Below are 56,569 nucleotides of genomic sequence, written 5' to 3' on the forward strand. Positions count from 1 at the left end.
GTGGGGTCTACAACCAGGTTGACTACACAGATGCAACACCTGCCGATGATGGCTCGATCTGCATCATCAGCGAGCTCTCGTTGCTACATGACTGAGTGACAGGGCCAGGCTCCTGCAGGGCAGCGCATACCCCTCGCGCGGCCGCTGCGGGAGCCCCAAACAAAAGGATCAGGAGTTTTCCTTTACCTGGCACACACCATTGGCTCTGTTCTTGCCGGTGTACGAAACATCAGGCGAACCATCCGGGTTGATCGTCAGCGAGAGGGTGACACCGCTGCCCTTGGCTTCAAAGTAGTTATCGTTGAATTTCTTCAACTTGCCTTCCTTGCCATTGATGTAAATCGGGCCGCCCTTGTCGGCGTGGACCTCAATGTTGCCTGGACAGGTTGCATTCAGCATCGGTATCCCGGCCTGGGCCGCGCCAGATGCAACCAGACAAGCCCCGAGCAGCAAACGCTTCATTTTCAGCTCCTTCAACGTATACATAGACGAGCAAGCAAAGCCCATTTACCCGCTGCACGCCAGCGCATTCACCTTGCTGCCTCGGCCCGAAGGCGAAGGGCATAAGGGGTACAGGATTAAATTTCGTTCACCTTGCGCCCTTTAGTCATAAGGCATTCGACAGCAATTCAGCCATACTCCAGAATGCAGCGGTTTTAGGGGGAAAACCCTTGCACAGCCAACGACATACCAACTTTTAGTGAGCCTCAACGTGAAAACATCCCTGTCCATCCTCAGCCTGCTGCTGTTGCTCACAGGAACTGCGACCCTTCCGTCGACTGCTGCTGCACAACCCCCGGCCCAAGTCCAACGTGACCCGTCCAAGCTGCACCTGGCTTCAGGCAGCGCCCTGCTGATCGACCTGAACAGCAATCAGGAACTGTATTCGAGCCACGCCGACCGCGTGGTCCCTATCGCATCGGTCACCAAGCTGATGACGGCGATGGTGGTGCTGGATGCCAAGCTGCCCATGGATGAGATGCTCACCATGACCATTGCCAACAACCCTGAAATGAAAGGCGTGTATTCACGCGTGCGCCTGGGCAGCCAGCTCGACCGCCGCGAAACCCTGCTGATTACCCTGATGTCGTCGGAAAACCGCGCTGCCAACAGCCTGGCCAACGCTTACCCTGGCGGCTACCCGGCCTTCATCAAAGCCATGAACGCCAAGGCCCGCAGCCTGGGCATGGCGCATACCCGCTACGTCGAGCCGACCGGCCTGTCGACGCAGAACGTGTCGACCGCACGCGACTTGGCCAAACTGTTGATGGCCTCACGCAAGTACCCGATGCTGAGCGAGCTGTCGACCACCCGCGAAAAAACCGTAGCCTTCCGCAAGCCCAACTACACCCTGGGCTTCCGTAACACCGATCACCTGGTGAACAAGAGCAACTGGGACATCAAGCTGACCAAGACCGGCTTCACCAACGAAGCCGGGCACTGCCTGGTGCTGCTGACGCGCATGGATAATCGCCCGGTGGCGATGGTCATCCTCGATGCCTTCGGCAAGTACACCCACTTCGCCGATGCCAGCCGCATGCGCCAGTGGCTGGAAACCGGCGCAGCCAAGCCCGCACCGGCCGTGGCCATGCAGTACAAGGCTGACCGGCAGAGCAAAGGGCGGGTGGCGGCCGAGTAACTGCCGTCACCTGCTGCTTTCAGTCATGCTGGCGGCAGGCCTTGAGGACGAGGCCGCTGCCAGTGCCGGCCGGGTAACGCTTGGCGTTTGGGCAACGTTATCAGGCCGTGGTGCTGACCACACCGCCAGCACTGCTCCCGCCCTCTTGCTGCAGCAACGTCAGCAGTTGCGCCGTCGCCGCCAGGAGCTGCCCGTTGATCGTGGCAACGCTGGCCTGCTTGGCACTTACGGCAGTGGCTTTGGCCGTCTCTTCCATCTTGCTTGCCATCAATTGCGCCAGCCGTTGCTGTTCCTCAGCCAACTGCTTCTGCAGCTCTTTGATCAACTCTCGCAATGTTTTTACAGCTGTCGATTCGCTGCTGTCACTGGCTTGCGCAGCCTGCCCCTGGCCGGCACCGCCGACTTTCGAGGTGTCACCGCTGGTATTCAGTGCCCCGCCCTGCTCCGCTTGTTCAACCTGGCTCGCCTGCTCAGGCTCCGTAGCAGCAGTCGCACTCGGCGTCTGCGCCGAAACGACGTTGATGTTCAGATTTGCGGATATGGATGTCATGCCGACTCCCTGGTTCATAGTTGGGTCCTTGCCTTAACCCCCTTATCGGCAGCGTCACCCCGTTCTTTAGCCGCTTAAATTCCCTTCTGGCTGGCTCGTTCCAACACATGTACTTGCGCAGGAGCCAGCGCCTCGGCGGGCGTCCATATTCGATCATTCAGGGAATCGCAGCCATGAGCCAGCAATCACAGCAGGAAACCATAAAAGATCTGATCGGCGTGGGCTTCGGCCCTTCCAACCTGGCCTTGGCCATTGCCCTGGAAGAACTCGCCGAGTCCCAGGGGCATGCCCTGGACGCGCTGTTCATCGACAAGCAAGAAGATTACCGCTGGCACGGCGAGACCCTGGCCACCCAGAGCGAGCTGCAGATCTCGTTCCTCAAGGACCTGGTGTCGCTGCGCAACCCCACCAGCCCCTACAGCTTTGTCAATTATCTGCACCAGAAGCAGCGCTTGGCCGACTTCATCAACCTCGGCACGTTCTACCCTTGCCGCCTGGAGTACAACGACTACCTGCGCTGGGCCGCCGAACACTTCGCGACCCAGGCGGTGTATGGCCAGGAAGTGCTGCGTATCGAGCCAGAAGTACAGGCCGGCCGGGTCGAACACCTGCGCTTGGTCTCGCGTGACGCACAAGGCCGCGAATATAGCCGCCGCACCCGTTCGGTGGTGGTCGCCAGCGGCGGTACGCCGAAAATTCCGGAAAAATTCAGCGCGTTCAAGGACGACCCACGGGTATTTCACCACTCACAATACCTGAGCAGCCTGAACAAGCTGCCCTGTGCGGCCGGCAAGCCAATGCGCATTGCCGTGATCGGGTCGGGCCAGAGCGCCGCCGAGGCGTTCATCGACCTCAACGACAGCTACCCGTCGGTCAAGGTCGACATGGTCCTGCGTGGCTCGGCGCTCAAACCCGCGGATGACAGCCCGTTCGTCAACGAGATTTTCTCGCCCGACTACACCGAACTGGTCTACAACGAGCCGGCCGACCAGCGCAGCAAGCTGCTGGGCGAATACCACAATACCAATTACTCGGTGGTAGACCTCAACCTGATCGAACGTATCTACGGCATCCTTTACCGGCAGAAAGTGGCCCATCAGCACCGCCACAACGTGCTGTGCCGCCGCCAGGTGGAAGCGGTGGTGGCCACCCGCGAGGGCCTGGAACTGACCCTGCGCGACCTCGCCACCGGCCAGCAGCAAACGCACCGCTACGATGCCGTGATTCTCGCCACGGGCTACGAGCGCCGCTCGCACCGTGACCTGCTGGCACCCCTGGCCGGCTACCTGGATGACTTCAACGTCGACCGCAACTACCGCATGCTGGCCAGCCCCGACCTGCAGGCCTCGGTGTACCTGCAAGGGTTCTGTGAAAGCAGCCACGGCCTGAGCGACACCCTGCTCTCGGTGCTGCCGGCGCGTGCCGCAGAAATTGGCCTGGCCCTCTATCAGGACTTGGGGCAGCTGCATGGCAGGGCGCAAGCAGCGGTGGCCCTGACCAGCGCCTGACCCCGCTTTTACCTCTCGCGCAAGGCCGGCCTGATCCCTCGTGCACAGGCCGGCTTTTGTCGTCTGAAACATTTGCTTTCATTTTAAACGGCAGGTTTTCGATTCTCATTCGTCCTTATCAGTACAGCCCTCTTTGGTTGGGCACATGCTCGACCACTTATTGCAGAAGACCGTCTGATGGCCAAATCACCGAAAAAATCGAAATCCCGGGTGTGGTTCCTGGTTCACAGTTGGCTAGCGCTACCGATCTGGTTCTTTGTCCTGATCGTCTGCTTCACCGGCATGCTCGCCGTGGTCAGCCAGGAAATCGTCTGGCTGGCCGACCCGGCGGTGCGCGCCAACAAGCCAGACGCCGACGTCGAGCGCATGAGCTTTCAGCAGGTACTGGAGGCCTTGAACGAAGCCGAGCCTGACATGGTGGTGGAGCGCCTGAGCCAGCCGGACGGTTCGCACTTCGCGGTTAAGGCGAATGTCACGCTGCCAGACGGCACCAGCCCAACCTTGTATGTAAACCCTTACACCGGCGCCATCCAGGGCAAGACCCCGGACTTCAATTTTGAAGGCTTCACCCGTGCGTTGCACGGTTGGTGGCTGGTGCCGTTCACCAACGGCTTCAGCTGGGGCTGGTACCTGGTGTCGCTGCTGGGCCTGCCGATGCTGGCGTCGCTGGTCACCGGGCTGGTGGTGTACAAGAAGTTCTGGAAGGGCTTTTTCAAACCCGTGCGCACCGGCCAAGGTCCGCGGATTTTCTGGGGCGACCTGCACCGCCTGGCCGGGGTATGGTCGATCTGGTTCATCGCAGTCATTTCCATCACCGGCATCTGGTTCCTGATCCAGGCGATCCTGTTCGATAATCACATCACCATTTCCAGCCGGCCCATCGTGCCGGTAATCGCCCGTGAAGAAGTACCACAAACGCCAGACGGCAGCCCGGCCCAGCGCATCGACCTGGATGAAGCGGCGCGCCTTGCCGGCCTGGCGATCCCGGGCCTTGCGATCAACTCCGTCTCGTTGCCGGCTACCGCCTACAGCCATGTTTCCCTGTCCGGGCCGGGCTGGTACCCGCTGATGTTGCAGAGCGCTTCGGTCAACCCGTACACGCGCAATGTCGACAGCCAGTTCCTGATCAGCGACCGCTCGGCACTGGAATTCGTGACCGAATCCATGCGCCCGCTGCACACCGGCGATTTCGGCGGTTTGCCGATCAAGCTCATCTGGTTCTTCTTCGGCCTCATCCTGACCCTGATGGTCTTCAGTGGCTTGCTGATCTGGACCAAACGCACCGCCCAGGCCTCTGTTGCCGCCCTCAAGCGTAGCGCGCGCACACCGCGTGGGGCACGTAATGAAACCACCGTGGAGGTGCGCCCATGAGCCAGGCCCAGGCCCTGCCCACCAGCCCGTTGAAGCAACTGTGGCTGAAATGGCGCTTTCACCTGAACATCCTGCTGATCCTGATCCCGCTGGGGTTCATGCCCAAGTATTTCGCCGACGCCAAGCTGTTCCGCGGCGAAGCCGGCCTGGGCGCCACTATCATCAGCGATATCCAGGTCGGCCCCTACCGCCTGAACCTGGCCGAACTGCGTGACGAAGCGCCACGCGCCGACGGCCCGGCCGGTTACTTCAAGCCGTTCAACGCAGCGCTGTGCAAGGCCTGCATCAAGGACGTCAAGGCCGTTTACCTGCGCATCGGCAAGCCACGCAGCCTGCGCGCCGCCGGCACCATCTTCTTCGGCGCGCCGTACCACATGGGCACTTCGCTGCCGATCCCGCCACGCACCAAACCTGACGCCCGAATCTGGATCACCCTGGAAGGCTGGGACGGCAGCATGCACCAGGCATCCGTCCCCCTGGCCAAGGCATCGCCAGCCACTGTGGCCTGGCTCGAGAAACAAGGAGGCAAGAAATGAACTACCTGCTGCGAACCCTCACCCTGCCCCTGCTGGCGCTGGCCGCCGGCCCCGCCCTGGCTCACAACCCGATGTGTGAATGCGAAGAACTGGCCGGCGGCCAGGTCAAGTGCACCGGTGGCTTCTCGGATGGCAGCGGTGCCGCCGGGGTAACCCTGGACGTGATCGGCTATGACGAGCAGGTGCTGGTCGGTGGCAAGCTCGGTGATGATTCGACCTTGACCTTCAAGCGCCCTGACGGCGAATTCTACGTGCTGTTCGATGCCGGCCCCGGGCACGTGGTGGAAGTCGACTACGCCGATATTGCCCAGCCATGAGCCGCGCCCAAGTGATTCGCCCGGCCGGTGCCGGGCACGAAACCCTGTACGTGTTGCTGACCAGCCTGCTGATCGTGGCGCTGGCAGCCGGCGTGGTGCTGTTGCGTGGTGAGCGCGAGGACGAACAGGCCATTGCCAGCCACCAGATCGACGCCCGCCGCAACCTCACCGCCGCCGAACAAGGCCTGTACACCGACCTGCGGGTGGCCTTCGACGAGATCCAGCTGCTGCGCGAAGAAAACGCCGTTGCCCCCAGCGTTAAAGCCTTGGCCGAAGAAGGCCTGCCGCCGTTCGTGGTGGATGCCGGCAGCCAGAGCCGCGGTGATCACCAATGGTCATGGCTGGAAACCGGCGCCTACCTGGGCCGCAGCCACGCACCCGAGGTTGCCGGCAGCCTGCTGCTGATTCTGCCGGCCGACAGCACTGGCGAGGCCGATATCTGGCTGCGTCGCGACAGCGCCGCCGTCATGCCGGACGATCTTGGCCAGGCCGCTCTGATCGCTGCCGGCTGGCAGCAGGTGGTCAGCCACTATGACGCCGGGGTTACCCGCGAACACCGTCACTGAACCCAAGGACTCTCCCATGTTCCGCTCCGCCCTCGCCCTGCTCCTGGCCCTTGCCCTGCCGACACTGGCCCTGGCCGATAATGGCAAGCCGCTGCGTATCGGCATCACCCTGCACCCTTACTACAGTTACGTGAGCAACATCGTCGGCGACAAAGCCGAAGTGGTACCGCTGATACCGGCGGGCTTCAACCCGCATGCCTATGAGCCACGGGCGGAGGACATCAAACGCATCGGCTCGCTGGACGTAGTGGTACTCAACGGCGTCGGCCATGACGACTTCGCCGACCGCATGATCGCGGCCAGCGAAAAGCCCGACATCGCCACCATCGAGGCCAACCAGAACGTACCGTTGTTGGCGGCCACCGGCATTGCTGCGCGCGGCGCCGGCAAGGTCGTCAACCCGCACACGTTCCTGTCCATCAGCACCACCATCGCCCAGGTCAACAACATCGCCCGCGAGCTGGGCAAGCTCGACCCGGACAATGCCAAGCTGTACACGCAAAATGCCCGTGCCTACGCCAAGCGCCTGCGCGCCCTGCGTGCCGACGCACTGGCCAAGGTCACCGAGGCCCCCAGCGCCACCTTCCGCGTTGCCACCATCCATGCCGCCTACGACTATCTGGTACGCGACTTCGGCCTGGAGGTGACCGCCGTGGTCGAACCGGCGCATGGCATCGAACCAAGCCCGGCGCAGCTGAAGAAAACCATCGATCAGCTCAAGGCGCTGGATGTACGGGTTATTTTCTCGGAAATGGATTTCCCCTCAGCCTATGTCGAGACCATCCAGCGCGAATCCGGCGTGCGTCTGTACCCGCTGACGCATATTTCCTACGGTGAATACACCAAGGAAAAGTACGAAGTGGAGATGAAGCGCAACCTCGACACGGTGGTCCGCGCCATCCAGGAGAACCGCGCATGACCGCCGCCGCCAACCTGGCTGCCGCCTGTGGGCCGCGCATCGAGTTTACCGGCATCGACCTGACCTTGGGCCGCACCCGCATCCTCGAACAGGTCAGCTTCAGCGTGGCCGCTGGCAGCGTGCATGCCATCGTCGGCCCGAACGGCGGCGGCAAGAGCTCGCTGATCAAGACCCTGCTCGGGCAGATGCCGCACCAGGGCCAACTGACCCTGCACTGGCCAACGGAGCGCGAAGTGATTGGCTACGTGCCCCAGGCGCTGGAGTTCGACCGCGGCCTGCCGATGACCGTCGACGACTTCATGGCCGCCATGTGCCAGCGCCGGCCGGCCTTTCTCGGCCTGTCACGGCGTGTACAGCCGGCCATCGATGCCGCGCTGGCGCGGGTCGGCATGCTCGACAAGCGCAAGCGGCGCATGGGCGCGTTGTCTGGCGGTGAACGCCAGCGCGTGCTGTTGGCCCAGGGTCTGATCCCCGAGCCGCAGCTGCTGGTGCTGGACGAGCCGATGTCGGCGCTCGACGAAGCGGGTATCCAGGTGTTCGAACAGCTGCTGCTGGGCTGGCGGCAGGCGGGTACCACCGTGCTGTGGATCGAGCATGATCTGGCAGCTGTGCTGCGCCTGGCCGACCGTGTGACTGGCCTGAGCCGCCAGGTGCTGTTCGACGCCCCGCCCGCCCAGGCCCTGACCCCCGAGCGCCTGCTCGGCCTGTTCTCCGTTCACCCGCGTAGCGAGAGCCTTGCCTGATGAGTTTCGAAACCTTTCGCCAAACGGTCCAGGACTGGGCCACTGTCGGCTACCTGCCCGAGGCGCTGGCCTACGGCTTCGTGGTCAACGCGCTGCTGGCCGGCCTGATGATCGGCCCGGTACTGGGGGGCCTGGGCACCCTCGTGGTGGTCAAGCGCTTTGCCTTTTTCTCCGAAGCCGTTGGCCATGCAGCGCTGACCGGGGTCGCAATCGGCATCCTGCTGGGTGAGCCCTACACCGGCCCTTACGGCAGCCTGTTCGGTTACTGCCTGCTGTTCGGCATCCTGCTCAACTTCCTGCGCAACCGCACCGGGCTATCGCCGGACACACTGATCGGCGTGTTCCTGTCGGTGTCGCTGGCGCTGGGCGCGAGCCTGCTGTTGATGCTGGCAGGCAAGATCAATGTGCATATCCTCGAAAACGTATTGTTCGGCTCGGTGCTGACCGTCAGTGGCCAGGACCTGGTGGTGCTGGGCATCGTCGCGGTGTTGGTGCTGGCGCTGGCCCTACCGCTGTACAACCGCATCATGCTGGCCAGTTTCAACCCGCAACTGGCCGCCGTGCGCGGGGTAGCCGTGAAAACCCTGGACTATCTGTTCGTGGTGCTGGTGACCTTGGTGACCGTAGCGGCAGTGAAGGTGATCGGGGCGATCCTGGTCGGTGCGCTGCTGGTGATCCCTGCCGCCGCGGCACGCCTGGTCAGCCAGTCGCTGAAAGGCTTTTTCTTCCTGTCGGTGCTGATCGCGACCATCAGCACCCTGTTCGGCATCCTGCTGCCGATCATTTTCGATCTGCCGGTGCCATCGGGCGCCGCGATCATCCTGGTCGCCGGCATTTGCTTCGCCCTGGCCGCCCTGGCCCGCGCCCTCGTTCCCCGCCTGCAAGGAAACCCGGCATGAACCTCAAACACCTGACCCTGGCACTAGCCCTGGCCGGCCTGCCGTCGCTGTCTTTCGCCACGCAGGTGCTGACCACCCTGCCCGTCACCCACAGCCTGGCCAGCGTCCTGCTCGACGGCACAACGGTGCAGCTCAAGCGGGCGGCACCGGCCAACCTCCCAGCCAGCCGCCAGCCGTCGTATTTCAGCGGGCGTGGCGGCGCCAGCCTGGACAAGGCGGCGCAACAGGCCGACGCGGTGATCGGGGTGCGTTCGATCTGGCGTGACGACCCGCTGTACCCCATGGCCAGGCGCAGCAATATCCGCATTGTCGAGATCGATGCCGCCCGGCCGGTGGATGGCGCCCTGCCCGGTATCGCGGTGAGTGGTGACGATGCCTATGGCGCCTACCCCTGGCTCAACCCGACCAACCTTGGGCGCATGGCCGACGTGGTGGCCAATGATCTGGAGCGCCTGGCGCCTGGCGACAAAGCGAAGATCCAGGACAACCTGGCCGGGCTCAAGCGCCAGCTGCTGGCGCTTGCGGCCAACAGCCAGACACGCCTGGCCAAGGTCGACAACCTGACCGTGGTGAGCCTGTCGGAGCGGCTGGGTTATCTGGCCAGCGGGTTGAACCTGGACGTGGTCGAACAGCCGCTGCCGGCCGAATGGGATGCGGCCGCGCTGAAGGCCTTGGAGGAAAACCTGAAGGCACAGGATGTGGCGCTGGTGCTGCACCACCGGCAGCCGGAGGCTGGGGTGGCCGAAGTGATCAAGGCGGCCGGGGCGAAGCTGGTGGTGGTGGACAGCGACCCTGAGGATGCGTTTGCCGGCTTGAAGGCCAGCGTCGATCAGGTAGTGGAGGCATTGGGCGAAAGCTGAAAGCGGCGGTGCCGGCCTTCTCGCGGGCAAGCCCGCGAAACGGCCGGCACCGGTAACCGCTGCTAGCGCTTCATGCATCGCCGATAACGCTCATCAACCCGCCCCGCAAACCACGCTGTGGTCAGCTTGCGGGTGATCTTCGGGCTCTTCAGCTGGATCCCCGGCAGCACCGCCCGCGGTACCGGCTTGGCGGCAGCAGCATCGGCCAGGCTAAACACCCCCCTGTACAGCTTGCTGTCCTCGAATGCCAGGCTGTCACCGTCTTCCAGCTGGCTACGGATTTGCGGGTTGCGCAGGCCCAGCTTCACGCCCACTTTGCGCGCCGCCATTTCGGTCGTGCCCGGCATGATCGAACCCGGTGCAATCAGGTCGCCGTCCAGCGCCAGCTGCACGCCAGCCACCTTGCTCAGGGCCGCCTGAAACGCCGCATTACGGCTGGCGTACCAGCCCGCGTTGAAATCGGCGAAGCGATACAGCTGGCGCTCGTAGCTGGCCGGGTACCCCAACAAGTGGGCGATACCGAAGTACATACCGCCACGCCGGCTGAACACCTCCTGGCGGATGCTACCATCGTGGCTGTACGGGTAATCCTGTGCATGCTTTTCGGCAAAATCGATACTCACCTGCATCGGCCCGCCGGTATGCACCGGGTTGAGCCCGCCAAGCAAGGTCTTGCCCAGTGGGACGCGAGCGATGACTTCATCGTACAACTCGCTCAGCTGCCTTTCGCTACGCACCGCCTGTAACCGCTGCTGGTAGCTCTGACCGTTGCCTGACGGCGTCTTCAGCGCACCCTCGACCAGCAGCTTGGGGATATGCAAACGCGCGGCGCGGCGGTCGATTTCATCGCGGGCAATACGCCCCAGGTTGGGCACCTGGGGGTCGGCAGTGAAGGTTGATTCCTGTTCGGTCACCGCCAGCACGGCGCACAGGTTGCTCTTGCTCGGGGCAATGCGCTGGGCTTCGAAGGCTACCTGGATATCCCTGGCCCAACCCTCGCGATCCTTGGCCTGGGCAGGTAGCAGCCGCAGCAGCTGGGCGCGAACCTTGACGGGGTCCGCTTCGGGGGCCTCCTCGCGGCGCCCGGCACAGCCTTGCAGCAGCGCCAGGGCCATCAAGCCACTGGCCAGTAACCGGCCGTTCAGGGCTGTTCACCGACCAGGTAGGTCTTGCTGATGTGGCGGAACAAGGGGTGGCTGGCACTGCCCATTAGCTCGAACAGCACCATTTCCCGGGTCACCACCTGCGCCCCGGCGGCTCGCATGCGTGCCAGGCCCGCAGCCTTGCTGGCCGCAGTGCGGCTGTCACAGGCATCCTCGACCACGAACACCTGTTTGCCCAGCGCCAGCAGGCCGAGCACGGTCTGCAGCACGCAGACATGGGTTTCCATACCACACACGATCACCTGCCCACGCGCCATCAGGCTGGCCGGCAGGCACTCGGCGGCCACACAGGAAAAATGGCTTTTCTCCACCACGTCGGCAGCCGGTGCAGCGGCCAGCAGCTCCGCCAAGGTATGACCCAAGCCCTTGGGGTACTGCTCGGAGATCACCGTCGGCAGCTCCAGCTCGGCGGTCGCAGCCAGCAACCAGCGCGCCCGCGCTCGAGTGCCTTCGGGGTCGCTCATGGCGCCGATGAGTTTTTCCTGGATGTCGACGACCAGCAGTGTGGCCTTGTGTGGATCGATCAGCATTGCATGCCCCTTGCCTGGGAAAAGGCCTAGCCTCCCCCAGGCAAGCGGTAACGTCAATCAGGCTGTCAGCCGCAGCGGTTGCAGCGCGGCGGTAAGTGCGTCCAGCACAGGGTCTTCATGTTCATGGATGAAGAAGTGGCCACCCGGGAACATCTGCAGGGTGAATTCACCGTGGGTTTCACTGCCCCAGGCCTGCAGCTGCTCATCGTTGGCCCGGTCATCGGTGCCACCCAGTACATGTAGCGGGCACTGCAATGCCGGGCGCTGACGGTAGGCGTAGGTCCCGCACAACAGGAAATCGGCGCGCAGGGTGGGCAAGGTCAGGCTCATCAGTTCGGCATTGGCCAACACTTCTTCAGGCGTGCCCTGCAGCTCACGCAACTCGCTGATCAGCTCGGCGTCGCTCTTGGGCTGGCCCCAATTCTTGCCGTCGTAGTCCTCGCGCCGGGTCGGTGCCGCCGTCCCGCAGGCGAATAACGCCACGGGCGCCGGGCAGCCCAGCGCTTGCAGCTCGTGGGCCAGCTCGAAGGCCAGCAACGCACCGAGACTGTGGCCAAGCAACGCGTAAGGCGCACTGGCCGTCAGGCGCTGCTCGCTGGCCAGTAGCCGGGCCAGCGCCTGCATGTCGGTGTACAGCGGTTCGGCCATGCGCGCACCGCGCCCGGGCAATTCCACCGGGCGTACCTGCAACCAGGCAGGCAGCTTGCGCCGCCAGCGGCTGTAGACCATCGCGCTGGCGCCGGAGTACGGCAGGCACAGCAGGTTCAATGGGGTCACTGGGCGGCAGCTTCGGCCATTTTCTGGCGCAGGCTCAGCGGGCGCATGTCGGTCCAGACTTCGTCGATGTAGGCCAGACAGTCCTTCTTCAGGCCGCTCTTGCCCACGGCACGCCAGCCGTTGGGGATGGCTTTGTAGTCGGGCCAGATCGAATACTGCTCTTCGTGGTTGACCACTACCTGGAACTGGATATCGTCGCGGTCGAAAACGGAAGTCATTGCCTGTCTCCTTGAATGATGAATGCCGCTGCGGGCTTCGCGCAGGGGGGCTTTCAAGTAGACGTAGCAAACGGTGGGAAAATTAGTGGGCCTCACGCACTTCCTTGTGGCCGCGGCCCGCGTAACTACAGAAGACCGTATTTCACATCAAGCATCCCGCAACAAGTCGTGGTTATCGAGCAGGCGGAAGGCCACCTGCGGGTTGCGCTCCAGCCCCCGGCGGATCGCTGCCGGGATCGATTGCCGGGTCTTGCGGCACAGCCCCGGCTGGTCGTCCAGTTCGATGACGATACCGCGCATGGTCCGCACTTCGTTGAAGCCTGGGGCAATGTGCACGCGGATGCCGAGGTTTTCGTACAAGCGTTGCTGCAGGCGTTGCAGGTCTTCGAGGTCCTTGAGGTTTTCCAGGCGTTCGAGCAGGCGTTTTTCTTCCTGGCGGGTCAGCAGGAGGATGCGCTGGGCGGTCTGCGGGTGCTCGGCCAAGTGTTCACGCCCGCAGATACAGGCGCCAGGGGGGCACGGTTGGCGTAAAGGGGCTGGTGTACTCATAGGGCAAGCATAGCGTGTACTCCGGCTGCGCGGGTATGTCGGCTCAGGGTATGAAAACTTTCCTGTCAGGATAAAAAATTTCACAAACCTCTAGACCGCCTACCCCCTCTTGGCCTATAAATCGCCTAAAGGAAATTTATATTCCCACCAAGAAACATCACTTCGCCGCTCGCGAAGCCTCTTTTGCCCTTGTGCCCGACCTGCCCCACTCCATCACGAGGCCTATTCCACATGCACCCCGCTCCCGATCATTTCATCCTGCGTGTCAGTTGCCCGGCGGTGTCCGGCATCGTCGCGGCGGTGACCACCTACCTGGCCGAGCACGGTTGCTATATCAGCGAGATGGCGCAGTTCGACGACGAGGATAAAGGGCGCTTCTTCATGCGCGCAGTGTTCCGCTACAACACCGGTACCCCAGGCGACACGCCGCAGCTGGAAAGCGGCTTCAGCGATGTCGCCCAGCGTTTCGACATGCAGTGGAGCCTGCACAGCAGCGCCCGGCCCATGCGCGTGCTGCTGATGGTGAGCAAGTTCGACCACTGCCTGTCCGACCTGCTGTACCGGCACGCCAAGGGCGAGCTGGACATGCAGATCACTGCCGTGGTTTCCAACCACCTGGACCTGCGCCCGATGGCCGAGCGCCAGGGCATTCGCTTCGTCTACCTGCCGGTGACCAAGGACACCAAGGCAGAGCAGGAAGCAGCGCTGCTGCGCATCGTCGAGGACACCGGTACCGAACTGGTGGTGCTGGCGCGCTACATGCAGATCCTCTCCGACGACCTGTGCCGCCAGCTGTCGGGCCGGGCGATCAACATTCACCACTCGTTCCTGCCTGGTTTCAAGGGTGCCAAGCCCTATCACCAGGCCTACCAGCGCGGGGTCAAGCTGATCGGCGCCACCGCCCACTACGTTACCAGCGACCTCGACGAAGGGCCGATCATCGAACAGGAAGTGCAGCGCGTCGACCACGCCTACGCCCCGGATGACCTCGTAGCCATCGGCCGCGACACCGAGACCATCGCCCTGTCCCGCGCGGTGAAATACCACCTTGAGCACCGTGTGTTTCTCAACCACGACCGCACGGTGATTTTCAAATGAACGCCATTCCCAGCATCAAGCTGATCGACGGCAAAGCCACGGCTGCGCGCGTGCTGGCCGAGGTGCGCGAGCAGGTGCAGCAGCTGCGCGACGGCGGCGTGCAACCGGGCCTTGCCGTGGTGCTGGTTGGCGCCGATGCCGCCAGCCAGGTGTACGTGCGCAACAAAGTGCTGCGCGCCGAGGAAGTGGGTATTCGCTCACTGGAGCATCGCCTGCCCACCGACACTACCCAGGCCGAACTGCTGACCCTGATCGAGCGCCTGAACCGCGACACCGAGGTCAACGGCATTCTGGTGCAGCTGCCCTTGCCCGGGCATATCGACGAACACCGCATACTGCAAGCCATCAACCCGCTCAAGGACGTGGATGGCTTCCACAGCGAGAACGTCGGCGGCCTGGCCCAAGGGCGTGACGTGCTCACCCCCTGCACGCCCAGCGGCTGCATGCGCTTGCTGCGCGATACCTGCGGCGAGCTGCGTGGCAAGCACGCTGTGGTGGTTGGCCGCTCCAACATCGTCGGCAAGCCCATGGCGGCCCTGCTCCTGCAAGCCGACTGCACGGTGACCGTGGTGCACTCGCGCAGCCAGGACTTACCAGCGCTGTGCCGCCAGGCCGATATCCTGGTGGCCGCTGTAGGCAAGCCCCTGCTGATCGGCGCTGACTGGCTCAAGCCCGGCGCAGTGGTGATCGATGTGGGCATCAACCGCATTGATGTGGGTGGCCACAGCCGCCTCGTCGGCGATGTCGATTTTGCTGCTGCCCTGCCCCAGGTTGCCGGTATCACCCCGGTGCCCGGCGGTGTCGGCCCCATGACCATTGCCTACCTGATGAAAAACACCCTGCTCGCCCTCGACCTGCAACAGCAGGCCGCCCACCAGGAGCGCACCGCATGCCTTTCGCCCTGCTGAAATACGGCCTGAGCGCCGACTATCCGGTGGAGGTCGACCTGCCGCCACCGTGCGAACTCAAGCCGCGCTATGACGTGGTGATCATCGGCGGTGGCGGCCACGGGCTGGCCATTGCTTACTACCTGGCAAAGTACCACGGCGTGACCAATGTCGCCGTGCTGGAGAAGGCCTACCTGGGTGGCGGCAATACCGCGCGCAACACGGCGGTGATCCGCTCCAACTACCTCACCAGCGAAGGTGTGCGCTTTTACGCCGAATCCGTGCGCATGTTCCAGAACCTGTCGAACGAGTTCGATTTCAACATCATGTATTCCGAGCGTGGCCAGCTGACCCTGGCGCACACCGACGCCACCGTGCGCGCCTTCCGCCAACGCGCCGAGGTCAACAAACACTTCGGCGGGCGCACCGAGATGATCGACCGTCAACAGATTCGTGAGCTGGTCCCCAGCCTGAACCTGGACCCCGGCCACCTGCCGGTGCTCGCCGGCCTCTGGCACATCGACGGCGCCACGGCTCGACACGACGCCGTGGCTTGGGGCTACGCCAAGCAGGCGGCCAAGCGCGGCGTGGAAATCCACCCGCTGACCGAAGTGCAGGACCTGCTGATTCGCAACGGCCGCATCGAAGCAGTGAAGACCAACCGTGGCACCGTGCAGTGCGGCTGCGTGGTGCAGGCGGTGGCCGGCGCCAGCTCGCTGCTGATGGCCAAGGCCGGCATCCGCGCGCCGATCCACACCTACCCGCTGCAGGCCATGGTCACCCAACCGTTCAAGCCGTTCCTCGACCCGCTGGTGAGCTCGTCGGCGCTGCACTGCTACGTGCAGCAGACCAGTCGAGGCGAAATCGTCTTCGGCGGCGGTTCCGACCCTTACCCGCTGTACAACACCCGCTCCACGCTCGATCTCAAGGAAAGCCTGTTGGCCCATGCCATCGAGATGTTCCCGTTCATGGCCAACGCCAAGCTGATGCGCCAGTGGGCCGGGATGACCGACATGACCCCGGACTACAGCCCGATCATGGGGCTGTCACCCGTCGAAAACTACTACCTCGACGCGGGCTGGGGCACCTGGGGCTTCAAGGCTACCCCGATCTGCGGCAAGACCATGGCCGAGCTGGTCGCCAGCGGCGGCAAGGTGCCCGAGCTGATCGCCCCGTTCGCCCTGGAGCGCTTCAGCCGCTTCCAGCAAGTCAACGAAATGGGCGCCACCGCGGCCAGCCACTAAGGAGCGACGCCGATGAAGATCCTGACCTGCCCCCTCAATGGCCCACGCAATATCAGCGAGTTCACCTACGGCGGCGAGCTCAAGCACATGCCCGACCCGGCCAGCTGCAGCGACGCCGAGTGGGCCGACCATGTGTTCAACAGCGACAACCTGGCCGGGGTGGTGCTGGAGTGGTGGCTGCACAACGCCTCCAGCTATTGGTTCCTGGCCGAACGCCACACGGTAAGTGACCAGGTACTGCGCACCTTCGACCCCAGGGCACTGTTCGACCGCCGCGTCGACTTTGCCCCAACCGCAACAGCGGAGATTGCCGGATGACCAGCCACACTCGCCTCCCCGCGCCCATGGGCCTGCTGATCGACCGCGAGCGGCCCCTGCGTTTCCAGTTCGACGGCCAGGCTTGCGCAGGCTTTGCCGGTGACACCATCGCCAGTGCCCTGCTCGGCAACGGCCGCTGGCTGCTGTCGCGCTCGTTCAAATACCACCGCCCACGCGGCCCGCTGAGCATGGCCGGGCAGGACGCCAACACCCTGGTCCAACTGCCGGAAGAACCCAACGTGCTGGCCGACATGGAACCCGCCCGGGACGGCCAGGTGGTCGACGGCCAGAACTTCAACGGCAGCCTGGAGCACGACCGCGACGCCTACCTGGGCAAGTTCTCGCGTTTCATGCCTGTGGGCTTCTACTACCGCTCGTTCTACAAGCCCAAGGGCATGTGGAAGGTCTGGGAGCCACTGATCCGCAAAAAGGCCGGCCTGGGCGTGCTCGACCTTGGTTTCAAGCCGCAGTACTACGATAAGGCCTACCTGTTTGTCGAGGTGGCGGTGATCGGCGCCGGCCCGGCCGGCCTGCGCGCGGCGCTGGACGCGGCCAACGCCGGGGCCCAGGTGCTACTGATCGAACAGCAGCCAGTGCTCGGCGGCTCGCTCACCTATGCCCGCTTCGATATCGCCGGCACCCGTGCCGCCGCCCTGCGCCAAGAGCTGCTGGCAGCCGTGGAAAGCCACCCGAACATCCAGGTATTGCTGGAAGCCACCTGCAACGGCTGGTTCACCGACAACTACCTGCCGGTGATCCAGCACAAACGCCTGTACAAGGTCCGCGCCAACCGCTGCCTGGTAACGGCCGGCTCGTTCGACCAGCCGGTGGTGTTCCGCAACAACGACCTGCCCGGCGTGATGCTGACCAGCGCTGCACAGCGGTTGATGAAACTGTATGCGGTCAAGCCGGGCGAGCGTGCGGTCGTCCTGACTGGCCACGATGACGGCTACCTCGCCGCACTTGACTTGCAGGAGCAAGGCGTAGCCATAGCAGCGGTGGTCGACATGCGCGCGGCGCCGGCCGATGCCACACTGGCCGCCGAGCTGAAGCGCCGCGATATCCCCGTGCACCTGGGCAGCACCGTGTACGAAGCGCTGCATGACGCAGGCATGCGCCATGTCAGTGGCGTCGACATTCGCCCGATCACCGGCCAGGGCAAGGTGGGCCCGCATGGCCTGCGCCTGGCCTGTGACCTGCTGTGCATGTCGGCAGGCTACATGCCGGTGTACCAGTTGTTGTGCCAGGCCGGTGGCAAGCTGGCCTATGACGTCAACCGCGACGAATTCGCCATCAGCAACCTGCCGGCAGGGCTGGATATCGCCGGTTCCGTGAATGGCCGCCACGCGCTGGCCAATGTGCTGGCCGACGCCACTCGCGGGGCTGCCGAAGCGGTGGCTGCGCTGGGGCTTGAAGCGCCGGCGCAGCCGGTGTTCGGTGCCGAACCCAGGGTCAATTTCCCCTGGCCGATCTTCCCGCACCCCAAGGGCAAGGATTTCGTCGATTTCGACGAAGACCTGCAAGTCCGCGACATCGTCAATGCCACCCGTAGCGGCTACCGCGATGTGCAACTGGTCAAGCGCTTTTCCACGGTCGGCATGGGCCCGTCCCAAGGTCGCCACTCGGCATTGCCCACTGCGCGGCTGGTGGCCCATGCCACCGGCCGCAGCATCAGCGAAACCGGGGTCACCACCGCCCGCCCACCGTTCCAGGCGGAAAAACTTGCGCATGTCGCCGGCCGCGCGTTCGACCCGTACCGGCAAACGCCGATGCACCACCGCCATCTGCAAGCCGGGGCGAAGATGATGCCGGCCGGCATCTGGCAGCGCCCGGCCTACTACGGCAAGCCCGAGGACCGTGAACGCTGCATGCAGGAGGAGGCCCGCCACGTGCGCGAGAAAGTCGGGTTGATCGACGTTTCCACCCTCGGCGGCCTGGACGTACGCGGGCCGGACGCCGCCGAACTGCTGGAGCGCCTGTACACCTTCGGCTTCGCCAGGCTGGCCATTGGCCGTACCCGCTACGCGCTGATGACCAACGAGCACGGCGTGGTGATCGACGATGGCGTCTGCGCCCGCCTGGGCGAGCAGCACTTCTATGTGAGCGCGACCACCAGCGGTGTCGACCGTATCTACCAGCAGATGCTGAAGTGGAACGCACAATGGCGCCTGGACGTGGACATCACCAACGTCACCGCCGCACTGGCTGCGGTAAACCTGGCCGGGCCGCTGTCACGCCAGGTGCTGGCCAAGTTGTGTGATGACGTGGACCTGTCGGCCGAGGCCTTCCCTTACCTGGGCGTGCGCCAGGGCAAGGTGGCTGGCATCACGGCGCGCATTCTGCGGGTGGGTTTTGTCGGTGAGCTGGGCTATGAAATACACGTCCCAGCGCGCCACGCCGAACGCCTGTGGGACACCTTGATGCAGGCCGGCGCCGGGTTGGGCATCCGCCCGTTTGGCGTCGAGACCCAGCGCCTGCTGCGCCTGGAAAAAGGCCATGTGATCATCAGCCAGGACACCGATGGCATGACCCACCCGGCAGAGATAGACATGCAGTGGGCCATCGCCCGCAAGAAGCCATTCTTCGTCGGCAAGCGCTCGATCGAAATCCTCGAGGCGCAGCCGCTCAAGCGCAAGCTGGTCGGCTTCACCCTGCCCAAGGGTAGCCCGCAGCCGCTGGAGGGGCACCTGGTGCTCGATGGGCCAGACATCAGCGGCAACGTCACCTCGTGCGAGTACTCGCAGACCCTGGGGCAGATCATTGGTCTGGCTTATGCCGGCGCCCACCAGGCAACCCCGGGCATGCACATCCCAATCCGCGTGGCAGGCGGCGTGATGGTCAATGCCAAGGTGGTGCAACTGCCGTTCCACGACCCCGACAACCTGCGCCAGGAGCTCTGAGCCATGAACAGTTTGCCAGCCGAAGCGTTTGTTTCTCGCAGCCCTCGGGCTGATGTGTTGCACACCTGTGCGTTGACTGACCTTACCGAATTGGCGCGGGTCGGGTTCCGTGGCGCTGACAGCGCGGCGTATTTGCAAAACCGAGGCTACCGTTTGCCGCCGCTCCCCAACAATGCCGTGCGCCAGGAAGACGGTGGCTGGGTAGCGCGGTTGTCGCAGACTGAGTACCTGCTGCTGGGCAGCCTGGCCGATGAGGGTGCACGGGTGGCTGGCGCTGAGGCCGAATGGGCACAGGATGCCCAGCGCAACTACCTGCTGCCGCGCCAGGACAGCCATGCCTGGCTGCAGCTGTCGGGTGAATTTGCCAGTGCGGTGATGGCCAAGTTGTGCGGGGTGGATTTGCGTGCCGAGGCGTTTGGGCCTGGCGCGGTGGCGCAAACCTCGGCGGCGCGGATCAATGTGATCGTGCTCAATGTGGGCAGCGATCAGCGACCGGCGTTGCAGTTGCTGTTTGATCGGGCATCGCTGGCGTACTTCCGTGATGCGCTACTCGATGCCATGGCGGAATTCGATGGCGGGTGGGTCGGGGTGGATGAGCTGATGTAGCGCCCTGTACCCGCCTCTTCGCGGGCGCGCCCGCGAAGCAGCCAACTCGGTATCGAAGATCAGAGCTGCACCAGCCGCTCCCGCAGGAAGGCCACGAACCCCTGCACCGGCCGCGCCACCTGCCGGTGCTGTGGGTACACCGCTGACAGCTGCAACGCCGGTGTTACCCACTCATCCAGCACCGTCACCAGGCGCCCATCCGCCAGCGCCTGCCCAACGATGAACGTCGGCAGGTAGGTCACCCCCATCCCGGCAATCGCCGCATCCCTCAGCATCTCGCCGTTATTCGCGCGCATCCGCCCGGCCACCTGGATCGACTGGGCTTTGCCAGCCTGCCTGAACTGCCACTGCACCTGCCGCGAGTGCCCATAAGGCAGGCAGTCATGCGCGGCCAGATCTTCCGGCCTGGCCGGCACGCCCCGCGCCACCAGATACGCCGGGCTCGCGCAATACACCCGCTCCACATCGGCAATTCGCCGGGCAATCAGGCTGGAGTCCTCCAGCGCACCAATCCGCAGCGCCAGGTCATAGCCCTCACCAATCAGGTCTACCGCACGATCACTCAGGTCCACCTCCACATCCACCTGCGGGTGCAACTGCAGGAACTCGGTCAGCAAACAGCCGAGGTGCGCCATGGCAAAAGACAACGGCGCGCTCAGCCGCAAGGTACCGCGCAAGGCCTGGGCCTGGCCGCTGATGTCGTGCTCCACCTGCTGCACCTCGCCCAGCAGGCGCAGCGCTGACTGGTAGTAATGCTGGCCCAGGGGCGTGGCGTCCAGGCGCCGGGTGGAGCGGTTGAGCAGACGCACGCCCAGGCGTTCTTCGAGCTGCATCAGGCGCCGGCTGACCGATTGCTTGGACATGCCCAAGCGATCGGCGGCGGCAGTGAAACTGCCAGCCTCCATGACCTGGGCAAAGATCCGCATGTCTTCGTAAGGGTTCATTGTCTCGCTCTTGGTGACAGTAAAACGCTTTATAGCGGCTTTTTCCCATCGCTGCACCTGCCTAATCTACGCACAAGTCGCAGCGATGGCCCAGCAGGCCAGGCAAGACGCCCATTACCCACACTTGCACAGAAAAGGATTCGCTCATGAACATTGTCCACAAAACCCTTACCGCTTCCCTTCTGGCCCTGTCCGTTTCCAGCGCTTTCGCCGCTGGCAGCCCAGGCGTCGAACAACACACCCAGGCCTTCCTCGAAGCCTTGGAACAAGGCGGCGGCCAGCCACTGGAGCAGCTCAGCCCGAAAGACGCCCGGGCGGTGCTGACCGGCGCCCAGGCCTCGGTCAAGGTGGACCTCTCCGGCATCGAGGTGAAGGCACGCACCATCCAGGCCAACGGCCAGTCGATCAAGCTGCAAGTGGTGCGCCCGGCCAATGTCAAAGGTGAATTGCCGGTATTCATGTTCTTCCACGGCGGCGGCTGGGTGCTGGGTGATTTCCCTACCCACCAGCGGCTGATCCGCGACCTGGTGGTTGGCTCTGGTGCAGTCGCGGTCTATGTCGACTACACCCCCTCACCTGAGGCGCACTACCCGACAGCGATCAACCAGGCCTACGCCGCGACCCAGTGGGTGGCCGAGCATGGCAAGGAAATCGGTGTGGACGGCAAGCGCCTGGCCGTGGCCGGCAACAGCGTCGGCGGCAACATGGCGGCGGTGGTAGCGCTGAAGGCCAAAGAGGCTGGCACCCCTGCCTTGCGCTTCCAGCTGCTGCTGTGGCCGGTGACCGACGCCAGTTTCGAGACTGCGTCGTACAAACAGTTTGCCGAAGGGCACTTCCTGACCACCGGGATGATGAAGTGGTTCTGGGACAACTACACCACGGATGCCAAAGCGCGGGAACAGATCTACGCCTCGCCACTGCGGGCCAGCAGTGAACAGTTGAAAGGCTTGCCACCGGCGCTGGTGCAGACGGCTGAGTTCGATGTGCTGCGGGATGAAGGCGAGGCCTATGCCCGCAAGTTGAATGCGGCCGGTGTGACGGTGACCTCGGTGCGCTACAACGGGATGATTCATGACTACGGCCTGCTCAACCCGCTGAGCCAGGTGCCGGCGGTCAAAGCCGCCTTGCGCCAGGCAGCGGGGGAGCTGAAAACACATCTGCATTGAGTCAGTAAGGACAAGACCCGCATAAGCGGGTCTTGTCCTTTTGACATTTCGCCGCCGCGAACCGGCCGGCGAGCCAGACTCAGGCCTCAAACCCTTCGACGATGATCACCTCAGCCTTTGCCACACCGTGGCGATGGCTGCACGCCTCCTGGTACAGCTCGGACCGATAGCACGCTACCGCCTGTTCGTACGAGTCGAATTCGATCACCACGCTACGCTGAGGGGTAGGCCGCCCTTCCATCGCCTCGCTGCGCCCGCCACGGGCCAGGAAGCGGCCGCCGAACGCCTTGAAGGCCGCCGGCGCTCGCTGGGTGTATTGCTGATACTGCTCGGGGTCTGTCACGTCCACATGGGCGATCCAATAAGCCTTCATGCGTTGCTCTCCTGCTACGGCGATATTTGTGTATGATGGTATACCATAAAAACCACCCCACCACAGTGAGCGTGCAACATGGCTTTCAACACCATCGAGGAACTTCTCGAGGACTACCGGCAAGGCAAGATGGTCCTGCTGGTGGATGACGAGGACCGCGAAAACGAAGGCGACCTGCTGATCGCCGCCGAGCGTTGCGACGCCCAGGCCATCAACTTCATGGCCCGCGAAGCGCGTGGGCTGATCTGCCTGACCCTGACCGACGATCACTGCCAGCGCCTGGGCCTGGAGCAGATGGTGCCGGCCAACGGCAGCGTATTCAGCACTGCGTTTACCGTGTCGATCGAAGCGGCCACCGGCGTCACCACCGGCATTTCCGCCGCCGACCGTGCGCGTACCGTGGCGGCAGCCATGGCGCCCAACGCCCGCCCCGAAGACCTGGTCCAACCCGGCCACATCTTCCCCCTGCGTGCCCGCGAAGGCGGCGTGCTGACCCGCGCCGGCCACACCGAAGCTGGCTGCGACCTGGCGCGCCTGGCGGGCTTCAGCCCAGCCTCGGTGATCGTCGAAGTGCTCAACGACGATGGCACCATGGCCCGCCGCCCGGACCTGGAAATATTCGCCGCGCAGCATGGCATCAAGATCGGCACCATCGCCGACCTCATCCACTACCGCCTGAGCACCGAGCAGACCATCAAGCGCATCGGCGAGCGTGAACTGCCGACCGTGCATGGCACCTTCCGCCTGGTCACCTATGAAGACCGCATCGAAGGGGGCGTGCACATGGCCATGGTCATGGGCGAGATCCGCCGGGCGCAGCCGACCCTGGTGCGGGTGCATGTGATCGACCCGCTGCGCGACCTGGTCGGTGCCGAGTACGCCGGGCCGGCCAACTGGACGCTGTGGGCGGCGCTGCAGAGGGTGGCTGAGGAAGGCGCGGGCGTGGTGGTGATCCTGGCCAATCATGAATCCTCGCAGGCCTTGCTCGAGCGGGTGCCCCAGCTGACCCAGCCGGTACGGCCATACCAGCGTGGCCAGTCGAAGGTGTACTCCGAGGTGGGTACTGGGGCGCAGATTCTGCAGGACCTGGGCGTGGGCAAGCTGCGCCATCTGGGGCCCCCGCTGAAATATGCGGGGCTGGCGGGCTATGAGCTGGAGGTGGTGCAGAGCATCCCATTCGAGCCCGGGATTATCGGTTGATCCACGGCCCCTGCGGGAGCGGGCAAGCCCGCGACGCAAACACCGCGGTGCATGGCACGGGCTTCGCCCGTGTTCGCTCGGGTGCCCGCTCCCACAGGGATCGCGCAAGCTTTTAGACACTGTTCAAGTCAGTTACCCCGACCAGCAACACCCCCGGGCTGAAGGCGGAGTGATGGCCGGTCGCCTCATACCTCTTGCCAAAAGTTTGGAATACCATAATATGATATCCCGTAGACCTTGAATCTGCAGGCCGGCACCTACAATCACAAACGGCCACCTGACACTTTGTTTTAGCTGCTCCCCGAACACTGTTGGCGGGCGCACCACAAGCCCCGCCTCGAATAACAAAAGCAACGAGGGCGTAACCATGCTGTTGAGCAAACGTGTAACCGCAGTGCTGTCCGCCAGCCTGCTGACCCTGGCTTGTCAGGCCGCCCAGGCCGCCGAGAGCCTGAACTTTGTCAGCTGGGGCGGTACCACCCAGGACGCCCAGAAAGAAGCATGGGCCGTACCTTTCACCAAGGCCACGGACATCAAGGTTGTCCAGGACGGCCCTACCGACTACGGCAAGCTCAAGGCCATGGTCGAGAGTGGCAACGTGCAATGGGACGTGGTCGACGTGGAAGCCGACTTTGCCCTGCGCGCCGCCAGCGAAGGCCTGCTGGAGCCCCTCGATTTCAACCAGATCAAACGTGACAAGATCGACCCGCGCTTCGTTTCCGACCACGGCGTCGGCTCGTTCTTCTTCTCCTTCGTACTGGGCTACAACGAAGGCAAGCTCGGTGCCAACAAACCGGTCGACTGGACCGCCCTGTTCGACACCAAGACCTACCCGGGCAAACGCGCCCTGTACAAATGGCCAAGCCCCGGTGTGTTGGAACTGGCCCTGCTGGCCGACGGCGTAGCGCCGGACAAGCTCTACCCACTGGACCTTGACCGCGCCTTCAAGAAGCTCGACACCATCAAGAAAGACATCGTCTGGTGGGGCGGTGGCGCCCAGTCGCAGCAGTTGCTGGCATCTGGTGAAGCCTCGCTTGGCCAGTTCTGGAACGGTCGTGTCTACGCCCTGCAGCAAGACGGTGCTCCGGTGGGCGTGAGCTGGAAACAGAACCTGGTCATGGCCGACTTCCTGGTCATCCCCAAAGGCGCCAAGAACAAGGACGCGGCCATGAAGTTCCTGGCCAACGCCAGCAGCGCCGAAGGCCAGGCCGAGTTCGCCAACAAGACGGCCTACGCTCCGGTGAACGTCGACAGCGTGGCCAAACTGAACAAGGACCTCGCGCCAAACCTGCCGACTGCTTACGCCCAGGACCAGGTCACCCTCGACTTCGCCTACTGGGCCAAGAACGGTCAAGCCATCGCCGCGCGCTGGAATGAGTGGTTGGTCAAATGAAAGTCGCCATCAACGCCCTGCAAAACGCGCAAGGTGCCCCTACGGGCGCCGGCGCCCCGGGCACAGCACCGCGCCGTGCCAGCCTGAGCCAGCGCTGGAAAGGCAGCCGCAACCTACTGCCAGCCCTGCTGTTCCTTGGCCTGTTCTTCTTCGCCCCGCTGGTCGGCCTGTTGCTGCGCGGGGTGCTGGAGCCAACACCAGGGCTGGGTAACTACGAGCAGCTGTTCGCCAACTCGGCCTATGCACGGGTGCTGTTCAACACCTTCTCGGTGGCCGGTGTGGTCACCCTGATCAGCGTGCTGCTGGGCTTCCCGCTGGCCTGGGCAATCACCCTGGTGCCCAAGGGCTGGGGTCGTTGGCTGCTGAACATCGTGCTGTTGTCGATGTGGACCAGCCTGCTGGCACGTACCTATTCGTGGCTGGTGCTGCTGCAGAGCTCGGGGGTGATCAACAAGGCGTTGATGGCCATGGGCATCATCGATGCCCCGCTGGAAATGGTGCACAACCTCACCGGCGTGGTAATTGGCATGAGCTACATCATGATCCCGTTCATCGTGCTGCCGCTGCAGGCGACCATGCACGCCATCGACCCGATGGTGCTGCAGGCCGGCTCGATCTGTGGCGCCAGTCCGTGGACCAACTTCTGGAAGGTGTTCCTGCCGCTGTGCCGCTCGGGGCTGTTCTCCGGGGCGCTGATGGTGTTCGTGATGTCGCTGGGTTACTACGTCACCCCGGCTCTGCTGGGCGGGGCGCAGAACATGATGCTGCCCGAATTCATCATCCAGCAGGTGCAATCGTTCCTCAATTGGGGCCTGGCCAGCGCCGCCGCCGCACTGCTGGTGGTGATCACCCTGGTGCTCTTCTACCTGTACCTGAAGCTGCAGCCGGAATCCCCGGTTGGCAACGCGAGGTAAACCGCCATGCTCCTGTCTCCCAATGCCATGGGCCGCCCGCTGCGCACCGGCCTGTACCTGACCACCGGAGTGATTGCGGCATTCCTGCTGCTGCCCGTCGTGTTCATCGTGTTGCTGTCGTTCGGCTCGTCACAGTGGCTGGTGTTCCCCCCGCCGGGCTGGACGTTCAAGTGGTACGGCCAGTTCTTCTCCAACCCGGAGTGGATGGACGCCGCCCTGGCCAGCCTGAAAGTGGCCGTGCTGACCACCATCGCCGCCGTGTTGCTCGGTTTGCCCAGCGCGTTCGCCTTGGTGCGTGGCCGCTTCCCGGGCCGCGAGCTGCTGTACGGGCTGTTCACCATGCCGATGATCGTGCCGCTGGTGATCATTGCCGTAGCGGTGTACGCGCTGTTCCTCAAGCTGGGCTACACCGGCACGCTGTTCGCCTTTGTGGTCAGCCACGTGATCGTCGCCCTGCCCTTCACCATCATTTCGATCATCAACTCGCTGAAGCTGTTCGACCAGTCGATCGAGGATGCCGCGGTGATCTGTGGCGCCTCGCGCCTGCAGGCGATCTTCAAGGTGACCTTCCCGGCGATTCGCCCGGGCATGATCGCGGGTGGCCTGTTCGCCTTTCTGGTGTCGTGGGACGAGGTGGTGTTGAGCGTGATGATGGCCAGCCCCGACCTGCAAACCCTGCCGGTGAAGATGTGGACCACCCTGCGCCAGGACCTTAGCCCGGTCATCGCCGTGGCTTCGACCTTGCTGATCGGCCTGTCGTTGCTGGTCATGTTCATTGCCGCCGCCTTGCGCCGGCGCACCGAAAACGCCTGAGCGCGGAGAAAACAACAATGAGTGCAGTGATCAAAGACAACGCGCACGGCAAGACCCTGGTCAGCCTGCGCGGCCTGAACAAGCACTACGGCGACTTTACCGCCGTGGACAACCTCGACCTGGAAATCCAGGATGGCGAGTTCCTGACCTTCCTCGGCTCCAGCGGCTCGGGCAAGTCCACCACGTTGTCGATGCTGGCCGGCTTCGAAACACCCAGCAGCGGCGAGATCCTGGTCGACGGCCAGTCGTTGGTCAATGTGCCGCCGCACAAGCGCGATATCGGCATGGTGTTCCAGCGCTATTCGCTGTTCCCGCACCTGAACGTGCGCGACAACATCGCCTTCCCGCTGGCCATCCGCAAGCTCAATGCTGCCGAAACCAGCAAGCGCGTCGAGGCCATGCTCAAGCTGGTGCAACTGGAGAAGTTCGCCCACCGCAAGCCGTCACAGATGTCTGGCGGCCAACAGCAGCGCGTGGCGATTGCCCGGGCGCTGGTGTACGAGCCACGCATCCTACTGATGGACGAGCCGCTTGGCGCGCTGGACAAGAAGCTGCGTGAAGACCTGCAGGACGAACTGCGCCAGCTGCACCGCCGCCTGGGCATTACCATTGTCTACGTGACCCACGACCAGGAAGAGGCCATGCGCCTGTCGCAGCGCATCGCCATCTTCAGCCACGGCAAGATCGTCGGCCTGGGCACCGGGTACGACCTGTACCAGAATCCGCCGAATGCCTTTGTTGCGTCGTTCCTCGGCAACTCCAACTTCCTGCGGATCAAGGCCAGCAGCAATGGCGCAGGCAGCTTCGAGGGCCAGCCAGTGGCCATCCGCCTCACCCCGGGCCTGGCCGCCGAGCAGGATGCACTGATCATGGTGCGCCCGGAAAAAGCCCTGGCCCTGACCGCCGAACAAGCGGCGCGCGAGCCACTGCCGGCGGGCTGGAACGAGGTCAGCGCCAAGGTTGGCGAAGTGCTGTTCCTGGGTGAAAGCCAGACCTGTCATGTGGTGACTGCAGGGGGTACCGAGCTGACGGTGAAGGCCCTGTCGGCCGCGGGCATGCCCATGCAGCCGGGCGACAGCGTGAAGGTGCGCTGGGCGGTGGCGGATGCGTGCATCTACACCGAATGGGCCGAAAGTGACCTGAGCAAATCGGCCGGGGCGCATTGAGATCGCCGGGGCCGCTTTGCGGCCCCACGGCCTGTCACATTTTCATCACGCCTTTGTCGTAATCTGCCGGCCAACTCTATGCCACAGGGCCACCCGGCATGCCCCGTCTGCTTGTCCTGCTGCTCACGTTGCTACCCCTGGCCACCCTGGCCGAACCCGTGCATTTACGTGCGCAAGGCTCCAACACCATCGGGGCAGCGTTGCTGCCGGCGCTGGTGCAGGGGCAATTGCGTGCACAGCAGGCCAGCGCCATCGAACAGCAGCCGGGCCAACGGCCCAACGAAACCGTGATCAGCGCGCGCGACGTGCATGGCCAGCCGTTGCGCATCGACATTGCTGCCCACGGTTCCAGCACCGGTTTCATTGCCCTGGGCCGTGGCGAAGCCGACCTGGCCGCTGCCTCTCGGCCGATAAACGACAGCGAACTGCAGCAGTTGCGTGCCCTGGGCGACCTGCGCGCAGCCAGCGCCGAGCAGGTCATCGGCCTGGATGGTGTCGCGGTTATCGTGCACCCCGACAACCCGTTGCCACAACTGACCACCGGGCAACTGGCGCAGATTTTCTCCGGGGAGGTCCAGCGCTGGGAGCAACTGGGGGTCAGCGGTGGCGCCATTCACCTGTACGCCCGGGATGACCGCTCCGGTACCTTCGAGACTTTCAAGGCTCTGGTGCTGGAGCCGCAGCATGCTGAACTGTCCGCCAAGGCCCGCCGGTTCGAATCCAGTGAAGAACTGGCCGCGCGGGTGGGCGGCGACCGCCAGGCCATCGGTTTCAGCAGCCTGGCTGCTGTCCACGGGGCCAAGGTACTTGCCGTGGCCGAAGGCGACGCACCGGCCATGCTGCCCGAGCGTGCGCTGGTGGCCAGCGAGGACTACCCGCTGTCGCGACGCCTTTACTTCTATCTGCCGGCCAACGCCAAGCCTGAAGCAAAGGCCTTGGCCGATTTTGCCCAGAGCCCGGCCGGCCAGGCGATCGTCGCCCAACAGGGCTTTGTTTCGCAGCAGATCAAGGCCCAGCCAGTAACGCCCCAGGCGGACATGCCACCACGCTACCGCAGCCTGGCCCAGCAGGCGCAGCGCCTAAGCGTGAACTTCCGCTTTCAGGAAGGCAGCGCCAGCCTCGACACCAAGGCCCTGCGCGATGTGCAGCGGGTGGCCGAGTACCTGCGCCAGGCTGGCAAACTGCAGGGCAAGGCGGTGCTGGTGGGCTTTGGCGACCCTAAGGAAACGCCCGGCCGCGCCGCCTTGCTCTCGCGCTTGCGCGCGCAGGCGGTACGCCGCGAACTGGCACGCGATGGGGTGGAGGTGCTAGAGGTCACCGGCATGGGCGATGAACTGCCGGTGGCCGGGAACGAACTGGAACAAGGGCGGCTGCGCAATCGACGGGTCGAGGTGTGGGTTTACTGAATTGTGGGCGCGGGCTTGATCATGGTTTGTCTCCGCGGCCCGCCTTGTGCTGCTACAGAAGCCCTCGCAAAGAAATGTAACAGCTCCCCATTCGGTATCTCCCGCAATCGCGTCTAGGCTCAAAGTCATGTGATACCGGGCCCCTCTGACGGCTTCCATGCCGTGATGTCGGATCACTGTTGCCATGCAACGTCGACATTCAAGGAGGGGCTCATGACAGCTCTGCAAGCATTCCTCACCACTCCGTTTCTCGGTACCAGCGCCTGGCTGTGGCTGGTATTCCTGGCCATCGTCATCGGTTTGCTGGTGCTCGACCTCGGCGTGCTGCACCGCCACGACCGCGAGATAGAAATGCGCGAGAGCCTGCTGCTGTATTCAGGCTACTTCAGCGTCGGTGTGCTGTTCGGCGTGTGGGTCTGGTACCAGCTGGGCGCGCAGTCGGCCCTGGAGTTCTACACCGGTTTCCTCGTCGAGCAGTCGCTGTCGATGGACAACGTGTTCGTCATGGCGATGATCTTCAGCTACTTCGCCATCCCCCGCCGCTACCAGCATCGCGTCTTGTTCTGGGGCATCCTCGGGGTGGTATTCCTGCGGGCGATCATGATCGGCGTCGGCGCCGCGCTGGTGCAGAACTTTGCCTGGGTGCTCTACATCTTCGGTGCATTCCTGCTGTTCACGGGGGTAAAAATGGCGCTGTCGAAGGACGACGGCCACCCGGACCTGGCCAATAACCCGGTCATCAAGTTCGTACGTCGGCACATGCGGGTTACCGACCAGATCCACGGCTCGCACTTCTTCATCCGCCAGACCCCGCCCGGGCACAGCAAGGCCCTGCGCTACGCGACCCCGTTGTTCCTGGCACTGGTGCTGATCGAACTGGCCGACCTGGTGTTTGCGGTCGACAGCGTGCCCGCCATCTTCGCCATTACCCAGGACCCGTTCATTGTCTACACCTCGAACATCTTCGCCATTCTTGGGCTGCGCTCGCTGTACTTCGCGCTGTCGGCGTTGATGCACCGGTTCGTGTACCTCAAGTATGCGTTGGCGCTGGTACTTATCTTTATTGGGTGCAAGATTTTCTATCACGGCATGGTGGGCAAGGTGCCGGCGCTGGTGTCGTTGGGGGTGACGTTCGGGTTGTTGCTGGGTGGGGTGGTGGTTTCGTTGGTCAAGACGCGGGGGGGAAAATCGGTCGTTGAGCGCAGCCAACCCCTACAAGTCCCGGATGAGAAAGACAACGCTGGAAAAAAAGAACAAGATCCGCAAATGCGGGTGTGAGCGAGCTCAGTGCTTAATGTTAAAGGAAACCATCAAGGACCAACGCAATAATATCACGCGCAGTGCTGTGAAGTTAGCCGTACATCGCAGGCCTGAAACCTCTTGAGAACAGTCTTTTCAGGCCTGGGAATTTCCGCCACAGTCGGCCAGTTTTCAACGTTAATCATCCTTCCCTCTTCAAGGGCCTTCACGACCCGTTCCCTTCGTGCGCCAATGGCTATCTAGCCTGCAGCCAGCATACTTTTATACTTCAAAAATCGGCTCTCACTCATACCGTTATCATGCCTCGTTATTCCGTTAAAACTTTACCCCCATTATAAAGTTCGGAAAATTCCTACTTATCCTCGAACATCCCAACACCTTGTTTATTTAGTTATCCGGTTCTCGACTTTACACTGCCCCGCATCACATTGAGCTTGCCGGAGCTCTCGCGCCTTAGGCCGACTGACAAGGACTTCTCATGCCTCGCCAATCTGACGTGCGTTACAGCTTCCAGCCGCTGGTTGGCAAAGCTGAATTCGAAGTGGTGTCGTTCGAACTCCGAGAGGGCATCAGCGCACCCTTTGAACTGGAGCTGAAACTGATCAGCTTCGAAAACGATATCGACTTCGGCCATTTGCTCGACAAACCCGTGCTCTTCACCGTCTTGGACGGAGAACGCCCGGTACGGTACGTGCACGGCCTTGTCAGCAGCTTCAGCCAAGGCGAGAGCGGCTTCTACCGCACTTACTATCACGCCTTGGTCGAACCGCAACTGGCCCGCGCCAGGCTGCGCTCGAACTGGCGCATCTTCCAGCACAAGACCGTTCCGCAAATTCTCGAGCTGATGCTCGAGCGCCAGGGCATCGACCAGTACGAACTACGCGCCAGCATGGACCATCAGGTGCGCGAATTCTGCGTTCAGGCCGGTGAGACGGACTTGGCGTTCATCGCCCGCCTGGCCGCTGAAGAAGGCTTCGTCTACCGCTTTGCGCACAGTGAAAAGCTGCACAAGCTGATCATCACCGATCGGCTGCAGTCCCTCGGCCTGATCAGCCATGGCGCCATCAAGGCCGACGATGAAGACGAGGGCTTCGGCGATGACGACGAGCCTGTAGGCCCTGACAGCGTGCTGTACCAAGCCAACAGCGGTGGCGATCAAGCCATACCCTGCCTTCGCCGCTTGCGCTACACCGAGCAGGTGCGCACCGCTCGTCAGGTGCAGCGCGACCACACCTTCACCAACCCGGCCTACCGCCAGGAGCACAGAGCCGCCGGGCCCTTCCTGGAGCATCAGAGCAAAGAGTACGAATACTTCGATTACCCAGGCCGCTATAAACGCGATGCCGTGGGCAAGCCGTTCACTGAAAACCGTATCACAGCGCTGCGCCATGATGTGCGTATTGCCGAGGTCCAGGGCGATGACATGCGCCTGCAACCGGGGCTCAGTTTCACCCTGATCGGTCACCCACGTGACGACCTCAATGCGCATTGGCGGGTGAACACGGTTACCCATAAAGGCCACCAGTTCACCAGCCTGCAGGAAGAAGCCGCCAGCGCCGATGTTAGCACCCGCTACGAGCAGACCGCAGTGCTGGTCCCCGGTCGGAGCGAATGGCGCCCTGCGCCATTGAAAAAACCGCGAATCGACGGGCCGCACATGGCCACCGTCGTCGGCCCGCCTGGCGAGGAAATCTACTGCGATGAATGGGGCCGGGTAAAAGTCAGTTTCCCCTGGGACCGCGAAAGCCAGAACAACGAGTTCAGTTCGTGCTGGCTGCGGGTGTCTCAAGGCTGGGCGGGGGGCAGTTGGGGCTCGATGGCCATCCCTCGGATCGGCCAGGACGTGATCATCCATTACGTCAACGGCGACCCCGACCAGCCAATGATCACCGGGCGCACTTACTGCGGTGACCAACTGCCGCCTTACGACCTGCCCGATCACAAAACACGCATGACCATCAAGAGCCAGACCCACAAGGGGGAAGGTTTCAACGAGCTGCGTTTCGAGGATGAGCTGGGCAAAGAGGAAGTGTTCATCCATGCCCAGAGAGATCAGAACACTTTGGTCAAACACAACCAGTCCCTCTCTGTGGGCGTCGATCGCACCCAACAGACTGGCCAGGACGAATCGGTCGCCATTGGCCGCAATCGTCTGCGCGTCGTCAAGGCCAACGACACCTTGAAAGTGGGGGGTGGCAAAAACGACCTCATCGCAGGCGACTACGAAGTCGAAGCGGGCAACACGCTACGCCTCAAGTGCGGCAAGACCCTTATCGAAATGCATGCCAACGGCACGCTGAACATCACCTGCGAGACCTTCAACTTCACCGCACAGCAGACCGGGCAGATCAACACCCTGGCGGCAAAGCTCGACCTCAACCCAACGGGTGGTTCGGCGGGCGCGGGCGCAAACGGGCGCGACACCGACTCACTCCAGGCTGACGTGAATGGGCATTTCGACTAGCGCTCGCACAGCCACCCTGCACTGAACTCGAAAAGGACTACTCGAGATGACCCAATACCTCACGCACGATGTAATTCTCAATCTGGGTGATGAAGCCCCCGAGGACTTGACGCTGAACATGCTGCGCTTTCCCAACAGACAAACCACGTTGGTGATCGCCCGCAGCCCTGTTGCAACCACCAAGACCCTGGATGAGGCCTTGGATGAGCAACTGAACGTATTACGGAAGAAGTCAAAGGCGCTGACCATTACGCCCGCGCGAGTGACCCGCCTTGGCAGCCATGAGCATCACGTCGACAGTCGGGAAATGGCAATCCAGTTCATGGTCGGCGACAAGCCCTACTACCAGCTTCAGGCGGCCTGCCTGATACCGGGGCAGCAACGGATGCTGGTGCTCAACTACAGCAAGCCAGGGCCTTTGAGCGACGACGATATCAGCCACTGGCGCGCGCTCAAAGACGAGCTCCGATTTGCCTGAACCTCTCTAGGCACCAGGACAAGGACTTTCGGATTGCTAGGAGCTTCCGCCAATGGCGCAGACCGTTCACGCCGCCCGAATGGGCGACGCAATTCTTCATCCATCGCTTGCCGCTGAAATGATCAGCGCAGTTGCCGAGGCCGTTATCTATGCAGCGGCCACCGCGGCCGTCGCCGCAGCCATCAGCTTGGCCGTGGTTGGCACCGTAGCCACTGGCGGTGCGGCTGGCGTCGCTATCGCCGCCGTCGCGGGTGTGGCAGTCGGCGCAATGAGCACCCTTTCCGTCGGCGAAGACCAGACTGTCGGCGACGCCATCTCCAGCTTTTGCGACAGCCTTGGCAACAGCGTGGACTCGCCCGATCCCTACGGAAAAATCGAGAGCGGGTCAACCAATGTGCTCATTAACAGTGAGCCCGCTGCTCGCGCGGCCGGCATCACTGGCCCACCGGGAGGCGGCGCAGCCGATACTGAACAAGAGGAACCGTCCATCCTGGAGAACGTCGGTTCCATGGCCATGGCTGCGGTGCCGTATCTCGTCCCGTTCGTGGGGCTGGGGATGGCCATACGTGACATCTTCAACCCGCCCGTGACCATACCGGCCGACCCAGGCTCGGAGCCCGCCAAAGGAGACGGGATCAGCTGTTCGCGCCACCCGCCCCTGCCCGACACCTTCATTGCGCAAGGCTCGGACAAGGTATTCATCAATGGCCAACCCGCAGCGCGTTCAGGTGACAAGACCACCTGCGATGCCACGATTGATGTGAATGAAAACGTATCGCCCAATGTGCGCATCGGTGGCGGTACGGCGACGGTCCGGGACATTCGCAACGGCAAGAGCAAGATTGCGATGTTTACCGGGATTATTGCGGGGATGCTTATCTCCCGAAGGTTTGGCCGCATCAAAGGGTGCACATTAGGCAACCCGGTTGCTGTTGCCACAGGGAGCAAGCTGCAGGAGGGTCCGGAGGACATCGACTTCAATCTCCCAGGCTTGCTGGGCATCCAATGGGCACGGCGCTACGACAGCAGGGACATGCGCAGCGACGGTCTACTTGGAATGGGTTGGAGTGTCCCCTATGAAGTGGAACTGGCCCGCGTCCCACATCCTCAAGGCGGTACGCTGTGGATCTACATCGACAACGACGGTAACCGACTGGAACTGGGCCGCCTCAATGCCGGTGACGCTTTCGTCAGTGCCGTGGACGGCTTGGCCTTCTTCCAGCTGGAGGACGGCCAGACCGTTGTCGAAGATATCAATGAAGGGCTTTATCGGGTTTTCGATACCGACCCGTTGAATTCGAAACGCTCACGGCTGATCAGGCTCGGCGACCGCAATCTCAATTGCCTCGACCTGCTGTACGACGAACAAGGGCGCCTGAAAGCCCTCTATGACAAGCACGGCCAAACGGTCGTGCAGCTTCACTATGCCGCCAGGCATCCCCAGCGTGTCAGTGAGGTATCACGGGTGTTCCTGAAAAACGGTGGAACACCGACGGTAGAACGCAGCGAACTGCTGGTCAGCTATCGCTACACCGGCAACGGGCAACTGCATGAGGTATTGGATGCGACGGGTCAACGAGTCCGCCGCTTCACTTACACCCCCGAGGGCTATCTCAATAGCCATCAACTGGCTAGCGGTGCTGTCCGCGAATACGAATGGGCGCGCTTCGCCATTCCTGAAAAGCGCCCTGCCCCCAAGCGCCTAGACGGCACGCCCTACCGCTTGCCTCCACTGCTGGAACCCCAACCCGATCACGAGTGGCGGGTGATTCGCCACTGGGGCAGCGATGGTGAAGAGTACCGGTTCGAGTACAACCTGGAAGCCGGTGAAACCCTCGTCACGGACAACCTCGGCCGCCGTGATCACTACTACTGGGGGCCACTGTACGAGGTCTATAAACACATCGACCCTCAGGGCAACTGCTGGCAGGCGGAAGTGATTGCCGGACAGCTGATCAAGCGCATCGATCCGCAAGGGGGGGAATGGCGCTACAGCTACGACGATATCGGCCGCCTGATCGAAACCCGCGATCCCCTCGGCCGCAGCGAACACATCAAATACCTGCGGCATTGGGCACTGCCCGTCCAGGTCACCGATACAGCCGGGCGGACTCGGCAATACGGCTACGACAGCCACGGCAATCTGCTCTGGCAGCAGGACCCGCTGGGGCGCGAGACACAGTACCAATTCGACCCGGAAGGCCGTGTCACCCAGGTCACCGATGCCCTCGAAAAGAGCAAGTACCTGAGCTGGAACACGTGCGGTCAGTTGCTCAGCTACCGCGACTGCAGCAATGCCCAGACGCTGTATCACTACGACGCCCATGGCCGCTTGCGTGAAAGCATCAATGCCCGGGGTGAACACACCCACTTCCGCTACGACGCACGTGGTTATCTGGTCGAAAGCGAACGCCCGGACGGTCGCATTGACCGCTATGAGGTCGATGTTGCCGGCCAGCTGAAGCGCTATATCGACCCCGCACAGAAAACCCTGCAATTTCGCTACGACCCCAGCGGCCGGTTGGTCGAACGCACGGACGCCATGGGCTACAGCGTGAAGTTCCGCTACGACGCCTATGGTCGGCTACTGCAACTCACCAACGAGAATGACGAGTCATACCGCTTCGGCTGGGACGAACTGGACCGGCTGGTGGCACAAAAAGACCTGGACGGCAGTGGCCGCCTCTATGCCTACAACGTGCTAGATGAGGTCATTCGTCTTACCCATGTGCCCTCGCCTGACGAGCAGCCGCCCCTGTCCGACAACGCCCCGCCGACACGGACGGCTGCCATCCGCCACGACTTCGAGCGGGACGCCATCGGCCGGCTTGTCAGCAAGCGCACTGAAGATGGCACTACCGACTACTGCTACGACGCGGCCGACAATCTGCTGTCCATCACCTTCACAGACAACCAAGGAGAAAAACAGCAACTCGACTACACCTACGACGCCAACGGGCAACTGCTCAGCGAAACCAATAGCGCTGGCTTGCTGCAGTACCGCTACGACGAACTGGGCAATCTGCAGACCCTGGTCCTGCCCGACCAACGCGAACTCCACCACCTGTACTACGGCAGCGGGCACCTCCACCAAATCAACCTGAACGGCCGGGTGATCAGTGATTTCGAACGTGATGCAGTGCACGACGAGGTCCTGCGCACCCAAGGCAAACTGGTCACCCGCACGCGCTACGACACCAGCGGTCGCCTGGCCGGCAAGGCTATTCACTACCGCGATGCTCCTGCTGAAGTGCTGCCGCTGCTGGACAAGGCCTATCGCTACGATGCCAGCGACAACCTGATTGCGGAGGTACTGACCCAGACCCAGCGCCGCGGGATGACCAGCGCTGCCAATGACGAAAACGCGCATCACGAACAGATCATCGGCCGATTCCAAGATCTGCCCCACACCGGCAAGAGTTACTCAGGACACAACCGTTACGGCTACGACCTCAACGAGCAACTGCAAACCGTCCAGCAGTCACGCCCCAACTGGCAGGCCACGCAAGTCGAGGATTACAAGTACGACAAGGCCGGCAATCTGTTCGACGGCCCCAAGCTCAATGGCCTGATCAAGCACAACCGGGTGTTGGTGTATCAGGACAAGCGCTACCGCTACGACCGCTTTGGGCGGCTGTGCGAGAAGCGGATCGGCAGCAATTGGGTGCAGTATTTCGAGTATGACGCCGAACAGCGGCTGGTTTGCGTGGAGCAGTACCGCAGTGGCGAGCGTGAGCGGGTGGTGTTTGCCTATGACCCTTTGGGGAGGCGGATCAGCAAGGAAGTTTACCAGAGGGACTATCCAGAGCCTCGCCGGCGGGTGTTGTTTCACTGGCAAGGGTTGCGCTTGCTGCAAGAAGTGCAGAGTGGGCTGGCTAGCTTGTATGTGTATGCCACTGTGGAGAGCTACGACCCGTTGGCGCGGGTTGACGGTAAACCTGGCAGCGAAGCAATTCACTATTTTCATACCAAACTGGCAGGTCTGCCTGAGCAGTTGACTAGCTCTGATGGCAAAACAATCTGGCAAAGCGATCATCAAGGTTGGGGAAAAACACCTGCTGAGTGGCACAGCCCGCAGCAGGCGCGAGAGCAGAATTTGCGGTTTCAGGGTCAGTACCTTGACCGGGAAACGGGGCTGCATTACAACACGCTCAGGTTCTATGATCCGGATATAGGTCGTTTCACGACGAGCGATCCGATTGGCTTAGAAGGGGGGTTAAATCTCTATCGCTTCGCACCAAATACGAATACTTGGTTTGACCCATTGGGCCTTAGCCCATTGTTCCCCGGAGAAGGTGAAGCAGGCGTTTTCGGCAAACTTCCCGGCGCTCCTGGCGATAACCTCACAGGTCATCATATGCCATCAGCTGCTTATATGAAAAGGAACTTTGGAATCAGCCCTCAAAAATCGGTAGCAATGCAGATGGAACATATCTACCCTTCAGGCACAGGGAGGCATTCCTTGACACGCACGTTTAAAAGAGCTCCACTCTTGTCAGAATCACCACGTGACGCCTTAGCGAGAGACATTTGGGATGTCAGAAAAATTTACAGGAAAGAAAATTTGTACAACCTCACGATAAAACAAGGATTACGAAACTCGATACATCTCAACAAATCACTATTCCCTGACATTTTTCAGAAAAATCAAAAAGATAGCCGGCCATGTCCTTAAAAAATCAACTCCATAAATATTCACAACTCGAGTCAAACACCGCCATTGACGAATTTACGGATACACTAAAAAAAATGGCGTTAACGGGGGACAGACAGTACATTACAGAGATGCTCTCTTACTTGGACGACGAGTCTGAAAACGTAGATGTAATGAAAGACATCGTAGGCATGGCTGAGTCTTTTAACGTAGAGGACTACATCAAAGCCGTACTTGACTCAACGATACCCCTAGCAGAAAAATCTCCAGACTGGCTTGATTACATCATATATCGAATCACGAACTCCGAACAATACACCACAGCATACAAAAACACACTACAACTACATTCAAAAAAGAAAGAAATAAGCAATCAACTCAGAATGTTTTTAATTAGAAATCCAGAAAAAAACAAGAGCATTGAATTCATCCTACAATAATTATAATTAACAAAGATCGCGCAGAATTTGAAGCACCTCTTAAACCACAACAGCATCAACTACCAGACCGTTCACAAATCCAATTTGCATCCAGGCGAAAGCGTAATTATAAGATCAAATCGGCGGGGTAGTCCGACCCCATCAGTTTTAGAGAAAAATTATCTATCTAATAGCTTCCTAACCTATTTCGTCGCTACCCCGCGTAAAAAATCGTAAGGCACCACGACTCGCCAGCCCATTTCGGGGCATGTATAAAATGCCCCAAACGAACGACCGCCATCCGCCATGACTTCGAGCGGGACGCAATCGGCCGGCTTGTCAGCAAGTGCACTGAAGATGGCACCACCTACTACCGCTACGATGCCAGCGACAACCTGATTGCCGAGGTACTGACCCAGACCCAGCGCCGCGGGATGACCAGCGCGGCCAATGACGAAAACGCGCATCTCGAACAGATCATCGGCCGCTTTCATGACCTACCCCACACGGGCAAGACCTATTCGGGACACAACCGTTACGGCTATGACCTCAACGAGCAACTGCAAACCGTCCAGCAGTCACGCCCCAACTGGCAAGCCACGCAGGTCGAGGATTTCAAGTACGACAAAGCCGGCAATCTGTTCGACGGCCCCAAGCTCAATGGCCTGATCAAGCACAACCGGGTGTTGGTGTATCAGGACAAGCGCTACCGCTACGACCGCTTTGGGCGGCTGTGCGAGAAGCGGATCGGCAGCAACTGGGTGCAGTATTTCGAGTATGACGCCGAGCAGCGGCTGGTTTGCGTGGAGCAGTACCGCAGTGGCGAGCGTGAGCGGGTGGTGTTTGCCTATGACCCTTTGGGGAGGCGGATCAGCAAGGAAGTTTACCAGAGGGACTATCCAGAGCCGCGTCGGCGAGTGTTGTTTCACTGGCAAGGGTTGCGCTTGCTTCAAGAAGTGCAGAGCGGGCTGGCCAGCTTGTATGTGTATGCCACTCCGGACAGCTATGAGCCGCTAGCACGCATTGACGGAAAATTGGGTAGTGAAACGACACATTACTTTCATAGCAATCTAGCTGGGCTACCGGAGCAGCTAACTGACTCTAGTGGTAACGCGATCTGGCAAACTGATTATCACGGCTGGGGACGAAAACATGATGAATGGAATTGTAAGAAGCAAGCTCGCGAACAAAATTTGCGATACCAAGGGCAATACATTGACCAAGAGACTGGACTTCACTACAACGCATCTAGATACTATGACCCTGACATAGGTCGCTTTACACAAAAAGACACAATAGGCATAGGCGGAGGAATTAACCTTACGGCATACGCCCCCAACCCACTCACTTATACTGACCCACTTGGGCTGGCAGTCGAGAAAATACCTTACGGGGACGGCCTAAGTCAAAGCGTAATAAATCAACGAATCATCGAAGGAAACTTCAACGCGGCAAAAACAAATTATGCAGCAATTAAATACACCCTCAACGGCAAAGAGAATATTGAGGTTATGCGAAACACACCTGGAGGGCTTCACTCTGAAGAAAAACTTTTGGCAAAATATGCAAACCGATCAGAAGTCACTATTAATGAAATATACTCTGAGCGACGCCCGTGCCCAGGATGCAACTCGCTCGTGAATCGACACTCTCCAAAAAACACATTTACCTTCCAATACAGCACCTCAGGTCGTAGCACTCTACAATCCGCACTATCTAATATCAAAAAAACTATTTGCTGAGAAAAACAATGACTCCAATATCACTTGCACTCATACAAACGCAAACACCACTAAGCAGCAAACAAGTGAGATCATCCGACATCTTGTCCATCGCAAAACATACACTCCCCCTGCTAAAAGAATATCGAAACAACGGACTTGAATTTTACGAAGATCTCTACACCAACAGCCCCCTAGGCCCCTCGCTCGCTTTCTTTGGACATGATTTCTCTGGCTGCTACGGCATTGACACCACAGACAACCATATTAAATACGCAACCAAAGAAGACGACGCAATTAGAATTATATACTGCAACTCTACAGTAGAAAACTTTCATTACTTCAATAACTTATTCATCGACTTGATCCATGAAAAAATTACCTCAAACCAAAATAATTTCGAACCAAAGATCACTGAGCTAAGAAATTTTTATTCTGAAAAAGATCCTTTAGCCATGGAGTGCGAAGAAAATTTTTGGCCAATACGCCTTTACGAACTGGAGGAAGATTTTTTTCCTCTGGATAACTCGAGAATTAACCTCTACTCCAATCCGAGATAAAAATACAGATACTTCTAATTCCGCTTCAAAGCAGAACCCGAGGTGTCCGACGGCTAGCGTAAAACAACAGCCTGGTCTAACTAAAACATCCCAGGCAGCCCCGCTCTGCCTGGGGCTGACGAGGAAAAGAGCGCATTTGCTCCACACCTAGAAACCAAACCCCATCACGAGTGGCAGGTGATTCGCCACTGGGGCAGCGATGGTGAAGAGTACCGGTTCGAGTACAACCTGGAAGCCGGTGAAACCCTCGTCACGGACAACCTCGGCCGCCGTGATCACTACTACTGGGGGCCACTGTACGAGGTCTATAAACACATCGACCCTCAGGGCAACTGCTGGCAGGCAGAAGTGATTGCCGAACAGCTGATCAAGCGCATCGATCCGCAAGGAGGCGAATGGCGCTACAGCTACGACGATATCGGCCGCCTGATCGAAACCCGCGATCCCCTCGGCCGCAGCGAACACATCAAATACCTGCGACATTGGGCACTGCCCGTCCAGGTCACCGATACAGCCGGGCGAACTCGGCAATACGGCTACGACAGCCACGGTAATCTGCTCTGGCAGCAGGACCCGCTGGGGCGCGAGACACAGTACCAATTCGACCCGGAAGGCCGTGTTACCCAGGTCACTGATGCCCTCGAAAAGAGCAAGTACCTGAGCTGGAACACGTGCGGTCAGTTGCTCAGCTACCGCGACTGCAGCAATGCCCAGACGCTGTATCACTACGACGCCCATGGCCGCTTGCGCGAAAGCATCAATGCCCGGGGTGAACACACCCACTTTCGCTACGACGCACGTGGCTATCTGGTCGAAAGCGAACGTCCGGACGGTCGCATTGATCGTTATGAAATTGATGTCGCGGGTCAACTGACGCGCTATATCGACCCTGCCCAGAAAACCCTGCAATTTCGCTACGACCCCAGCGGCCGGTTGGTCGAACGCACGGACGCCATGGGCTACAGCGTGAAGTTCCGCTACGACGCCTATGGTCGGCTACTGCAACTCACCAACGAGAATGACGAGTCATACCGCTTCGGCTGGGACGAACTGGACCGGCTGGTGGCACAAAAAGACCTGGACGGCAGTGGCCGCCTCTATGCCTACAACGTGCTAGATGAGGTCATTCGTCTTACCCATGTGCCCTCGCCTGACGAGCAGCCGCCCCTGTCCGACAACGCCCCGCCGACACGGACGGCTGCCATCCGCCACGACTTCGAGCGGGACGCCATCGGCCGGCTTGTCAGCAAGCGCACTGAAGATGGCACTACCGACTACTGCTACGACGCCGCCGACAATCTGCTGTCCATCACCTTCACAGACAACCAGGGCAAGAAGCAGCAACTCGACTACACCTACGACGCCAACGGGCAACTGCTCAGCGAAACCAACAGCGCTGGCTTGCTGCAGTACCGCTACGACGAACTGGGCAATCTGCAGACCCTGGTCCTGCCCGACCAACGCGAACTCAACCACCTGTACTACGGCAGCGGGCACCTGCACCAAATCAACCTGAACGGCCGGGTGATCAGCGATTTCGAGCGTGATGCGGTGCACGACGAGGTCCTGCGCACCCAAGGCAAACTGGTCACCCGCACGCGCTACGACACCAGCGGTCGCCTGGCCGGCAAGGCTATTCACTACCGCGATGCTCCTGCTGAAGTGCTGCCGCTGCTGGACAAGGCCTATCGCTACGATGCCAGCGACAACCTGATTGCGGAGGTACTGACCCAGACCCAGCGCCGCGGGATGACCAGCGCTGCCAATGACGAAAACGCGCATCACGAACAGATCATCGGCCGATTCCAAGATCTGCCCCACACCGGCAAGAGTTACTCAGGACACAACCGTTACGGCTACGACCTCAACGAGCAACTGCAAACCGTCCAGCAGTCACGCCCCAACTGGCAAGCCACGCAGGTCGAGGATTTCAAGTACGACAAGGCCGGCAATCTGTTCGACGGCCCCAAGCTCAATGGCCTGATCAAGCACAACCGGGTGTTGGTGTATCAGGACAAGCGCTATCGCTACGACCGCTTTGGGCGGCTGTGCGAGAAGCGGATCGGCAGCAACTGGGTGCAGTATTTCGAGTATGACGCCGAGCAGCGGCTGGTTTGCGTGGAGCAGTACCGCAGTGGCGAGCTTGAGCGGGTGGTGTTTGCCTATGACCCGCTGGGGAGGCGGATCAGCAAGGAGGTTTATCAGAAGGACTATCCAGAGCCACGTCGGCGAGTGTTGTTTCACTGGCAAGGGTTGCGCTTGCTGCAAGAAGTGCAGAGTGGGTTGGCCAGCTTGTATGTGTATACCACCCCGGACAGTTACGAAGCCCTGGCACGCATCGATGGCAAATTGGGTATTGAAACGACACATTACTTGAGGGTGTCAGAAATTTTGTGTTCGGGCATAACATGAGTAAGAGGTGCATGTATGCCAACCAAAAAGAAACCCTTGCGTGACCTGCCCAAAATCCCCAAAGAGCTGCTGGAGCAGTTCGGTGAGGGCCTGATGACTGCAGAAGCTATCGAGGATGCCTCTGCGGCGTTCAAGAAGGCCCTGATCGAGCGCGCCCTGAGTGCCGAGCTTGGCCACCACTTGGGCTATCCGCCGGGCGCGCAGCGCCCAGAGGATGAAACCAACCAGCGTAACGGCAAGAGTGGCAAGACGGTTTTGACCGGCGATGGCCCGCTGCGGCTGGAAATTCCCCGTGATCGAGACGGCAGTTTTGCGCCTATTCTGATCCCCAAGCATGAGCGGCGGTATACCGGTTTCGATGACAAGATCATCGCCATGTACGCCCGTGGAATGACGGTCAGAGAGATCCGAGCCTTTTTGTCCGAGCAGTATGGAACCGACGTTTCACCCGATTTCATCAGCTCTGTGACAGACGAGGTCATGGAAGAGATTGGCGCGTGGCAACAGCGGCCACTGGAGCCGATGTACCCGGTCATTTTCTTCGATGCGCTGCGGGTGAAGATCCGCGAAGAGGGCCTGGTGCGCAACAAGGCCATTTACCTGGCCCTGGGCGTTCTCCCCGACGGGACGCGGGATATCCTGGGCATCTGGATCGAGAACACCGAGGGTGCGAAGTTCTGGATGAAGGTCTTTAACGATCTCAAGACGCGCGGTGTCGAAGATGTGCTGATTGCCGTGACCGATGGCCTCAAAGGTATGCCAGAGGCTCTCAGTACCGTGTTTCCAGAGACGACATTGCAAACGTGCATCGTGCACCTGATCCGCAACAGCCTCGACTACGCGGCCTGGGACAAGCGACGGGCTCTGGCCAAGGAGCTGAAACCGATTTGCCAAGCCATCAATGCCGAAGCAGCTGAGCAAGCGCTCGATGAGTTTGAGAACGGGCCGTGGGGAGAGAAATATCCGACGGTGGTGGCTGCCTGGAGGCGCGCCTGGGATCGAGTGATTCCATTTTTCGTCTTCCCACCGGCCATCAGGAAGGTGATTTACACCACCAACGCCATTGAGAGCATCAACACCCAGCTACGCAAGGTCATCAAGACTCGCGGGCATTTCCCGAATGATGACGCAGCGACCGAACTGATTTGGCTGGGACTGCGCAACATAACAGCCAATTGGGGGAAACCGGCCCATGATTGGAAAAGCGCGATGAATCAATTTGCGATTCTGTACGGAGATCGGTTCATCAGGCCAACCTGGTGAAATCAAGGCCTGCCTGACGGCAGGCCGTTACCGGCCTGCACACAAAAAATCTGACACTTCCTACGAATCTGGGCGGTGATCATTTCTTTATAATGAAATAACCCACCCCCCCCCAGACTGATGAGATCAGGATCAGCCAAAGAGCTGCCCCTAATTTTCGCCTCAACTTGGGCGGAAACCTTTCAAGTTCCGCCTCGTCCAACCATCCCAAGCGCAAATGAAGCCAAGGAAATGTAACCAACGCGCTTACCGTGCTCATCAGTAGACATCGAGACCTCAGATTCCCTCCGCCCCACACGGGCTTCATCTGTTCCAGGTAGGGATTGCTGGTAATCGCTGAAAGAGCGATATCAAAATCCGTCGACAGTGCGATCTGTACATTCATAGCAATGCCGACAAGGCCGATAATGAAGGGCGCAACTAAGAAAGCTATTCGCAAGTATGGCGACCAGCTATCAAAGTCAATCATCCATCACCTCATAAATCATTTCACCGACCTTCTCGCCAGCTGTGCCAATACCCATAGAGCCTGCCGCAGAGCCGGCGCCAACCAAGACAATCCCGCATACGGGAACACCAAGGCCGCTGGTACCCACCGCGAAAACACCGCATAGCGCGGCAGCGGCAGCACCTGCGATGTAACCTCCCACCATCCCTCCTCCTAAGCCACCAGCGAAGCTACCCGTTTCGGTGAATCGGACTTTCCGGCAGTCTTCAGTTTCACCTGCAACACAGACCTCTTGCACTTTCAGATAAGATGACGTAGCCCCCAGCCCAATTGCAGCATACCCACCATATTCAAGATACTTGCTCAGCCGCGCCACCTTATCCAGATGCGTTGCATACCCCGGAATCTGCCCCGGCCCGCCCGCGTTCGACCAGTGATGGACTAGACTCTTGGTCGAAATATCCAAGCTCTTCCTCAAGCGCTCATAGTTCCCAAGGTTCAACTGTTTGTTCAAAAGTGCTGTTTTCAACTGCCCATCCAGCTGCTGCAGAAGCCGCCGCCGTTCAGCAAAAAAGCCCGGGCTGTTCAAGTGCCCGTGGCGAACGAACTCCCGCTGGTGCAGTCGCTCGATACTGGTCAGCGTCTGACTGACCTGCTTCAGGCCTTGCTCCAGCATGTCCTTGCCCACGCCCATGGACAGGCTAGCGTCGCTGAGCAACCCCGCAATCTCGGCCTGATGCTTCATCATGAAGTCCGCTTCGGCGAAATCGAGCACCGCCAGCGCACGCCGCGCATGCTGCGCCGCCGCCATCAGCTGGCCTTCCTCGCGGGTGCAGGCGCCACCATTGTCAGGGTCACCGATAACGAAGATTTCCCCGGCCTTGAACCCCTGTTCGAACGTAGGGTTGAGCCGCTGCAGCCGGGAAATCGGCAACGTGGCATCGTGTTCGGCCAATTCCAGCAGTACCTGTGCGAATGACATGCGTCGCGGAATAACGTAGAAGCCAGGCTCCAGGGTACCGGGCATTGCAACGGCAATGGGTTGGGAGAAACGTTCGGGGTAAATGAGGGTTGAAGGCTCGCCAGCGTGGGTGTTCGGGCGCACTGCAACGGAATGCCTGGACGGCGGTATTTCATTCACCGGTGCAACAACCCGATTGCTGCCCGGCGAGCAACCACAGAGCACCAGCGCACCGTCCATGGCCACCCGGCGGCCATCGGAAATAACATGCTCCACACCTTCGGCGACCATTCCCACCTGCCCACAAACAGGGCATGCCGTGGTGTGGTCACCTTCGCGCAGCACCATTCGACCCTCGTCGAGATAGCCGGCATCCGTCGCAATACACACGGCCCCCGTTGTGGTCACATCGCCATCTACCGCCTGACCTTTTCCCTCTAGACTGACGCGCACCTTCAAGCTCCCTGTGGGTGGATAGGGTTAGAAACCTATCACCCACAGGGCGGCCTCAAGCGCTTGGAACAGAGAATCAGAAGCCTCCTACAAGTTATCCCGAACTTGCGGTAGCAACCCGCTATCGCCCGCTACGCAGCAAGTCCACCGGCACATACTTGCCAATCTCATACTTGCCAATTGCAGCCCGGTGCACTTCATCCGGCCCGTCGGCCAAGCGCAGGGTGCGCTGCATGGCATACATGTAGGCCAGCGGGAAATCGCCGCTCACCCCTGCCCCGCCATGCATCTGGATCGCCCGGTCGATTACCTGCAAAGCCACGTTCGGCGCCACCACCTTGATTTGCGCAATTTCGCTGCGTGCCACCTTGTTGCCGACGGTGTCCATCATGTAAGCCGCTTTCAGCGTCAACAGCCGGGCCATGTCGATTTCCATCCGCGAGTCGGCGATCTTGTCGATGTTGCCGCCCAGGCGTGCCAGTGGCCGGCCGAACGCCGTGCGCTCAACCGAGCGCTTGCACATCAATTCCAGCGCACGCTCGGCCATGCCGATCGAACGCATGCAGTGGTGGATACGCCCCGGGCCCAGGCGCCCCTGCGCGATCTCGAAACCACGGCCCTCGCCGAGAATCACGTTTTCATAGGGCACCCGCACGTTTTCGAACAGCACTTCAGCATGGCCATGCGGCGCATCGTCGTAGCCGAATACCGGCAACGGGCGGACGATCTTCACGCCCGGCGCATCGGTGGGCACCAGGACCATCGAGTGCTGCTGGTGGCGTGGCCCTTCAGGGTCGGACAGGCCCATGAAGATCATGACCTTGCAGCGTGGGTCGCACGCGCCGGAGGTCCACCACTTGCGGCCATTGATGACCCATTCGTCACCGTCACGCACGGCTGTGGCGGCCATGTTGGTAGCGTCCGAGGAGGCTACGTCCGGCTCGGTCATGGCGAATGCCGACCGGATCTCCCCACGCAGCAGCGGCTCCAGCCACTGGCGTTTCTGCGCCTCGCTGCCATAACGCACCAGCACTTCCATGTTGCCGGTATCCGGCGCCGAGCAGTTGAACGGCTCTGGCCCGAGCAACGAGCGGCCCATGATTTCTGCCAGTGGGGCGTACTCCAGGTTGCTGAGGCCAGCGCCGTATTCCGACTCGGGCAGAAACAGATTCCACAGCCCTTCGGCGCGGGCCTTGGCCTTGAGCGCTTCCATGATTGCAGTTGGCTGCCAGCGGTCGCCCTCGGCAACCTGGCGTTCGAACACCGCCTCGGCGGGGTAGACGTAGGTGTCCATGAACGCTGTGACGCGCTCGCGCAGTGCCTGGACCTTGGGCGAATAGGCGAAATCCATCGGGGCTACCTTCACGGTTCGGAGTACATGGCCAGAGCCTAGAGCAGCATGGCCCCATCCACCTAGTCTATTTTCCGCGTGTATAAACATTCATAACCGATATATGATCGGCTGATAATTCCAACAAAGAGCGGCGCCCATGAACCTCAGCAAGGTCGACCTCAACCTGTTCATCGTGTTCGATGCGATCTACACCGAAGCCAACCTGACCCGCGCCGGGCAGATCGTCGGCATCACCCAGCCAGCAGTGTCCAACGCCCTGTCGCGGCTGCGCGAAACCTTCAACGACCCGCTGTTCGTCCGCACTGCGCAAGGCATGGTGCCCACGCCCATGGCGCAGAACATCATCGGCCCGGTGCGCAACGCCCTGGCGCTGCTGCGCACTTCGGTCCAGGAAAGCCGCATCTTCAACCCGCAACAGGCGAACAAGACCTTCCGCATCAGCATGACCGACCTGACCGAGGCGGTAATCCTGCCGCCACTGTTCCAGCGCCTGCGCCGCATGGCCCCAGCGGTGTTGATCGAAAGCTTTCTGTGCAAGCGCCGCGAGACCACCAAGGAACTCGCTGCTGGCCGCCTGGACTTCGCCATCGACGCCCCCTTGAACACCGACCCGCAAGTACGTCACGTCAAACTGATGCAGGACCGTTACGTGTGTGCCTTGCGCCAGGGTCACCCGCTGGCCGACAGCAAGCTGACCCTCGACAGCTACCTGGGCATGACCCATATCCATATTTCCAGCCGCCGCAACGGCCTGGGCTATGTCGACCTGGCGTTGGGCAAGATGGGCGTGCAGCGCAAGGTAGCCCTGCGGTCGCAACACTACCTGATGGCTTCGCAGGTGTTGCAGCAGACTGACATGGCGATGACTGTGCCCGAGCGATTCGCCCGCCGTCATCAACTGCGTTACCACCCCCTGCCGGTGGAAGTGCCCGCGCTGGAAACCCACCTGTATTGGCATGAAAGTACCGACCAGGACCCGGCCAACCGCTGGATGCGCGAGCAGATCACCGAGTTGTGCGAGCGTGTGGTGGCCGATGAAGAAAGGGCTGTAGCGCCAGCCTGATCAGGTCAGCGAGGGGCTGCTTGCATGCCCTGCATCAGAGCGAGAAAATATTTCTATCTAAATCACTCACTTTAGAAATATTTTTCGCAGAATCACGGCTCAGAGCTGCTGTAAGTGAAAAATATCTCTCAAACCGCGGGTACGCTGATTGCATCGATCGCCGACTGACATGGACCCGCCCCAATGCCTAGCGCCCCGCTCTACTTCGACTACGCCGCCACTACCCCGGTCGACGACCGGGTCATCGAGACCATGCTCGCCTGCCTTGGCAGCCAGGCCAACTTCGGCAACCCGGCATCCAGCGGCCATGCCTTCGGCCAGGCGGCCCGCGATGCAGTGGAGCATGCCCGCCAGCAAGTGGCCGACCGCGTCGGTGCACAAGCTGCGGACCTGGTGTGGACGTCTGGCGCGACCGAGTCGAACAATCTGGCGCTCAAGGGCATTGCCCAAGGCGTCGGCCAGCCCGGGCACCTGATCACCAGCCAGCTGGAACACAAGGCAGTGCTCGACACCGTGGCCGAACTTCAGCGCCAGGGCTGGGCCGTTACCCGCCTGGCACCGGATGCCGCCGGCCTGATCCAGCCAGCTGCCGTACAAGCAGCGTTGCGCGCCGACACCCGCCTGGTATCGTTGATGGCGGTCAATAACGAACTGGGCACAGTCACCGATTTTGCCGCGATTGGCGAAAGCGTTCGCGCTCATGGCGCCCTGCTGCATGTGGATGCGGCGCAAGCCGTTGGCAAGCTGGCGATCGACCTCAGCGCCATGGCTGTGGACCTGATGTCGTTCTCGGCACACAAGGTGTACGGGCCCAAGGGTATCGGTGCGCTCTATGTGGGGCCACGCGCCCGCGCCTTGATGCGTGCGCAGATACACGGCGGTGGCCATGAACAGGGCCTGCGCTCAGGCACCCTGGCAACCCACCAGATCGCCGGTATGGGCAGCGCCTTCGCCCTGGCCGGTCAACCCGGCGACAGCGAGCACCTGCGCCTTGCGCAATTGGCCCAGCGCCTGCGCGAAGGCCTGCTGGCATTACCCGGCGTCACCCTCAATGGCTGCGCTACGCAGCGCATTCCCCATACCCTCAACCTGCGCATCGCCCACACCGGCTTCAACAGTGCAGCGCTGGCCAGCGAGCTGGCGTTGTCGACCACCTCGGCGTGTAACTCGGCAAGCAATGCAGCGTCGCATGTGCTGCTGGCGCTGGGGCTGGATGAGCACCAGGCACGCAACAGCCTACGCTTGAGCATCGGCCGCTTCAGCACCGACGCCGAAGTAGAAAAGGCGCTTGAAGTGTTCGCCCGGGTGCTGGCAGCGGCATCGGCAGCACTGTGGTAGACACGCGTCAGAACAAGCGGCTGTCGGGGGTGAAGTCCTCGACCTGGATCGTCGCGCTCTGCGCCTGCGGGTGCCGGGGGTTGAACAGGTAATTGGTGGTACTGGGCATGATCGCGCTCGGTACTGGCAACAGCAACGCTGAACAGTCGTCCAGAAAGCGGTTGCCCAGGGCGCGGGTCAGCTCGGTATGCCCAGACCAGCCAGGCTGCAAGGCAGGCAGCTGCGCTTGCGTAACGGTGTCGGGCAACTCGATGCGGATCAAGCGCATGGTGGTGGGGAAATCCTCGGGGTCGATCTCCAGGTGCACCAGCACCTCGAGCATGGCCCCCGACGGGCTGGTGGCGGCATACACAACCGGCCGCCCCGCCTGGTGCCAGCGACCACTGACACGCAAGCCGCCGGTACCGCTCAAGTCTGCATAAGCGCTGATGCGCCATAGAATCACAGACCAAAACCCTCGGCGATCTGCAACAGCATCTCTTCGACTTGGGTGGTGCCTTGCTGGGTGGTGAGCATCTGCATCGGCGTCAGCCCCGAGAAGCGCTCCTTGGGCTTGGACAACCAGCGCTTGGCCTTGCCCGCTTCGCCGAACACGGCCTCGGCCATGGCGGTGATATGCGCCGAGCGGAACAGCCGATCGCTTTCTTCCACGGTAAGCGGTTGGTCGCGTTCGATGCGGGTTTTCAGGGTACGCAACGGAATGATCTGGTCACGCTCCACGGGGGTGAACACCCCACGCTCGGTCAGTGTCACCAGCCAAGTGGCTGCGAAACCATGGGTAATGCGGGTGTGGATTTCAAAGTCACTGGCGAATTCGGGGATTTCCAGCAGCGCCTCGAGGCGCGCCCGGTACGCATGGTAACCGTTGTCGCGAAGCACTTCGGCAAGCATGGCAAGGTCCTCATTCGGCGTTTGCCGACAAGTATGCGGCATATGCCGGAGCAATGCCAGCCTGGGACCAGGCACTGCTCCGCGCTCGACGAGGGGAATGCCTCAGCATTGCACAACCTGGGCGGCGTTGGGACGCGCTGGCCAAGGCCGCGCCCCTCGCCTGGCGATGCGGCCCCAGGAACTCACAGGAAGGTGAATACCTGCGTAGCAGGCAACCGCGATTTGCTCAGGCCCGCATTGAAATCGCTCTCACTGCGATACCCCAGGCTGAGCATCACCACGCTGGTGAACCCACGCTCGCGCAACCCCAGTTCTGCGTCCAGAAGCTTACTGTCAAAACCTTCGATCGGCGTGGCATCCAGCCCGTGCGCTGCCGCACCCAGCAAGGCCGTACCCAACGCCAGATAAGTCTGCTTCTCCATCCAGTGCTGCACGTCCTTGTAGTCGAAACGGTGCAGGTCCACATAATGGCGACGGCTCTGATTCTGCGCCGCACGCCCCTGCTCGTCACGGAAACGCCCGTCGGCAGCCTCTTGGTCGAGCACGCTGTTCAGGTGCGCTTCAGTCATCTCGGTGCGGCTGCAAAACACAATCACATGCGAGGCGTCGAGAATCTTCGGGGTGTTGTAGGCATAGCGTTCGGCTGTGCTCTTGGCCAGGCGGGCCTTCCCTTCAGCGCTGTCGGCAACAATGAAGTGCCATGGCTGGGAGTTGACCGAAGACGGGCTGTGGCGCAGTTGTTCAAGCAGGGCATCGACAGTGGCCTGAGGAATACGGCGCGAGGCATCGTAGGCTTTGGTGGTGTAGCGGCGCTTGGCCAGCGAGACGGTATCCATGCAACAGCTCCGGTGTGAACGTGGTTTGCCTGGCATCTTATATTTCCCTACTAAAAGAAAAAGTGGGAATATTCAGCAACACTTTCATCCCTGGAGTGAAAATGCTGCGCGTCACCGACCTGCAACTGTTTGCCCGCAGCAGCGTGCTGGGCAGTTTCACTGCCGCCGCCCACGAAGCCGGCCTGCTGCCTGGCCAGGTGGCCGCTGCAATCAAGCGCCTGGAGCGCGACCTGGATGTGCGCCTGTTTGCCCGCACTACCCGCAGCCTGCGCCTCACCGCCGAGGGCGAGCGCTACCTGCCCACCGCGCTGAATGTGCTGGAAAGCCTGCGCCAAGGCCACGAGGACCTGCACGGCACCCCCAACACCCTGCGCGGCACCCTGCAGGTTTCGGCGCCGTCCGACATGGGTCGCAATATGCTGCTGCCGTGGCTGAGTGCCTTTCGCCGTGAGCACCCGGCGTTGCAGCTGCGCTTCTTCCTCTCCGACCAGATTGCCGACCTCAACCGCGACCCAGTGGATGTGGCCATCCGCTATGGCCTCAACCAGGACGCCAACTACATTGCCCTGCCGCTGGCCGCCTGGAACCGCCGTGTGCTGGTCGCCTCACCCGATTACCTGGCCCGCCATGGTCGCCCGTCTAACCCCGACGCCCTGCAGCAACATGCCTGCCTGCTGTACATGCAGCACAACCGGGTGTACGACAAATGGCAGCTGGGCAACCGCACCGTGCACGTGCACGGGCCACTGGTGAGCGACGATGCCGACGTCATCCGCCGCCTGGCCATTCAAGGCGAGGGCATCGTGTATAAATCGTGGCTGGATGTGAGCGCCAACATTGCCGCCGGAGAATTGGAAATCGTCTTGCCCGAACTCCTCGGCGAAGCGACCCCGGTCACCCTGGTCTGCCCACACCGCAAGCAACTCACGCCTGCGGTGACGCAATTGCACCGCTGGCTGCGCGAGCGCTTCGACCAGCTGCGTGACCGGGCACTGACCAACGGCTGCACAATCGTTCCAGACTGAACAGGCCGGGTACGCTAAGGTAGCCCTTTACCCCCAAGGCACACCTTCATGAGCAATTGGATCGACTTCAAGCAAGATGCCGACACCGGCATCGAGTCGGTCCGTGCGCATTTTGTCGGGCATGCCTACGACCCGCACTGGCACGACAGCTTCCTGGTCGGCGTGACCGAGCAGGGCGTGCAGCAGTTCAACTGTCGCCGGGTGCGCCACCGCAGTACCCCCGGGCAGGTGTTCCTGCTTGAGCCCGGCGACATCCACGACGGCTTGGCCCCCACCGACGAAGGCTTCACCTATTCGACGCTGTACCTGGAGCCGGCCTGGCTCGACCAGCAACTGCGGGCGCTGTTCGAGCAAGCACCAGGCAACAGCCTGCCCAGCTTTGCCGATACCCTGTGCCAGGATGACCGCCTGGCCCGGGCCACCGCCCTCGCCTTCCGCGCCGTGCACGACCGGGACTTGCGTATCGTCCGGCAAACCGCCACCGATGACCTGCTGGCCTGCCTGACCCGCCACCTGCACTGGCGCCGGCGCGTCAACCCCGACCCGCGCCTGCCGCTGACCGCGCAGCGCGCGCGGGACTACCTGCACGCCAACCTGGAACGCGACATCGGCCTGGAGGACCTGGCGCAAGCCTGCGGCATCGACCGTTTTCGCCTCACCCGTGCATTCAAGGCCGCGTTCGGCATTGCACCGCATGCCTACCTGATCCAGTTGCGCCTGGCCCGTGCGCGGCGTCTGCTTGCCCAGGGCCAGACGCCTGCCGAAGTGGCCGTGGCCTTGGGCTTTGCCGACCAAAGTCACTTGGGCCGCTGGTTCCGTCGCGCCTACCAGTTGACCCCAGCGGACTACCGCAGGCGCTGCTCAAACCTTCCAGACTGAGTGCCTGCAAGCCGCGAGCATGGTGCTTCGATTTCTCGGAGTGCTTGACCATGTCGCAGTCGTTGTTGCCCTTCATCCTGTTTGCTTTGGTGTCCAGTATCAGCCCGGGGCCGACCAACCTGTTGATCCTGGCCCATGGCGCCCGACTGGGCCTGCGTGCCAGCCTGGCGCCGATCCTGGCGGCCTGTGGCGCGGCGGCGACGATCGTTTTGCTGGTCGGGCTGGGGCTGGGCGAGCTGTTGTTGCGTCACCCGCTGGCGCAACAGCTGATGAGCTGGGCCGGGGTGCTGTGGCTGAGCTGGCTGGCGTGGAAGATGCTGCGCAGTGCCGCTGCACCGCTGCGGGAAGGCAATGGGCAAGGCTTCAGCGCATTCAGCGCCGCCTCGCTGCAGGTGGTGAACCCCAAGGTGTGGTTGATGGCTGTGGCGGTGGTCGGGGTATTCGCCGCACCCTCGTTGCCGGTGTGGATGCTGGCGCTGGTGTTCTGGCTTATCGCTCTGCCCTGCATGACGGCGTGGGCGATGCTGGGGGTGGGAAGTACGCGCTGGTTGCAGGCGCCGCAGCGGTTGCGGGTGTTCAATCAGGTGTTGGCGGGGATTTTGTTGGTTTCTGCCTGGGCCGCCGTGCTGGCTTGAGCCCTCGGCTGCAAGCTAAGCGAGACCTGTCGGAGCAACTGTCTTGGTCAATTTCCAGGATCTTGCGCGCCCCCCATGGGAGCGGCTTCAGCCGCGAACACCGGCGGAGCCGGTGCCATGCACCGTGTTGGATGCTTCGCGGGACAAGCCCGCCCCCCACAGGTACCCCGCAGGCTCGAGGCCGCAGCCAGAAAGTGCGCCTGGGCTCGAGGTCAGTGCGACAGCGCCTCACGAAAGCGACGGGTACTGGCCACAGCCAGCAGCAACCCGACCACCGCCACGCCACCGCCCACCAGCCCGATGTTCGCCACGTTCATCTGGCTGCTGACAATGCTGCCCAGCAACGCACCACCACCAATGCCGATGTTGTAGATGCCGGAGAACAGCGCCATGGCCACGTCGGTAGCGTCGGACGCCAGTTTCAGCGTCTTCGACTGCAACGACAGGCTGAAACTGAGTATCGCCACACCCCAGAACATGCTCAGCACAGCGAACACATAGAAGTTGCCCGACAGCGGCAACAGCAGCAACAGGCATGCCGCCAGCACACCGATCGAGCCCACCAGGAAGCCATGCGGGAAGCGGTCGCTGTAGCGGCTGAACAGCAGCGAACCAAACACCCCGGCACCCCCGAACAGCAACAGCAGCAACGTGGTGCGGTCACCGCCAATTTGCGCTACGTGCAGGGCGAACGGCTCGATGTAGCTGTACGCGGTGAACTGCGCGGTAATCACCAGCGTCACCAGCACATAGGTAATGACCAGCGCCGGGCGCTTGAACAGGATCGGCAAGCTGCGCAACGAACCGGAGTTCTGGCTGGGCAGCAGCGGCAGCGACCTCATCAGGCACAGCATGGTGGCCAACGCCACCCCGGCTATGCTCAGGAAAGTGATACGCCAGCCCAGTGCCTCGCCCACCACACGGCCCAGCGGGATGCCCAGGACCATGGCCAGGGTAGTACCGGTGGCCAGCAGGCCCAGCGCCTTGGCCTGCTGGCCTGGCGGCGCAACGCGCACCGCCAGCGACGCAGTGATGGCCCAGAACACCGCATGCGCCAGGGCAATGCCGATACGGCTGACCAGCAGCATGGCAAAGCTCTGCGACAGCCACGACAACATGTGACTGACGATGAACACCAAAAACACGAACAGCAACAGACGCCGCCGTTCGATGTTACGCGTCAGCAGCATCATCGGCAGCGAGGCCAACGCCACCACCCAGGCATAGATGGTCAGCATCAGGCCGACCTGGGCGGTACTCATGTCGAAGCTGCGGCCAATGTCGCTGAGCAACGCCACCGGGACGAACTCGGTGGTGTTGAAGATGAAGGCAGCCAGGGCCAGGGCAATGACGCTCAGCCAGCTGCCGCTGCCCGTCGCCGGCGGCAGGTGGGTGGGGATGGGTCCGTTCATGGGTGAAAAAAGCTTCTCCGCAGACAAAGCGACAAATCGCACGCCAGCCGCCCATTTGCGGGGCTGCCAACGTACGCTTTGTTATAAATAGGAATGCCCGGCATGGTACGCGTCAAGCCGGGGCCTCACAACCGCAACTCGGGCAGAAGGGGTACCATGCGCGTTTTGTGTGAAACGCGTGTGCAACAAGGAGCCCGATCCGCTCATGGACAAGCCGCACCCCCAGCAGCAGTGGCAACAGGCGGTCACCGCCTACGCCCTGGCCGTCAACGACTATGTCGCACAGGGCCGTACGCAAGGCTGGGACAACCTTGCAGAACCTCAGGTGCCAGAAACCGAGCACCTGCTCGAAGCCTGGCTGGCAGCCCTGCAGGAAGCCAACCGCGCTGGCGTCGATGAGCAACAGCGCCTGGCCTTTCGCGAAGCCTGGCCACCGGCTCACCACCCTCTGCTGCCGTTGCTCGATGAAC

Annotated in this window: 55 protein-coding genes and 1 pseudogene (2 of these 56 cut by a window edge); 40 read left to right on the forward strand and 16 right to left on the reverse strand. The window is 61.6% G+C overall.

Annotation, left to right across the window (positions count from 1 at the left end):
- Positions 1-95, forward strand: the 3' end of a protein-coding gene (locus DMX11_RS03535) for a polysaccharide lyase family 7 protein (protein ID WP_110743241.1). The gene continues 580 nt to the left of window position 1, outside the view; only the last 95 of its 675 coding nucleotides appear in the window; the start codon falls outside the window, past its left edge; its stop codon occupies positions 93-95.
- A 73-nt stretch (positions 96-168) separates the two neighbouring features.
- Here DMX11_RS03535 and DMX11_RS03540 read toward each other — a convergent pair whose 3' ends face one another.
- Positions 169-462, reverse strand: a complete 294-nt coding sequence (locus DMX11_RS03540; protein WP_110743242.1) for a hypothetical protein — start codon at positions 460-462, stop codon at positions 169-171.
- A gap of 250 nt (positions 463-712) precedes the next feature.
- Here DMX11_RS03540 and pbpG point away from each other — a divergent pair, with 250 nt between their 5' ends.
- Entirely contained in the window at positions 713-1,639 is a 927-nt protein-coding gene (gene pbpG / locus DMX11_RS03545; RefSeq protein WP_110743243.1) for a D-alanyl-D-alanine endopeptidase, read from the forward strand.
- Between the two features lie 100 nt (positions 1,640-1,739).
- Here the strand turns inward: pbpG and DMX11_RS03550 are convergent, their stop codons facing one another.
- Positions 1,740-2,189: a hypothetical protein gene (locus DMX11_RS03550; RefSeq protein WP_110743306.1), complete on the reverse strand. Its 450-nt coding sequence runs from the start codon at positions 2,187-2,189 to the stop codon at positions 1,740-1,742.
- Positions 2,190-2,362: 173 nt separating this feature from the next.
- Here DMX11_RS03550 and DMX11_RS03555 point away from each other — a divergent pair, with 173 nt between their 5' ends.
- The 9 genes from DMX11_RS03555 to DMX11_RS03595 all read left to right on the forward strand — a co-directional run bounded on the left by DMX11_RS03555 (position 2,363) and on the right by DMX11_RS03595 (position 9,908).
- Positions 2,363-3,697 (forward strand): lysine N(6)-hydroxylase/L-ornithine N(5)-oxygenase family protein, encoded by a 1,335-nt coding sequence (locus DMX11_RS03555; RefSeq protein ID WP_110743244.1) that lies wholly within the window; start codon positions 2,363-2,365, stop codon positions 3,695-3,697.
- A 177-nt stretch (positions 3,698-3,874) separates the two neighbouring features.
- Positions 3,875-5,068: a PepSY domain-containing protein gene (locus DMX11_RS03560; RefSeq protein WP_110743245.1), complete on the forward strand. Its 1,194-nt coding sequence runs from the start codon at positions 3,875-3,877 to the stop codon at positions 5,066-5,068.
- Positions 5,065-5,604: a thiamine pyrophosphate-binding protein gene (locus DMX11_RS03565; RefSeq protein WP_110743246.1), complete on the forward strand. Its 540-nt coding sequence runs from the start codon at positions 5,065-5,067 to the stop codon at positions 5,602-5,604. The genes DMX11_RS03560 and DMX11_RS03565 overlap by 4 nt, the downstream gene beginning before the upstream one ends.
- Positions 5,601-5,921, forward strand: coding sequence for a hypothetical protein (locus tag DMX11_RS03570; RefSeq protein ID WP_110743247.1), 321 nt, complete (start codon positions 5,601-5,603; stop codon positions 5,919-5,921). The genes DMX11_RS03565 and DMX11_RS03570 overlap by 4 nt, the downstream gene beginning before the upstream one ends.
- Entirely contained in the window at positions 5,918-6,487 is a 570-nt protein-coding gene (locus DMX11_RS03575; RefSeq protein WP_110743248.1) for a DUF6162 family protein, read from the forward strand. The genes DMX11_RS03570 and DMX11_RS03575 overlap by 4 nt, the downstream gene beginning before the upstream one ends.
- Positions 6,488-6,503: 16 nt before the next feature.
- Positions 6,504-7,406, forward strand: coding sequence for a metal ABC transporter substrate-binding protein (locus tag DMX11_RS03580; protein WP_110743249.1), 903 nt, complete (start codon positions 6,504-6,506; stop codon positions 7,404-7,406).
- On the forward strand, positions 7,403-8,149 hold the full coding sequence (locus DMX11_RS03585) for a metal ABC transporter ATP-binding protein (protein WP_110743250.1): 747 nt from the start codon (positions 7,403-7,405) through the stop codon (positions 8,147-8,149). Before DMX11_RS03580 ends, DMX11_RS03585 begins: the two co-directional genes overlap by 4 nt.
- Complete coding sequence (locus DMX11_RS03590; RefSeq protein WP_110743251.1) at positions 8,149-9,048, forward strand: metal ABC transporter permease; 900 nt, start codon at positions 8,149-8,151, stop codon at positions 9,046-9,048. Before DMX11_RS03585 ends, DMX11_RS03590 begins: the two co-directional genes overlap by 1 nt.
- Complete coding sequence (locus DMX11_RS03595) at positions 9,045-9,908, forward strand: metal ABC transporter solute-binding protein, Zn/Mn family (protein ID WP_110743252.1); 864 nt, start codon at positions 9,045-9,047, stop codon at positions 9,906-9,908. Before DMX11_RS03590 ends, DMX11_RS03595 begins: the two co-directional genes overlap by 4 nt.
- 62 nt (positions 9,909-9,970) lie before the next feature.
- On the opposite strand, the gene DMX11_RS03600 is transcribed toward DMX11_RS03595, so the two are convergent.
- From DMX11_RS03600 to DMX11_RS03620, 5 genes are all read right to left on the reverse strand, one after another.
- On the reverse strand, positions 9,971-11,023 hold the full coding sequence (locus DMX11_RS03600; protein WP_110743253.1) for a DUF1615 domain-containing protein: 1,053 nt from the start codon (positions 11,021-11,023) through the stop codon (positions 9,971-9,973).
- 26 nt (positions 11,024-11,049) lie between these two features.
- Entirely contained in the window at positions 11,050-11,601 is a 552-nt protein-coding gene (locus DMX11_RS03605) for a hydrolase (RefSeq protein ID WP_110743254.1), read from the reverse strand.
- Between the two features lie 57 nt (positions 11,602-11,658).
- Complete coding sequence (locus tag DMX11_RS03610) at positions 11,659-12,378, reverse strand: thioesterase II family protein (protein ID WP_110743255.1); 720 nt, start codon at positions 12,376-12,378, stop codon at positions 11,659-11,661.
- Positions 12,375-12,596: an MbtH family protein gene (locus DMX11_RS03615; RefSeq protein WP_003256222.1), complete on the reverse strand. Its 222-nt coding sequence runs from the start codon at positions 12,594-12,596 to the stop codon at positions 12,375-12,377. Before DMX11_RS03615 ends, DMX11_RS03610 begins: the two co-directional genes overlap by 4 nt.
- Before the next feature lie 147 nt (positions 12,597-12,743).
- Positions 12,744-13,145 carry a hypothetical protein gene (locus DMX11_RS03620; RefSeq protein WP_110743256.1) on the reverse strand — a complete coding sequence of 134 codons (402 nt, stop codon included), beginning with the start codon at positions 13,143-13,145 and terminating at the stop codon, positions 12,744-12,746.
- A 231-nt stretch (positions 13,146-13,376) separates the two neighbouring features.
- Here DMX11_RS03620 and purU point away from each other — a divergent pair, with 231 nt between their 5' ends.
- From purU to DMX11_RS03650, 6 genes are read left to right on the forward strand one after another with little or no spacing between them, the layout of a single operon-like run.
- Positions 13,377-14,243: a formyltetrahydrofolate deformylase gene (gene purU, locus DMX11_RS03625; protein ID WP_110743257.1), complete on the forward strand. Its 867-nt coding sequence runs from the start codon at positions 13,377-13,379 to the stop codon at positions 14,241-14,243.
- Complete coding sequence (gene folD / locus DMX11_RS03630; protein WP_110743258.1) at positions 14,240-15,151, forward strand: bifunctional methylenetetrahydrofolate dehydrogenase/methenyltetrahydrofolate cyclohydrolase FolD; 912 nt, start codon at positions 14,240-14,242, stop codon at positions 15,149-15,151. The genes purU and folD overlap by 4 nt, the downstream gene beginning before the upstream one ends.
- Positions 15,133-16,374, forward strand: a complete 1,242-nt coding sequence (locus DMX11_RS03635; RefSeq protein WP_110743259.1) for an FAD-dependent oxidoreductase — start codon at positions 15,133-15,135, stop codon at positions 16,372-16,374. Before folD ends, DMX11_RS03635 begins: the two co-directional genes overlap by 19 nt.
- A gap of 12 nt (positions 16,375-16,386) precedes the next feature.
- Positions 16,387-16,692 (forward strand): sarcosine oxidase subunit delta, encoded by a 306-nt coding sequence (locus DMX11_RS03640; protein WP_110743260.1) that lies wholly within the window; start codon positions 16,387-16,389, stop codon positions 16,690-16,692.
- Positions 16,689-19,592 (forward strand): 2Fe-2S iron-sulfur cluster-binding protein, encoded by a 2,904-nt coding sequence (locus DMX11_RS03645; RefSeq protein ID WP_110743261.1) that lies wholly within the window; start codon positions 16,689-16,691, stop codon positions 19,590-19,592. The genes DMX11_RS03640 and DMX11_RS03645 overlap by 4 nt, the downstream gene beginning before the upstream one ends.
- Before the next feature lie 3 nt (positions 19,593-19,595).
- Positions 19,596-20,198 (forward strand): sarcosine oxidase subunit gamma, encoded by a 603-nt coding sequence (locus DMX11_RS03650; RefSeq protein ID WP_110743262.1) that lies wholly within the window; start codon positions 19,596-19,598, stop codon positions 20,196-20,198.
- 59 nt (positions 20,199-20,257) lie between these two features.
- Here DMX11_RS03650 and DMX11_RS03655 read toward each other — a convergent pair whose 3' ends face one another.
- On the reverse strand, positions 20,258-21,142 hold the full coding sequence (locus DMX11_RS03655; RefSeq protein ID WP_110743263.1) for a LysR family transcriptional regulator: 885 nt from the start codon (positions 21,140-21,142) through the stop codon (positions 20,258-20,260).
- Positions 21,143-21,288: 146 nt separating this feature from the next.
- Between DMX11_RS03655 and DMX11_RS03660 the strand changes: the two genes are divergently transcribed.
- On the forward strand, positions 21,289-22,308 hold the full coding sequence (locus DMX11_RS03660; RefSeq protein WP_110743264.1) for an alpha/beta hydrolase: 1,020 nt from the start codon (positions 21,289-21,291) through the stop codon (positions 22,306-22,308).
- 79 nt (positions 22,309-22,387) lie between these two features.
- Here the strand turns inward: DMX11_RS03660 and DMX11_RS03665 are convergent, their stop codons facing one another.
- Positions 22,388-22,681 (reverse strand): DUF1330 domain-containing protein, encoded by a 294-nt coding sequence (locus tag DMX11_RS03665; protein WP_110743265.1) that lies wholly within the window; start codon positions 22,679-22,681, stop codon positions 22,388-22,390.
- A 78-nt stretch (positions 22,682-22,759) separates the two neighbouring features.
- On the opposite strand from DMX11_RS03665, the gene ribBA reads away from it, so the two are divergent.
- The 16 genes and pseudogenes from ribBA (at position 22,760) to DMX11_RS03745 (ending at position 44,804) form a co-directional block, all read left to right on the forward strand.
- A complete protein-coding gene (gene ribBA / locus DMX11_RS03670; RefSeq protein ID WP_110743266.1) occupies positions 22,760-23,881 on the forward strand; it encodes a bifunctional 3,4-dihydroxy-2-butanone-4-phosphate synthase/GTP cyclohydrolase II in 1,122 nt (373 codons plus the stop codon).
- A 367-nt stretch (positions 23,882-24,248) separates the two neighbouring features.
- On the forward strand, positions 24,249-25,274 hold the full coding sequence (locus DMX11_RS03680) for an ABC transporter substrate-binding protein (protein WP_110743267.1): 1,026 nt from the start codon (positions 24,249-24,251) through the stop codon (positions 25,272-25,274).
- Entirely contained in the window at positions 25,271-26,188 is a 918-nt protein-coding gene (locus DMX11_RS03685; RefSeq protein WP_110743268.1) for an ABC transporter permease, read from the forward strand. Before DMX11_RS03680 ends, DMX11_RS03685 begins: the two co-directional genes overlap by 4 nt.
- 6 nt (positions 26,189-26,194) lie before the next feature.
- Positions 26,195-27,001: an ABC transporter permease gene (locus DMX11_RS03690; protein ID WP_003256236.1), complete on the forward strand. Its 807-nt coding sequence runs from the start codon at positions 26,195-26,197 to the stop codon at positions 26,999-27,001.
- Positions 27,002-27,018: 17 nt separating this feature from the next.
- Positions 27,019-28,167, forward strand: a complete 1,149-nt coding sequence (locus DMX11_RS03695) for an ABC transporter ATP-binding protein (RefSeq protein ID WP_003256238.1) — start codon at positions 27,019-27,021, stop codon at positions 28,165-28,167.
- 98 nt (positions 28,168-28,265) lie between these two features.
- On the forward strand, positions 28,266-29,573 hold the full coding sequence (locus DMX11_RS03700) for a substrate-binding domain-containing protein (RefSeq protein WP_110743269.1): 1,308 nt from the start codon (positions 28,266-28,268) through the stop codon (positions 29,571-29,573).
- 213 nt (positions 29,574-29,786) lie between these two features.
- On the forward strand, positions 29,787-30,851 hold the full coding sequence (locus DMX11_RS03705) for a TerC family protein (RefSeq protein WP_110743270.1): 1,065 nt from the start codon (positions 29,787-29,789) through the stop codon (positions 30,849-30,851).
- A 460-nt stretch (positions 30,852-31,311) separates the two neighbouring features.
- Positions 31,312-33,297: a type VI secretion system Vgr family protein gene (locus DMX11_RS03710; protein WP_110743271.1), complete on the forward strand. Its 1,986-nt coding sequence runs from the start codon at positions 31,312-31,314 to the stop codon at positions 33,295-33,297.
- A 46-nt stretch (positions 33,298-33,343) separates the two neighbouring features.
- Complete coding sequence (locus DMX11_RS03715; protein WP_110743272.1) at positions 33,344-33,775, forward strand: DcrB-related protein; 432 nt, start codon at positions 33,344-33,346, stop codon at positions 33,773-33,775.
- A 52-nt stretch (positions 33,776-33,827) separates the two neighbouring features.
- Entirely contained in the window at positions 33,828-38,450 is a 4,623-nt protein-coding gene (locus tag DMX11_RS03720; RefSeq protein ID WP_110743273.1) for an RHS repeat-associated core domain-containing protein, read from the forward strand.
- Complete coding sequence (locus tag DMX11_RS03725) at positions 38,441-38,869, forward strand: Imm30 family immunity protein (RefSeq protein WP_110743274.1); 429 nt, start codon at positions 38,441-38,443, stop codon at positions 38,867-38,869. The genes DMX11_RS03720 and DMX11_RS03725 overlap by 10 nt, the downstream gene beginning before the upstream one ends.
- 305 nt (positions 38,870-39,174) lie before the next feature.
- A pseudogene (locus DMX11_RS26155) lies at positions 39,175-39,267 on the forward strand (hypothetical protein); the annotation flags it as partial.
- A 15-nt stretch (positions 39,268-39,282) separates the two neighbouring features.
- On the forward strand, positions 39,283-40,590 hold the full coding sequence (locus DMX11_RS03735) for an RHS repeat-associated core domain-containing protein (RefSeq protein WP_110743275.1): 1,308 nt from the start codon (positions 39,283-39,285) through the stop codon (positions 40,588-40,590).
- An 8-nt stretch (positions 40,591-40,598) separates the two neighbouring features.
- Entirely contained in the window at positions 40,599-41,129 is a 531-nt protein-coding gene (locus tag DMX11_RS25840; RefSeq protein WP_146230335.1) for a hypothetical protein, read from the forward strand.
- 177 nt (positions 41,130-41,306) lie between these two features.
- On the forward strand, positions 41,307-43,541 hold the full coding sequence (locus DMX11_RS03740; RefSeq protein WP_256590494.1) for a hypothetical protein: 2,235 nt from the start codon (positions 41,307-41,309) through the stop codon (positions 43,539-43,541).
- Between the two features lie 15 nt (positions 43,542-43,556).
- Positions 43,557-44,804 (forward strand): IS256 family transposase, encoded by a 1,248-nt coding sequence (locus tag DMX11_RS03745; RefSeq protein ID WP_110743276.1) that lies wholly within the window; start codon positions 43,557-43,559, stop codon positions 44,802-44,804.
- Positions 44,805-44,883: 79 nt separating this feature from the next.
- Here the strand turns inward: DMX11_RS03745 and DMX11_RS03750 are convergent, their stop codons facing one another.
- The 3 genes from DMX11_RS03750 to DMX11_RS03760 all read right to left on the reverse strand — a co-directional run bounded on the left by DMX11_RS03750 (position 44,884) and on the right by DMX11_RS03760 (position 48,017).
- Positions 44,884-45,273, reverse strand: a complete 390-nt coding sequence (locus tag DMX11_RS03750) for a hypothetical protein (RefSeq protein ID WP_110743277.1) — start codon at positions 45,271-45,273, stop codon at positions 44,884-44,886.
- Complete coding sequence (locus DMX11_RS03755; protein ID WP_110743278.1) at positions 45,266-46,666, reverse strand: PAAR domain-containing protein; 1,401 nt, start codon at positions 46,664-46,666, stop codon at positions 45,266-45,268. Before DMX11_RS03755 ends, DMX11_RS03750 begins: the two co-directional genes overlap by 8 nt.
- Positions 46,667-46,787: 121 nt before the next feature.
- Positions 46,788-48,017 carry an acyl-CoA dehydrogenase gene (locus DMX11_RS03760; protein ID WP_110743279.1) on the reverse strand — a complete coding sequence of 410 codons (1,230 nt, stop codon included), beginning with the start codon at positions 48,015-48,017 and terminating at the stop codon, positions 46,788-46,790.
- A 139-nt stretch (positions 48,018-48,156) separates the two neighbouring features.
- Between DMX11_RS03760 and DMX11_RS03765 the strand changes: the two genes are divergently transcribed.
- Both DMX11_RS03765 and DMX11_RS03770 read left to right on the forward strand, forming a co-directional pair.
- Entirely contained in the window at positions 48,157-49,083 is a 927-nt protein-coding gene (locus DMX11_RS03765; protein ID WP_110743280.1) for a LysR family transcriptional regulator, read from the forward strand.
- Positions 49,084-49,266: 183 nt separating this feature from the next.
- Positions 49,267-50,421: a cysteine desulfurase family protein gene (locus tag DMX11_RS03770; protein WP_110743281.1), complete on the forward strand. Its 1,155-nt coding sequence runs from the start codon at positions 49,267-49,269 to the stop codon at positions 50,419-50,421.
- A 7-nt stretch (positions 50,422-50,428) separates the two neighbouring features.
- Here DMX11_RS03770 and DMX11_RS03775 read toward each other — a convergent pair whose 3' ends face one another.
- From DMX11_RS03775 to nfsB, 3 genes are all read right to left on the reverse strand, one after another.
- Positions 50,429-50,866: an RES family NAD+ phosphorylase gene (locus DMX11_RS03775; RefSeq protein ID WP_110743282.1), complete on the reverse strand. Its 438-nt coding sequence runs from the start codon at positions 50,864-50,866 to the stop codon at positions 50,429-50,431.
- Positions 50,863-51,312: an antitoxin Xre/MbcA/ParS toxin-binding domain-containing protein gene (locus DMX11_RS03780; protein ID WP_110743283.1), complete on the reverse strand. Its 450-nt coding sequence runs from the start codon at positions 51,310-51,312 to the stop codon at positions 50,863-50,865. Before DMX11_RS03780 ends, DMX11_RS03775 begins: the two co-directional genes overlap by 4 nt.
- Positions 51,313-51,494: 182 nt before the next feature.
- Positions 51,495-52,148, reverse strand: a complete 654-nt coding sequence (nfsB, locus tag DMX11_RS03785; protein WP_110743284.1) for an oxygen-insensitive NAD(P)H nitroreductase — start codon at positions 52,146-52,148, stop codon at positions 51,495-51,497.
- A 101-nt stretch (positions 52,149-52,249) separates the two neighbouring features.
- Here nfsB and DMX11_RS03790 point away from each other — a divergent pair, with 101 nt between their 5' ends.
- From DMX11_RS03790 to DMX11_RS03800, 3 genes are read left to right on the forward strand one after another with little or no spacing between them, the layout of a single operon-like run.
- Positions 52,250-53,173, forward strand: coding sequence for a LysR family transcriptional regulator (locus DMX11_RS03790; protein ID WP_110743285.1), 924 nt, complete (start codon positions 52,250-52,252; stop codon positions 53,171-53,173).
- Between the two features lie 48 nt (positions 53,174-53,221).
- Positions 53,222-54,052 carry an AraC family transcriptional regulator gene (locus DMX11_RS03795; protein WP_110743286.1) on the forward strand — a complete coding sequence of 277 codons (831 nt, stop codon included), beginning with the start codon at positions 53,222-53,224 and terminating at the stop codon, positions 54,050-54,052.
- Between the two features lie 50 nt (positions 54,053-54,102).
- Entirely contained in the window at positions 54,103-54,687 is a 585-nt protein-coding gene (locus DMX11_RS03800) for a LysE family translocator (RefSeq protein ID WP_110743287.1), read from the forward strand.
- A gap of 212 nt (positions 54,688-54,899) precedes the next feature.
- Here the strand turns inward: DMX11_RS03800 and DMX11_RS03810 are convergent, their stop codons facing one another.
- On the reverse strand, positions 54,900-56,099 hold the full coding sequence (locus tag DMX11_RS03810; protein WP_110743288.1) for a sugar transporter: 1,200 nt from the start codon (positions 56,097-56,099) through the stop codon (positions 54,900-54,902).
- Between the two features lie 205 nt (positions 56,100-56,304).
- On the opposite strand from DMX11_RS03810, the gene DMX11_RS03815 reads away from it, so the two are divergent.
- Positions 56,305-56,569, forward strand: partial view of a hypothetical protein gene (locus DMX11_RS03815; RefSeq protein ID WP_110743289.1) — the 5' portion only. It continues 1,052 nt past the right edge of the window; only the first 265 of its 1,317 coding nucleotides appear in the window; it begins with the start codon at positions 56,305-56,307; the stop codon falls past the right edge of the window.

Source organism: Pseudomonas sp. LB-090624 (genome assembly GCF_003205205.1).
GTDB lineage: Bacteria > Pseudomonadota > Gammaproteobacteria > Pseudomonadales > Pseudomonadaceae > Aquipseudomonas.

Bases quoted from the DNA above. Each gene is read 5' to 3' on its own strand.
- DMX11_RS03540 (WP_110743242.1), bottom strand. From the start codon at position 462: ATGAAGCGTTTGCTGCTCGGGGCTTGTCTGGTTGCATCTGGCGCGGCC.
- DMX11_RS03550 (WP_110743306.1), bottom strand. From the start codon at position 2,189: ATGACATCCATATCCGCAAATCTGAACATCAACGTCGTTTCGGCGCAG.
- DMX11_RS03555 (WP_110743244.1), top strand. From the start codon at position 2,363: ATGAGCCAGCAATCACAGCAGGAAACCATAAAAGATCTGATCGGCGTG.
- DMX11_RS03560 (WP_110743245.1), top strand. From the start codon at position 3,875: ATGGCCAAATCACCGAAAAAATCGAAATCCCGGGTGTGGTTCCTGGTT.
- DMX11_RS03565 (WP_110743246.1), top strand. From the start codon at position 5,065: ATGAGCCAGGCCCAGGCCCTGCCCACCAGCCCGTTGAAGCAACTGTGG.
- DMX11_RS03570 (WP_110743247.1), top strand. From the start codon at position 5,601: ATGAACTACCTGCTGCGAACCCTCACCCTGCCCCTGCTGGCGCTGGCC.
- DMX11_RS03575 (WP_110743248.1), top strand. From the start codon at position 5,918: ATGAGCCGCGCCCAAGTGATTCGCCCGGCCGGTGCCGGGCACGAAACC.
- DMX11_RS03580 (WP_110743249.1), top strand. From the start codon at position 6,504: ATGTTCCGCTCCGCCCTCGCCCTGCTCCTGGCCCTTGCCCTGCCGACA.
- DMX11_RS03585 (WP_110743250.1), top strand. From the start codon at position 7,403: ATGACCGCCGCCGCCAACCTGGCTGCCGCCTGTGGGCCGCGCATCGAG.
- DMX11_RS03590 (WP_110743251.1), top strand. From the start codon at position 8,149: ATGAGTTTCGAAACCTTTCGCCAAACGGTCCAGGACTGGGCCACTGTC.
- DMX11_RS03595 (WP_110743252.1), top strand. From the start codon at position 9,045: ATGAACCTCAAACACCTGACCCTGGCACTAGCCCTGGCCGGCCTGCCG.
- DMX11_RS03600 (WP_110743253.1), bottom strand. From the start codon at position 11,023: ATGGCCCTGGCGCTGCTGCAAGGCTGTGCCGGGCGCCGCGAGGAGGCC.
- DMX11_RS03605 (WP_110743254.1), bottom strand. From the start codon at position 11,601: ATGCTGATCGATCCACACAAGGCCACACTGCTGGTCGTCGACATCCAG.
- DMX11_RS03615 (WP_003256222.1), bottom strand. From the start codon at position 12,596: ATGACTTCCGTTTTCGACCGCGACGATATCCAGTTCCAGGTAGTGGTC.
- DMX11_RS03620 (WP_110743256.1), bottom strand. From the start codon at position 13,145: ATGAGTACACCAGCCCCTTTACGCCAACCGTGCCCCCCTGGCGCCTGT.
- purU (WP_110743257.1), top strand. From the start codon at position 13,377: ATGCACCCCGCTCCCGATCATTTCATCCTGCGTGTCAGTTGCCCGGCG.
- folD (WP_110743258.1), top strand. From the start codon at position 14,240: ATGAACGCCATTCCCAGCATCAAGCTGATCGACGGCAAAGCCACGGCT.
- DMX11_RS03635 (WP_110743259.1), top strand. From the start codon at position 15,133: ATGCCTTTCGCCCTGCTGAAATACGGCCTGAGCGCCGACTATCCGGTG.
- DMX11_RS03640 (WP_110743260.1), top strand. From the start codon at position 16,387: ATGAAGATCCTGACCTGCCCCCTCAATGGCCCACGCAATATCAGCGAG.
- DMX11_RS03645 (WP_110743261.1), top strand. From the start codon at position 16,689: ATGACCAGCCACACTCGCCTCCCCGCGCCCATGGGCCTGCTGATCGAC.
- DMX11_RS03650 (WP_110743262.1), top strand. From the start codon at position 19,596: ATGAACAGTTTGCCAGCCGAAGCGTTTGTTTCTCGCAGCCCTCGGGCT.
- DMX11_RS03655 (WP_110743263.1), bottom strand. From the start codon at position 21,142: ATGAACCCTTACGAAGACATGCGGATCTTTGCCCAGGTCATGGAGGCT.
- DMX11_RS03660 (WP_110743264.1), top strand. From the start codon at position 21,289: ATGAACATTGTCCACAAAACCCTTACCGCTTCCCTTCTGGCCCTGTCC.
- DMX11_RS03665 (WP_110743265.1), bottom strand. From the start codon at position 22,681: ATGAAGGCTTATTGGATCGCCCATGTGGACGTGACAGACCCCGAGCAG.
- ribBA (WP_110743266.1), top strand. From the start codon at position 22,760: ATGGCTTTCAACACCATCGAGGAACTTCTCGAGGACTACCGGCAAGGC.
- DMX11_RS03680 (WP_110743267.1), top strand. From the start codon at position 24,249: ATGCTGTTGAGCAAACGTGTAACCGCAGTGCTGTCCGCCAGCCTGCTG.
- DMX11_RS03685 (WP_110743268.1), top strand. From the start codon at position 25,271: ATGAAAGTCGCCATCAACGCCCTGCAAAACGCGCAAGGTGCCCCTACG.
- DMX11_RS03690 (WP_003256236.1), top strand. From the start codon at position 26,195: ATGCTCCTGTCTCCCAATGCCATGGGCCGCCCGCTGCGCACCGGCCTG.
- DMX11_RS03695 (WP_003256238.1), top strand. From the start codon at position 27,019: ATGAGTGCAGTGATCAAAGACAACGCGCACGGCAAGACCCTGGTCAGC.
- DMX11_RS03700 (WP_110743269.1), top strand. From the start codon at position 28,266: ATGCCCCGTCTGCTTGTCCTGCTGCTCACGTTGCTACCCCTGGCCACC.
- DMX11_RS03705 (WP_110743270.1), top strand. From the start codon at position 29,787: ATGACAGCTCTGCAAGCATTCCTCACCACTCCGTTTCTCGGTACCAGC.
- DMX11_RS03710 (WP_110743271.1), top strand. From the start codon at position 31,312: ATGCCTCGCCAATCTGACGTGCGTTACAGCTTCCAGCCGCTGGTTGGC.
- DMX11_RS03715 (WP_110743272.1), top strand. From the start codon at position 33,344: ATGACCCAATACCTCACGCACGATGTAATTCTCAATCTGGGTGATGAA.
- DMX11_RS03720 (WP_110743273.1), top strand. From the start codon at position 33,828: ATGGCGCAGACCGTTCACGCCGCCCGAATGGGCGACGCAATTCTTCAT.
- DMX11_RS03725 (WP_110743274.1), top strand. From the start codon at position 38,441: ATGTCCTTAAAAAATCAACTCCATAAATATTCACAACTCGAGTCAAAC.
- DMX11_RS03735 (WP_110743275.1), top strand. From the start codon at position 39,283: ATGACCAGCGCGGCCAATGACGAAAACGCGCATCTCGAACAGATCATC.
- DMX11_RS25840 (WP_146230335.1), top strand. From the start codon at position 40,599: ATGACTCCAATATCACTTGCACTCATACAAACGCAAACACCACTAAGC.
- DMX11_RS03745 (WP_110743276.1), top strand. From the start codon at position 43,557: ATGCCAACCAAAAAGAAACCCTTGCGTGACCTGCCCAAAATCCCCAAA.
- DMX11_RS03750 (WP_110743277.1), bottom strand. From the start codon at position 45,273: ATGATTGACTTTGATAGCTGGTCGCCATACTTGCGAATAGCTTTCTTA.
- DMX11_RS03760 (WP_110743279.1), bottom strand. From the start codon at position 48,017: ATGGATTTCGCCTATTCGCCCAAGGTCCAGGCACTGCGCGAGCGCGTC.
- DMX11_RS03765 (WP_110743280.1), top strand. From the start codon at position 48,157: ATGAACCTCAGCAAGGTCGACCTCAACCTGTTCATCGTGTTCGATGCG.
- DMX11_RS03770 (WP_110743281.1), top strand. From the start codon at position 49,267: ATGCCTAGCGCCCCGCTCTACTTCGACTACGCCGCCACTACCCCGGTC.
- DMX11_RS03780 (WP_110743283.1), bottom strand. From the start codon at position 51,312: ATGCTTGCCGAAGTGCTTCGCGACAACGGTTACCATGCGTACCGGGCG.
- nfsB (WP_110743284.1), bottom strand. From the start codon at position 52,148: ATGGATACCGTCTCGCTGGCCAAGCGCCGCTACACCACCAAAGCCTAC.
- DMX11_RS03790 (WP_110743285.1), top strand. From the start codon at position 52,250: ATGCTGCGCGTCACCGACCTGCAACTGTTTGCCCGCAGCAGCGTGCTG.
- DMX11_RS03795 (WP_110743286.1), top strand. From the start codon at position 53,222: ATGAGCAATTGGATCGACTTCAAGCAAGATGCCGACACCGGCATCGAG.
- DMX11_RS03800 (WP_110743287.1), top strand. From the start codon at position 54,103: ATGTCGCAGTCGTTGTTGCCCTTCATCCTGTTTGCTTTGGTGTCCAGT.
- DMX11_RS03810 (WP_110743288.1), bottom strand. From the start codon at position 56,099: ATGAACGGACCCATCCCCACCCACCTGCCGCCGGCGACGGGCAGCGGC.